62 protein-coding genes and 1 tRNA gene (1 of these 63 cut by a window edge) are annotated in these 56,467 nt (G+C 35.0%); 16 read left to right on the forward strand and 47 right to left on the reverse strand.

Translation table 11 applies throughout. The annotated features are described in order from the left end of the window. The 10 genes from AC3IS6_RS02195 to AC3IS6_RS02240 all read right to left on the reverse strand — a co-directional run. On the reverse strand, positions 1-893 hold the 5' portion of the coding sequence (locus AC3IS6_RS02195) for a M20/M25/M40 family metallo-hydrolase (protein ID WP_489163232.1). Its footprint begins 85 nt before the window's first position; only the first 893 of its 978 coding nucleotides appear in the window; its start codon is at positions 891-893; its stop codon lies beyond the left edge, outside the window. Between the two features lie 28 nt (positions 894-921). Continuing rightward, the gene (locus AC3IS6_RS02200) at positions 922-1,578 is read right to left on the reverse strand and encodes a hypothetical protein (RefSeq protein ID WP_489163233.1); all 657 of its coding nucleotides are present in this window, start codon (positions 1,576-1,578) and stop codon (positions 922-924) included. Positions 1,579-1,580: 2 nt separating this feature from the next. After that, entirely contained in the window at positions 1,581-2,615 is a 1,035-nt protein-coding gene (locus AC3IS6_RS02205; protein WP_489163235.1) for a D-alanine--D-alanine ligase, read from the reverse strand. An 11-nt stretch (positions 2,616-2,626) separates the two neighbouring features. Then, a complete protein-coding gene (locus AC3IS6_RS02210; protein WP_489163237.1) occupies positions 2,627-3,337 on the reverse strand; it encodes an NRDE family protein in 711 nt (236 codons plus the stop codon). Further along, a complete protein-coding gene (locus tag AC3IS6_RS02215; RefSeq protein WP_489163239.1) occupies positions 3,325-3,813 on the reverse strand; it encodes a DinB family protein in 489 nt (162 codons plus the stop codon). Before AC3IS6_RS02215 ends, AC3IS6_RS02210 begins: the two co-directional genes overlap by 13 nt. A 2-nt stretch (positions 3,814-3,815) precedes the next feature. Then, positions 3,816-4,205 carry a DoxX family membrane protein gene (locus AC3IS6_RS02220; RefSeq protein WP_489163241.1) on the reverse strand — a complete coding sequence of 130 codons (390 nt, stop codon included), beginning with the start codon at positions 4,203-4,205 and terminating at the stop codon, positions 3,816-3,818. 5 nt (positions 4,206-4,210) lie between these two features. Then, on the reverse strand, positions 4,211-4,669 hold the full coding sequence (locus tag AC3IS6_RS02225; protein WP_489163243.1) for a YHS domain-containing (seleno)protein: 459 nt from the start codon (positions 4,667-4,669) through the stop codon (positions 4,211-4,213). 6 nt (positions 4,670-4,675) lie between these two features. Beyond that, positions 4,676-5,272, reverse strand: coding sequence for a peroxiredoxin-like family protein (locus tag AC3IS6_RS02230; protein WP_489163245.1), 597 nt, complete (start codon positions 5,270-5,272; stop codon positions 4,676-4,678). A 92-nt stretch (positions 5,273-5,364) separates the two neighbouring features. Continuing rightward, positions 5,365-6,042, reverse strand: coding sequence for a Crp/Fnr family transcriptional regulator (locus AC3IS6_RS02235; RefSeq protein ID WP_489163247.1), 678 nt, complete (start codon positions 6,040-6,042; stop codon positions 5,365-5,367). 106 nt (positions 6,043-6,148) lie between these two features. Further along, positions 6,149-7,291 carry an acyl-CoA dehydrogenase gene (locus tag AC3IS6_RS02240; RefSeq protein WP_489163249.1) on the reverse strand — a complete coding sequence of 381 codons (1,143 nt, stop codon included), beginning with the start codon at positions 7,289-7,291 and terminating at the stop codon, positions 6,149-6,151. A 490-nt stretch (positions 7,292-7,781) separates the two neighbouring features. On the opposite strand from AC3IS6_RS02240, the gene AC3IS6_RS02245 reads away from it, so the two are divergent. From AC3IS6_RS02245 to AC3IS6_RS02255, 3 genes are all read left to right on the forward strand, one after another. Then, positions 7,782-8,357, forward strand: coding sequence for a chalcone isomerase family protein (locus AC3IS6_RS02245; protein WP_489163251.1), 576 nt, complete (start codon positions 7,782-7,784; stop codon positions 8,355-8,357). A 142-nt stretch (positions 8,358-8,499) separates the two neighbouring features. Further along, entirely contained in the window at positions 8,500-9,726 is a 1,227-nt protein-coding gene (locus tag AC3IS6_RS02250) for a Glu/Leu/Phe/Val dehydrogenase dimerization domain-containing protein (protein ID WP_489163253.1), read from the forward strand. Between the two features lie 303 nt (positions 9,727-10,029). Then, positions 10,030-10,929, forward strand: a complete 900-nt coding sequence (locus AC3IS6_RS02255) for an energy transducer TonB (protein ID WP_489163255.1) — start codon at positions 10,030-10,032, stop codon at positions 10,927-10,929. A gap of 433 nt (positions 10,930-11,362) precedes the next feature. Here the strand turns inward: AC3IS6_RS02255 and AC3IS6_RS02260 are convergent, their stop codons facing one another. After that, the gene (locus tag AC3IS6_RS02260; RefSeq protein WP_489163257.1) at positions 11,363-11,758 is read right to left on the reverse strand and encodes an ExbD/TolR family protein; all 396 of its coding nucleotides are present in this window, start codon (positions 11,756-11,758) and stop codon (positions 11,363-11,365) included. Positions 11,759-11,761: 3 nt separating this feature from the next. After that, complete coding sequence (locus AC3IS6_RS02265) at positions 11,762-12,454, reverse strand: MotA/TolQ/ExbB proton channel family protein (RefSeq protein ID WP_173967168.1); 693 nt, start codon at positions 12,452-12,454, stop codon at positions 11,762-11,764. A 131-nt stretch (positions 12,455-12,585) separates the two neighbouring features. Between AC3IS6_RS02265 and AC3IS6_RS02270 the strand changes: the two genes are divergently transcribed. The 5 genes from AC3IS6_RS02270 (at position 12,586) to AC3IS6_RS02290 (ending at position 17,496) form a co-directional block, all read left to right on the forward strand. After that, the gene (locus AC3IS6_RS02270; protein ID WP_489163259.1) at positions 12,586-13,812 is read left to right on the forward strand and encodes a bifunctional folylpolyglutamate synthase/dihydrofolate synthase; all 1,227 of its coding nucleotides are present in this window, start codon (positions 12,586-12,588) and stop codon (positions 13,810-13,812) included. A 178-nt stretch (positions 13,813-13,990) separates the two neighbouring features. Continuing rightward, positions 13,991-14,068: transfer RNA gene (locus AC3IS6_RS02275), tRNA-Val, on the forward strand. 267 nt (positions 14,069-14,335) lie between these two features. Beyond that, positions 14,336-15,646 (forward strand): site-specific integrase, encoded by a 1,311-nt coding sequence (locus AC3IS6_RS02280; protein WP_489163260.1) that lies wholly within the window; start codon positions 14,336-14,338, stop codon positions 15,644-15,646. Between the two features lie 231 nt (positions 15,647-15,877). Next, a complete protein-coding gene (locus AC3IS6_RS02285; RefSeq protein WP_489163262.1) occupies positions 15,878-16,204 on the forward strand; it encodes a hypothetical protein in 327 nt (108 codons plus the stop codon). Beyond that, positions 16,201-17,496, forward strand: a complete 1,296-nt coding sequence (locus AC3IS6_RS02290; RefSeq protein WP_489163264.1) for a hypothetical protein — start codon at positions 16,201-16,203, stop codon at positions 17,494-17,496. The genes AC3IS6_RS02285 and AC3IS6_RS02290 overlap by 4 nt, the downstream gene beginning before the upstream one ends. A gap of 367 nt (positions 17,497-17,863) precedes the next feature. Here AC3IS6_RS02290 and AC3IS6_RS02295 read toward each other — a convergent pair whose 3' ends face one another. From AC3IS6_RS02295 to AC3IS6_RS02370, 16 genes are all read right to left on the reverse strand, one after another. Next, positions 17,864-18,910, reverse strand: coding sequence for a nuclease-related domain-containing protein (locus AC3IS6_RS02295; RefSeq protein ID WP_489163266.1), 1,047 nt, complete (start codon positions 18,908-18,910; stop codon positions 17,864-17,866). A 214-nt stretch (positions 18,911-19,124) separates the two neighbouring features. After that, positions 19,125-21,458, reverse strand: a complete 2,334-nt coding sequence (locus tag AC3IS6_RS02300) for a DUF3696 domain-containing protein (RefSeq protein ID WP_489163268.1) — start codon at positions 21,456-21,458, stop codon at positions 19,125-19,127. Between the two features lie 369 nt (positions 21,459-21,827). Then, complete coding sequence (locus AC3IS6_RS02305) at positions 21,828-22,664, reverse strand: hypothetical protein (protein WP_489163270.1); 837 nt, start codon at positions 22,662-22,664, stop codon at positions 21,828-21,830. After that, entirely contained in the window at positions 22,657-24,135 is a 1,479-nt protein-coding gene (locus AC3IS6_RS02310) for an AAA family ATPase (RefSeq protein ID WP_489163272.1), read from the reverse strand. The genes AC3IS6_RS02305 and AC3IS6_RS02310 overlap by 8 nt, the downstream gene beginning before the upstream one ends. Positions 24,136-24,644: 509 nt before the next feature. Then, positions 24,645-25,442, reverse strand: a complete 798-nt coding sequence (locus tag AC3IS6_RS02315) for a hypothetical protein (RefSeq protein WP_489163273.1) — start codon at positions 25,440-25,442, stop codon at positions 24,645-24,647. A 47-nt stretch (positions 25,443-25,489) separates the two neighbouring features. Next, a complete protein-coding gene (locus AC3IS6_RS02320; RefSeq protein WP_489163275.1) occupies positions 25,490-26,227 on the reverse strand; it encodes a hypothetical protein in 738 nt (245 codons plus the stop codon). A 190-nt stretch (positions 26,228-26,417) separates the two neighbouring features. Beyond that, positions 26,418-27,716, reverse strand: a complete 1,299-nt coding sequence (locus AC3IS6_RS02325) for an MBL fold metallo-hydrolase (RefSeq protein ID WP_489163277.1) — start codon at positions 27,714-27,716, stop codon at positions 26,418-26,420. A gap of 187 nt (positions 27,717-27,903) precedes the next feature. Beyond that, on the reverse strand, positions 27,904-28,440 hold the full coding sequence (locus AC3IS6_RS02330) for a hypothetical protein (RefSeq protein ID WP_489163279.1): 537 nt from the start codon (positions 28,438-28,440) through the stop codon (positions 27,904-27,906). A 201-nt stretch (positions 28,441-28,641) separates the two neighbouring features. Next, complete coding sequence (locus AC3IS6_RS02335; RefSeq protein WP_489163280.1) at positions 28,642-29,631, reverse strand: hypothetical protein; 990 nt, start codon at positions 29,629-29,631, stop codon at positions 28,642-28,644. A 343-nt stretch (positions 29,632-29,974) separates the two neighbouring features. After that, entirely contained in the window at positions 29,975-31,255 is a 1,281-nt protein-coding gene (locus tag AC3IS6_RS02340; protein ID WP_489163281.1) for a hypothetical protein, read from the reverse strand. A gap of 215 nt (positions 31,256-31,470) precedes the next feature. After that, on the reverse strand, positions 31,471-32,271 hold the full coding sequence (locus AC3IS6_RS02345) for a hypothetical protein (RefSeq protein ID WP_489163283.1): 801 nt from the start codon (positions 32,269-32,271) through the stop codon (positions 31,471-31,473). A 132-nt stretch (positions 32,272-32,403) separates the two neighbouring features. Continuing rightward, positions 32,404-32,976 carry a hypothetical protein gene (locus tag AC3IS6_RS02350; protein ID WP_489163285.1) on the reverse strand — a complete coding sequence of 191 codons (573 nt, stop codon included), beginning with the start codon at positions 32,974-32,976 and terminating at the stop codon, positions 32,404-32,406. A 228-nt stretch (positions 32,977-33,204) separates the two neighbouring features. Continuing rightward, positions 33,205-33,597 carry a hypothetical protein gene (locus tag AC3IS6_RS02355; protein WP_489163286.1) on the reverse strand — a complete coding sequence of 131 codons (393 nt, stop codon included), beginning with the start codon at positions 33,595-33,597 and terminating at the stop codon, positions 33,205-33,207. Positions 33,598-33,778: 181 nt separating this feature from the next. Then, complete coding sequence (locus tag AC3IS6_RS02360) at positions 33,779-34,585, reverse strand: hypothetical protein (protein WP_489163288.1); 807 nt, start codon at positions 34,583-34,585, stop codon at positions 33,779-33,781. A 429-nt stretch (positions 34,586-35,014) separates the two neighbouring features. Further along, on the reverse strand, positions 35,015-35,302 hold the full coding sequence (locus AC3IS6_RS02365; protein WP_149207300.1) for a hypothetical protein: 288 nt from the start codon (positions 35,300-35,302) through the stop codon (positions 35,015-35,017). Positions 35,303-35,307: 5 nt separating this feature from the next. Then, on the reverse strand, positions 35,308-35,580 hold the full coding sequence (locus tag AC3IS6_RS02370) for a DNA-binding protein (protein WP_245178996.1): 273 nt from the start codon (positions 35,578-35,580) through the stop codon (positions 35,308-35,310). Positions 35,581-36,004: 424 nt separating this feature from the next. On the opposite strand from AC3IS6_RS02370, the gene AC3IS6_RS02375 reads away from it, so the two are divergent. From AC3IS6_RS02375 to AC3IS6_RS02410, 8 genes are read left to right on the forward strand one after another with little or no spacing between them, the layout of a single operon-like run. Beyond that, positions 36,005-36,382 (forward strand): single-stranded DNA-binding protein, encoded by a 378-nt coding sequence (locus AC3IS6_RS02375; protein WP_489163291.1) that lies wholly within the window; start codon positions 36,005-36,007, stop codon positions 36,380-36,382. A 43-nt stretch (positions 36,383-36,425) separates the two neighbouring features. Continuing rightward, positions 36,426-37,499, forward strand: a complete 1,074-nt coding sequence (locus AC3IS6_RS02380) for a DUF932 domain-containing protein (RefSeq protein WP_489163293.1) — start codon at positions 36,426-36,428, stop codon at positions 37,497-37,499. A gap of 53 nt (positions 37,500-37,552) precedes the next feature. Further along, on the forward strand, positions 37,553-37,948 hold the full coding sequence (locus tag AC3IS6_RS02385; RefSeq protein ID WP_489163295.1) for a hypothetical protein: 396 nt from the start codon (positions 37,553-37,555) through the stop codon (positions 37,946-37,948). Positions 37,949-37,990: 42 nt separating this feature from the next. Continuing rightward, a complete protein-coding gene (locus AC3IS6_RS02390) occupies positions 37,991-38,620 on the forward strand; it encodes a PRTRC system protein E (protein ID WP_489163296.1) in 630 nt (209 codons plus the stop codon). 17 nt (positions 38,621-38,637) lie between these two features. Beyond that, entirely contained in the window at positions 38,638-38,856 is a 219-nt protein-coding gene (locus tag AC3IS6_RS02395) for a PRTRC system protein C (protein WP_315242529.1), read from the forward strand. 18 nt (positions 38,857-38,874) lie between these two features. After that, a complete protein-coding gene (locus AC3IS6_RS02400) occupies positions 38,875-40,050 on the forward strand; it encodes a hypothetical protein (RefSeq protein WP_489163299.1) in 1,176 nt (391 codons plus the stop codon). After that, the gene (locus AC3IS6_RS02405) at positions 40,047-40,772 is read left to right on the forward strand and encodes a PRTRC system protein B (RefSeq protein WP_489163300.1); all 726 of its coding nucleotides are present in this window, start codon (positions 40,047-40,049) and stop codon (positions 40,770-40,772) included. The genes AC3IS6_RS02400 and AC3IS6_RS02405 overlap by 4 nt, the downstream gene beginning before the upstream one ends. Beyond that, positions 40,769-41,575 carry a PRTRC system ThiF family protein gene (locus tag AC3IS6_RS02410; RefSeq protein ID WP_489163302.1) on the forward strand — a complete coding sequence of 269 codons (807 nt, stop codon included), beginning with the start codon at positions 40,769-40,771 and terminating at the stop codon, positions 41,573-41,575. Before AC3IS6_RS02405 ends, AC3IS6_RS02410 begins: the two co-directional genes overlap by 4 nt. 261 nt (positions 41,576-41,836) lie before the next feature. Here AC3IS6_RS02410 and AC3IS6_RS02415 read toward each other — a convergent pair whose 3' ends face one another. The 19 genes from AC3IS6_RS02415 to AC3IS6_RS02505 form a co-directional block, all read right to left on the reverse strand. Beyond that, positions 41,837-42,391, reverse strand: coding sequence for a sigma factor-like helix-turn-helix DNA-binding protein (locus AC3IS6_RS02415; protein WP_315242537.1), 555 nt, complete (start codon positions 42,389-42,391; stop codon positions 41,837-41,839). A gap of 78 nt (positions 42,392-42,469) precedes the next feature. Next, positions 42,470-42,922, reverse strand: a complete 453-nt coding sequence (locus AC3IS6_RS02420) for a response regulator (RefSeq protein ID WP_489163304.1) — start codon at positions 42,920-42,922, stop codon at positions 42,470-42,472. A 460-nt stretch (positions 42,923-43,382) separates the two neighbouring features. Continuing rightward, a complete protein-coding gene (locus AC3IS6_RS02425; protein ID WP_489163305.1) occupies positions 43,383-43,823 on the reverse strand; it encodes a DUF3872 domain-containing protein in 441 nt (146 codons plus the stop codon). A 10-nt stretch (positions 43,824-43,833) separates the two neighbouring features. Next, positions 43,834-44,394 (reverse strand): conjugal transfer protein TraO, encoded by a 561-nt coding sequence (locus AC3IS6_RS02430; protein WP_489163307.1) that lies wholly within the window; start codon positions 44,392-44,394, stop codon positions 43,834-43,836. Positions 44,395-44,418: 24 nt separating this feature from the next. Then, complete coding sequence (gene traN / locus AC3IS6_RS02435; RefSeq protein WP_489163309.1) at positions 44,419-45,318, reverse strand: conjugative transposon protein TraN; 900 nt, start codon at positions 45,316-45,318, stop codon at positions 44,419-44,421. Between the two features lie 24 nt (positions 45,319-45,342). Continuing rightward, complete coding sequence (gene traM, locus AC3IS6_RS02440; protein WP_489163311.1) at positions 45,343-46,686, reverse strand: conjugative transposon protein TraM; 1,344 nt, start codon at positions 46,684-46,686, stop codon at positions 45,343-45,345. Continuing rightward, positions 46,673-46,969, reverse strand: a complete 297-nt coding sequence (locus tag AC3IS6_RS02445; protein WP_489163312.1) for a nitrogen regulatory IIA protein — start codon at positions 46,967-46,969, stop codon at positions 46,673-46,675. Before AC3IS6_RS02445 ends, traM begins: the two co-directional genes overlap by 14 nt. Positions 46,970-46,980: 11 nt before the next feature. Then, positions 46,981-47,412 (reverse strand): hypothetical protein, encoded by a 432-nt coding sequence (locus tag AC3IS6_RS02450; protein WP_149207325.1) that lies wholly within the window; start codon positions 47,410-47,412, stop codon positions 46,981-46,983. 11 nt (positions 47,413-47,423) lie between these two features. Continuing rightward, positions 47,424-48,047, reverse strand: a complete 624-nt coding sequence (gene traK / locus AC3IS6_RS02455) for a conjugative transposon protein TraK (RefSeq protein WP_149207326.1) — start codon at positions 48,045-48,047, stop codon at positions 47,424-47,426. Positions 48,048-48,059: 12 nt separating this feature from the next. Continuing rightward, positions 48,060-49,061, reverse strand: coding sequence for a conjugative transposon protein TraJ (traJ, locus tag AC3IS6_RS02460; protein WP_149207327.1), 1,002 nt, complete (start codon positions 49,059-49,061; stop codon positions 48,060-48,062). Between the two features lie 3 nt (positions 49,062-49,064). Further along, complete coding sequence (locus AC3IS6_RS02465; RefSeq protein ID WP_489163315.1) at positions 49,065-49,697, reverse strand: DUF4141 domain-containing protein; 633 nt, start codon at positions 49,695-49,697, stop codon at positions 49,065-49,067. A 25-nt stretch (positions 49,698-49,722) separates the two neighbouring features. Further along, the gene (locus AC3IS6_RS02470; RefSeq protein WP_489163317.1) at positions 49,723-52,230 is read right to left on the reverse strand and encodes a TraG family conjugative transposon ATPase; all 2,508 of its coding nucleotides are present in this window, start codon (positions 52,228-52,230) and stop codon (positions 49,723-49,725) included. Further along, on the reverse strand, positions 52,227-52,559 hold the full coding sequence (locus AC3IS6_RS02475; RefSeq protein ID WP_149207330.1) for a DUF4133 domain-containing protein: 333 nt from the start codon (positions 52,557-52,559) through the stop codon (positions 52,227-52,229). The genes AC3IS6_RS02470 and AC3IS6_RS02475 overlap by 4 nt, the downstream gene beginning before the upstream one ends. 9 nt (positions 52,560-52,568) lie before the next feature. After that, positions 52,569-52,874, reverse strand: coding sequence for a DUF4134 domain-containing protein (locus AC3IS6_RS02480; RefSeq protein ID WP_395414085.1), 306 nt, complete (start codon positions 52,872-52,874; stop codon positions 52,569-52,571). A gap of 199 nt (positions 52,875-53,073) precedes the next feature. Continuing rightward, positions 53,074-53,892: a hypothetical protein gene (locus tag AC3IS6_RS02485; protein ID WP_489163319.1), complete on the reverse strand. Its 819-nt coding sequence runs from the start codon at positions 53,890-53,892 to the stop codon at positions 53,074-53,076. 41 nt (positions 53,893-53,933) lie between these two features. Then, positions 53,934-54,569, reverse strand: a complete 636-nt coding sequence (locus AC3IS6_RS02490) for a conjugal transfer protein TraD (protein WP_489163321.1) — start codon at positions 54,567-54,569, stop codon at positions 53,934-53,936. A 2-nt stretch (positions 54,570-54,571) separates the two neighbouring features. After that, entirely contained in the window at positions 54,572-54,871 is a 300-nt protein-coding gene (locus AC3IS6_RS02495) for a DUF3408 domain-containing protein (protein ID WP_254796602.1), read from the reverse strand. Then, the gene (locus AC3IS6_RS02500) at positions 54,846-55,262 is read right to left on the reverse strand and encodes a DUF3408 domain-containing protein (RefSeq protein WP_068841428.1); all 417 of its coding nucleotides are present in this window, start codon (positions 55,260-55,262) and stop codon (positions 54,846-54,848) included. Before AC3IS6_RS02500 ends, AC3IS6_RS02495 begins: the two co-directional genes overlap by 26 nt. A gap of 4 nt (positions 55,263-55,266) precedes the next feature. Continuing rightward, positions 55,267-56,034, reverse strand: a complete 768-nt coding sequence (locus AC3IS6_RS02505) for a ParA family protein (RefSeq protein ID WP_068840770.1) — start codon at positions 56,032-56,034, stop codon at positions 55,267-55,269. Positions 56,035-56,467: the final 433 nt, after the last annotated feature.

Genomic DNA, 56,467 nt, shown 5'->3' on the forward strand with positions numbered 1-56,467 from the left:
TGCGGAATATCCATTACCTTAAATTCATCTGAAACATGGTGGTAAAAGTCAAAATTTTCAAAATCAAAAGTACTTACGGACTGACATGGTTTTTTAAATGCCTCATAAAAAGAAAAGTTATCCGATCTGTAAAACAATTTATACTCTGCTTCTTTAGGTAGGAACCCGATTGTTTTTTTACCAGTGTATTCGTTTATTTTTTGGGCCATATTACTTTTATCAAAACCGGTAATATAAGCCAGATAATCACGTTTCATTGGCACACCAATCATTTCGATATTCAATTGTGTGTACAAATTGAAATTTTGCTTTTTAAGTTTTTGCACCAAACTTTTAGACCCCAACAATCCTTTTTCTTCTCCTGTAAAAAACACAAAAAGAATACTGCGTTTGTTCGATTTTGTTTCGCTAAAATACTTCGCCAGCTCTGCAACTGCCGTAACTCCCGAGGCATCATCATTAGCACCATTAAAAACAACATCTGGCTGCTGTTTTTTCTCCAACCCTATATGGTCGTAATGTGCACTTAAGACCACGTATTCTTTTTTCAGCACCGCATCTGTTCCTTCTATAACTCCAACAATATTATACGCCGGTGTTTTAAAATTGGTTAAGGTATCTCTGTAAGAAACAAAATACGGTTTTACTTTATTTTGTTTGAAGAAGTCTTCTAAAAAAATGGCTGCTTTCTCGATTCCTTTTGTTCCGGTTTCACGCCCTTCCATCTCATCTGAAGATAAACTTTTTAAAAAACCAGAAACCTCAGATTCCTTTACCTTATAGGTAACTTCAATGGGTTTTGAATCTGCTGTCGGAGCGGTAGTAGCTATTGCTGAAGGATTCGATTTACAAGCTAAAAAAACAAACGGAAATAGAACGTACAGTTTTTTCATAAGTGAAGATTTGAATGTGCTTTAGAGGTTAAACTTCTATTGCAGTTGATTTAAAATATTTTTTATACACTTTAAACACCTGAACACTTCCCAACAAAATGAAAAAAAACGGAATAAATACAGGTATTACATACTTTGAAAATGCGTTATTTTTTTCAAAAACAGCCTGTAGAATTACAATCAGACTCAACATTCCGAAAAAAACACCAATCAAAGTTCCTGCAATATAATAATATTTTAACTTTTTTTCTATTACAATATACTTTCCGTTAAGCAAATAGAGATTCCAACTGGTCCAAAAAGGCAGCTGTAAAAAATTAAAACAATTTAAAATGACTCCAATAACAAATGGTGAATACATTAAATAGTTCCTTAAATTCTCATTTGATTTTGCAGTTTGATTAGAACCGAAATAAAAAAGAAAAGCCAAGATAAACATAAATCCAACAGCAAAAAAATCAATGATCTTCATCAATTTTTTATTACGAATCAGTTGTCTGGCGAAAATTAGGGTAAAATAAATGACAAAAGTTTCGACAAAAATGACTCCTAATAAAAAGAGAACCAAATTATTCAGCCCTGATCTCGAATAAATTTCCAAACCTACTAAATTCAAATACCCCAATGGAATTGATCCGATGAAACTCACCAAAAACCCTACCGAGATATTTTTTATTCTTTTCATATCTAAAAATTTACGATCTTACTGTTTTGCGCCAAATGCAATTTATATTCCCGAATGCCCACTTTATAATCGAGATACGGAACTCCTTTTTTATGATTTTCAGCACTGATTTCGTACATATACGTAATGTGTCTCGCCAGTTCTTTCCAGGCAAACCAAACCGAGTGTTTAGGATCGTAAATGTGTGTGGGTTCACTTGCCGCTCCGTTTAGTTCTACGACCTGAAATTGCTCTCCGCGCTCTAGTTCTTCGAAAGTATTGTACATGATATCAAAGCGTCCGAAGTAAAACTCGGGAACCTTCTTAGCTATTTCATCAATCGTCGCTGTCAGTTGTGGTGTAATCCAATCGCTTCCGTCCAGGAATTTTGCCCCTCGTGCGTGATTACCAAAAGGCACTAAATTTATGCTTTCACCGTGTGGTAAAATCTTCTGCAATTGTTTGCCATATTCCTCTTTTAAAACTTCAAGCTGCAATTGAAATCTTGGTGTTTTACAAATTAAATCTTCAATAGTCGAAACGCCGTCACCGGTAACAATTAAAAATTCTTTCGAAACGATTCCTGTAATTCTCCCCTCTTTTTGATTCGGATGACGTACATAAAAAATCCCGACTTCGTTTTTAAACGGAATGAGATCCTGCAATAAAAAATCAAAATTTGCTTTTCTGGCGTATTCACTCAACTCCAATACATTTCTGATTTTTTTCACACCGGAACCACGTAAACCAATATCAGGTTTAGCAATTAAAGGAAAATACATGCTGCTTTCTATTATCTTTTCGACAATCTTTTCTAAACCTGTACACTCCCGAATCAAAATAGTATTTGGATAACATTCTTTAGGAAGCAGATCATAAATTTGTTTTTTGCTCTCCATTATAAATCCGCCATTTTTTATTTTTGGATTAGATGCATTAAAGAAAAATACCGATCTGGCTTTGATAGCATAGTAAGCCCAAAGAAAATAAATAGGAACATACAGTACCTTAAAAGGCCAGTACTCCCAATTGGTTATTCTATGAAAAAGTAATTTCATCTTTACTTGCTTTAAATACTTATAAAAGAAGTCGAAAAATCTTCTGCTCTAATTAAATCATAATACCTCATAGTCCCTTTATTCTGCTTAATTACAACCTGGGTTACGCTCAGTGTTTTCAGAACATTTTCTCTGTTAATGACCAAGCCGTTTTCAGAATCATCATTTTGGGTGTTTCGATGAAAATCTAGCATATCCACAGCAGAGATTTCATCTTTGTCTTTCAAAAAATTAAAGAACCAATTGGAGCGTCTCTTTCTAATTTCTTCAGGATACAGAGTAACCGATGACCAGATGTGGTTTTTAGAAGATTCTAATGCTGTCTTTATTTTGACAAGACCATCCCAAATCAATTCATACAATGCTCCTCCCTGATATAAAACCAATGTAAAGGGTTCAATATCTTCCAGATTAATTTCATTCCAAAAATCCTTAGGCGATGCACTGGAAATAACATCCAGAGCAACCAGTCCCCTGCTTTTTCGATACGGAAACAGAGAGCGGTGTTTCTCTATTCCTCCATTCAAAAGTACTAGTATACTTCCGTTTTTATCCACTGCAAACCAAGTCCCTCCTGCTTTTGGATCTTTTGGATACATGATAGTTTTCCCATTCTGACAATAATTTTTTGGCGCGATGGCTTCGGGACGAATTACTTTTTCATCCCGATTTGAAGTAATAATTACAACTCCATTATTATTGACAAAACTTACTGTACACATTGTTTACGATATTCTATAGTGGAACGCGCTACACCAAAATTCTCATCAACCAAAATATTTTTAAACGGCAAAACAGCAACTTTTATCAAAGCCTGATGATGAATGCAATGCTCCAGATTATATAACAGCTCTCTGTAATAATTGCTCTGAATTCTAAGCGAAAGTCCATCAATTACCTGTTCTAAATAAATAATTTTGTTCTCGCTTTTTAGTTCTGTTTTTATTTCAGTTATAAGTTCTTTTGCATACTCAGTTTCGGTTTGAATTCGGGTATTTCGTTCTCGGTTATCATAATTCACGATTCCCGCATCGTAACCATTTTCCAGACCTTTAAACATCTCGAGTATGTGTCGCATATGCTCACCAATTGTTGAATTATTTAAAGCAGGGCAAGGTCTTGCATAATCTGTATCCGATAATTGACTCAACAAATCATTGAGTTCATCTAAACTGTGACGTATTGATTTTAGTAACATGGCTATTTTAAATTTAGAAGATTAAACAATTTATTTTTATTGAAATAAAGTAACCCTAGACAACATAACAAAGTAATAATGGCCAACAAAAAGAGAAAACCACCATCATTCTGAATGACAATTCCTAAAACAAACAAGTGAGAAAAAATAGCTCCGGCCATCACTCCGCATCCGCCCAAAGCTCCAATCCATGTTGTTTTTGGAATTAAAATTAAAATGGCAACAACCAATTCGGCTATTCCTGAGCCAATTCTCCCATAAGGCTCTATTCCTAAAGTTGAGAAAATATAAATACTTTCTTTTGCCCCACTGAATTTAAAAAATAAGGTTTGTAGTAAAATTCCAGCTGCAACAATCCTTAAAATCCAGACTATTTTTTCTGATTTTGTCATTCCCATTACTTGTTTATTTTTTTCCAGTTATCATCTGCCTGCACCTTCAGATTGTTCTGATTTTTATTCCAGCTTTTCAAGGTATTATTAAAGAAGGCATTGTAAAACAAGTAGAGTTTGCCGTCAATAATCTTAAACGTTTCAGGATTTATATCAACTTTCTCTCCGGAACTTCCTAAAGCATAAGCACACCAGCCTCCATACTGCGGTTCATACTTTGACGGATTTTTTAAAAATTCCTGTTTGTTCTCATTTGAAGAAAATTTATAAATCACTCCCTGATAAGAAGCTGATAGCTCATTCTTTCCCTTAATGGCTTTTCCCTGATTAAAATATCCAACAGGATCATAGCCCTTAATGGCTACTTTGTTTTCTAAATTGTACTGACTGATTCTTTTCGCATCATTCTGAGCAAATGAAAGACCCGAAATCAAAATCAATACAAAAAAAAGTAGTTTTTTCATCTTGTTTTATTTTAGTTTTTTTAATACTGAAACAAGTAACTCAGTCGAAATACGGTGCTTAAAATCAGGAGCAATATATTCGAACAAAATCTCACTATCCGTGTTTACTATAAAAACAGACGGAACAGGTAAGAAACTGGCATTAACTCCTTTAGAATGTACGTTAATTACTGATTTATAGTTTTCAGGAGCTTCATAAGCAATTCCAATCGCTTTGGCAAATTCTCCATCAGAGTCAGAAAGCAAAGTGTATTTTACTTTATCTTTTTCTTCTGTAATTTTTAAATTCTCAGAAGCATCAGGGCTTATAGCGACAACTTGATATCCAAGACTCAGAATTTGCTTCTCGGCTTCCGCTAATGCCTGCAAATGCATATTACAATAAGGACACCAACCGCCACGATAGAAAACTAAGACTGTTTTTTTCTTTCTAAGTAAATCAGAAATTTTTACAGTTGCATTTTCGGATGTTTTTAATGTGTTATTTGGGATTTTCTCTCCTATTAATAAAGGAGCAACATCAGTCGCCATTTTAGGAAGCGAACTTTGTGCAGTAGCAGCCGTACTTAAGGCCACTAAAACAGCAAAAAATAGTTTTTTCATAATTTTTAATTTTACATCTTAATTTAATAATGTAAAATTACGGTAGTATGAAAAAGGTAAATGTCGGCTAATTTACACTTAGCCAAAAATAATTAAATTTTGGTAATATCCAGAATGACAATCTCTTTTCTATTGTAATGTAACAGCTTATTGGTTTCCATTTCGTTTAACAACTGAGTTGCGGTTTGCCTGGAAGTACAAATGATTTGGGCAATATCATTTTGTGTTAAGTAATTTTCAATCGTTACTGAATTTCCATCTGCAGTTCCTTCCTTTTCTGCCCAGTCTTTAAGAAACTGATACAACCTGGTTTTTGCATCTTTAGAAATTAAATTAGCGTAGCTGTTTTTGATACGTTTCATCTTCAGACCAACAAATTTGGTATACGAAAGTGCCAGAGTTGGATTTCTTAACAATAAATCTTCGAAATCCGACATTAGAAAACTACAAATAGCAACATCATCTGAAAGCACTTTTGCATATTCTTCATTCTTAGCATCTGTTTCCAAAGTAAGTTCTCCAAACAAATCTCCCTTCTGAATGATATCTTTTATAGTTTCGTTACCTTCTTCATCGATAGATACAATTTTAATATTTCCTTTTTTAAGTAAAAAGATACGTGGCAAATCTGAAGTAGAAAAATAAATAATTTCTCCTTTTGATGCTTTTTTAAAGCCTGTGATAATACACAATTGTTTAATCTGCGAATAACTTAATGTTCTAAACAATTTATGATCCCGTAAATACCAATATTTTAAATCTTCGTACATAAAAAGTTTATTTCTGTAAAGATAACTAAATTAAAAATCCAAACAAAAACCCTTTCAGACATAGAATAACCTGAAAGGGTTTTAATTATCTAATCTTCTAAGAGATTTATCCTGCAATAACAGCTCTCGAAATTACAATTTTCTGAATTTCTGAAGTTCCTTCGTAAATCTGGGTAATTTTTGCATCACGCATAAAACGTTCTACATGGTACTCTTTTACATAACCATTACCTCCGTGAATCTGAACCGCCTCAACAGCTGTATCCATCGCCACTTGCGAAGCAAATAATTTTGCCATTGCACCACTTACATCGTAATTTTTATGCTGGTCTTTATCCCAAGCTGCCTTCATACACAAATGACGTGCTGCTTCAATATTAACTGCCATATCTGCTAGTTTAAAAGCAATTGCCTGGTGGTTGCAAATTTCAGTTCCAAAAGCCTTACGTTCTTTAGAATATTTCAAAGCCAGTTCATAAGCTCCTGAAGCAATTCCTAAAGCCTGAGAAGCAATTCCGATACGACCACCTGCAAGTGTTTTCATTGCAAATTTAAATCCGAAACCGTCTTCACCAATTCTATTTTCTTTAGGAACTTTTACATCACTAAACATCAAAGAGTGTGTATCAGAACCACGGATTCCCATTTTTTGTTCTTTTGGTCCAATAGAGAAGCCCGGCATATCTTTAGTCATAATCAAAGCATTAATTCCTTTATGCCTTTTCTCCGAATCTGTTTGCGCAATCACCAAATAAACTGATGCTGTGTTTCCATTTGTAATCCAGTTTTTTGTTCCGTTTACCAAATAATGATCTCCCATATCAATCGCAGTAGTTTTTTGCGAAGTAGCATCACTACCGGCTTCAGGCTCACTTAAACAAAATGCTCCGTGAATTTCTCCTGATGCTAAACCTGGTAAATATTTTTGTTTTTGTTCTTCGGTCCCAAATTCTTGCAGTCCCCAACAAACTAATGAGTTATTTACAGACATAACTACAGAAGCTGATGCGTCTACTTTCGAAATTTCTTCCATAGCAATTACATAAGAAATGGCATCCAATCCGCTTCCGCCATATTTAGGATCAACCATCATTCCCATGAATCCTAATTGTCCCATTTTTTTAATTTGCTCTGTTGGAAATATTTGTTTTTCGTCACGTTCAATAACACCAGGCAGCAATTCGTTTTGAGCAAAATCTCTTGCAGCTTGTTGAATCATTAAATGTTCTTCGGTAAGATTAAAATCCATAGTTATCTTGTTTTATTTTTCTCGTCTTGATTCAATTTAAAATATCGAACTAAGATGATGGTTATTTTGTTTTGTTTTTTTGAATTGCTTTTTTTCTGTAAAAAGGCTTCCAAAGATAAATTTTAAATGCGAGTTTAACAATGCATGCATATAAATTTAATAGATCAGCAATAATTACGATAACGTTTTCGTTATAATCATAAAAATTTAGCGCAACACGCATCAACTTTGCAATAATTTCTTTAAAAATCAAGAATAAAAGCCACGGCTCAAAAAGCAATTTTCTAAAATTTTAGTAAAATTTTACCTGTGAAAAGATTAAACAATTCTTAAAATATAAGGTTTCCCGTAAAACAACTCTTACTAATTTGATTACTAATCTCATAGGGGTAAAAAAAATGAAATTACAACGAAAAAAACATATTTAATAACGCTTAATAATTGATAAATTAACATTATTTTTGCCTAAAAATTATAATATCGATAGAACATGAAAAAGATTTTACTTTTACTTACATTCCTTTTTAGTATACAATCCTCGACAGTTTCTGCCCAGACTCAGCTTGATGTGAATGGCGTTACTGTTCCAAGAAAAATTGAATTTCAAGGCAAAAGTTTACAACTTAACGGTGCTGGAGGCAGATCAAAAATGTGGTTGGAAGTTTATGTTCAGGCCCTATATTTATCGCAGCTAAGCCAGGATCCGCAATTTATTATTGACAGTGATACCGAAATGGCAATCCGAATTGAAATTACTTCTTCAATGGTTTCTTCAAGTAAATTGACTAAAGCTATGAATGCAGGTTTCGAAAAATCTACAGGAAGCAATCTTGCTGAATTGCGACCTCGAATAGAGGAATTTAAAACTTTCCTAAGTGATATGATTACAGAAAAGGATGTATTTGTTTTGGCTTACAACCCACTTGATCAAACCATCAATGTCTACAAAAATGAAAATCTGAAAGGAAAAATCTCAGGATTTGATTTCAAAAAAGCATTGTTCGGAATCTGGCTTTCAGATAAACCAGTTGACGAAACACTGAAAAAACACTTGTTAGGAATATAATTTGTGAAATTTATAAAATTCTAAGGCCGGAAACGCATTGTTCTCGGCCTTCTTTTTTTTGTTTGATAAAATTTGACAGTAGATACATTATTCGCATTATTCTATTTTATACTTTTACGCAAACTAAACATATCTCAACAAAATGAAAGATTTATTACAGCAATTTGAAAATAAAGCACCTGAAATTGTTTTTAACTGGAAAGATTCCGAAACAGAAGCCGAAGGATGGACTGTTATCAATTCACTACGTGGTGGAGCTGCGGGTGGAGGAACAAGAATGAGAAAAGGCTTAGATATGAATGAAGTTTTATCATTAGCCAAAACCATGGAGGTTAAATTTTCAGTTTCCGGACCTGCCATTGGAGGTGCTAAATCCGGAATAAATTTTGATCCAAACGATCCACGCAAAAAAGGCGTTTTACAACGTTGGTATAAAGCTGTTTCTCCTTTATTAAAAAGTTACTACGGAACTGGTGGAGATTTAAATGTAGACGAAATTCATGAAGTAATTCCAATGACCGAAGAATGTGGTGTATGGCACCCTCAAGAAGGTGTTTTCAACGGACATTTCAAACCAACCGAAGCAGATAAAATTAATCGAATCGGGCAATTACGTCAAGGGGTTATTAAAGTAATCGAAAACCCTAAATTTTCTCCTGATGTAACCCGAAAATATACCGTGGCTGACATGATTACCGGTTATGGTGTTGCCGAAGCGGCTCGTCATTTTTATACTATTTATGGTGGAGACATCAAAGGCAAAAAGGCAATTGTACAGGGATTTGGAAATGTAGGTTCTGCTGCCGCTTTCTATTTGGCTGAAATGGGCGCAAAAGTAATCGGAATTATTGACCGCGACGGAGGGTTAATAAAAGAAGAAGGGTTTTCATTTGAAGAAATTAGAACTTTATTTTTAAATAAAGACGGAAACAAATTGGTTGCCGATAATATGATTCCATTTGAAGAAATCAACACCAAAATCTGGACGATCGGTGCCGAAATTTTCACCCCTTGCGCAGCTTCAAGATTGGTAACTCAAACCCAAATCGACAGCTTAATCGCCAATGGATTAGAAGTTATCTCATGTGGAGCCAACGTTCCTTTTGCCGACAAAGAAATTTTCTTCGGTTCTATTATGGAAGAAGTTGATCGTAAAGTAAGTTTGATTCCTGATTTCATCTCAAACTGTGGAATGGCAAGAGTTTTCGCTTATTTCATGGAGAAAAAAGTTCAAATGACAGATGAGGATATTTTTAATGATACTTCAGAAATCATAAAAAATGCAATTGCTAAAGCCCACACTTTAAATTCAGCAAAAACAAATATCAGTGCAACTGCTTTTGAAATTGCACTAAAACAATTAGTATAATTTTCTGTATACTTTTATTCTAAACGAGCTAAATTATTTGGCTCGTTTTTTTTTGTTCAACCGCTAAGGTTTTACTCAAAGTACACTAATTTATTTCTCACAAAGTCGCAGAGTCGCAAAGTTTTGCTTTTTAAATTTTTCTTTTCAACTCTGCGACTTTGCGAGATTAAAAAACAGCTTTGCAAACTTTGCGTAAACCTTGGCAAACCTTGCGGTTAAATTCTATACCACACTCTCATTGTAAACAATTTTTAGTACTTTTAAACGTTTTTATTTAATACAATTACAAAACCCGGAATCAAAATGACTTTTACGGATTCTTCAGATAAAAAGAAATCTTTACTAATATCAACGGCTATTTATGCCTTTTTACTCTTGCTTTTATTTTTTATACGTTTTTGGCCTCCTTACAATCCTGAAAACAATGTCGCACTTGCTAGTGGCGGAGGCGGTGGTGGTGTTACGGTAAACTTTGGAGACAGCGATTTAGGCTCGGGAGCAAATTATAAAAGCGAAGTTTTAAATGTAAAAAACGAGGCCAGACAAACCCCGGCAAAAGCAACGCCTGACGAAGCAATTCTAACTCAGGAAAATACAACAACCGATGAAAGTGTTGTAATCCCAATCAAAGAAAAGTCTAAAAAGCCAACACCTGTTGTAAAAACTGAAGCAAAACCGATTCCTGAAAAACCAAAAGTTTCTAATTCTACCAACGATGCTTTGTCCAGTATTTTAAAAGGATCAAACAAAGGTGGTGATGGCGATGATAAAGCAGCAGGAAACAAAGGAAAAGCAAACGGGAGTTTAAGTTCTAACGGATACTATGGAACAGGTGGTTCCGGAGGAGGAACCGGCGGTGGTAACGGAACCGGAAATGGAATTGGTACCGGAAGCGGTTATGGCCCTGGAAGCGGAGGAGGCTCTGGCGGCGGATCAGGATATTCTTTAGGAACCCGAAAAGCATTGTCTAAACCTGCACCAAAATATACTTGTAATGAAGAAGGAAAAGTTGTTGTTGAAATTACAGTGGATCAAAACGGAAAAACAATCAGTGCGACTCCTGGAATTAAAGGAACAACCAATACAGCAAGATGCTTATTAGATCAAGCCAAGATTGCAGCAATGAATACAAAATGGGATGCTGACAGCGACGCACCTGCAAAACAAACCGGAAAAATTATTTACAATTTTAGTTTGAATTAGAACACGAATTGCACAGATTTACACGAATTAAAAAAGGCTTTCTGATTATTCAGAAAGCCTTTTTTATGTTTTATCTGGTTTGTCAATTTCGACCGACGGCAGAAATCACAATAGAAACTCCACAAGCAAAAGTCAATCTTTGTCGATAACCGATTGTGGTTTTTCTCTTCGGTGGAAATGACAAGATTATGTTATCCTCCCTATATTAGCTAGATTGCTTTATTTCTCGAAAGGACATAATCAATGACTACTTTTTCTTTAACCTATCCTTTTCTTCTTTTTTCTTTATTCTATACTCTCTTTTTTCCGCGTGAGGGATAGAAGCAAGCTACCGAAGTAGCGCGGATAGCCCGACAGCAATAAAAAAATGGGCGAATCAACGTCATGTCGAATAGCCCATTTTTTTATTGTGGTCACGCCCTAAAGGATAATCTTACTTTGGACTCGTAGCAATTACAAACTTCAAATTGTTCTTCACTCCGATCTGCAATACATCAACTAAATCTTGAACCTGAAGATTAAATGGAATTCGAACTACAACAGTTTGCTGTTTGTCTGCTCCTATTTTTGACATTAAAGTTGTTTCCAAAGCATCAAATTCAACCGGAACTTTGTCTATATAGAATTTTTTATCTTCGGTAACAGACAAACTAATCAACTGTTTATTTGTTTTTTCATTTGCTTTCGCTTTCGGCAATGTCATTTTAATAACATTAGGATTTGCAAGCGTTGAAATAATAAGAAAAAACAACAGCGGGAAAAACATAATATCACTTAATGATGAAGTTGCCACCTCGGCATGAAATCTTCTTTTTCTCTTAATTGACATATCTTATGCTCTTTGAATTATATTGACAAATTCTAATATTTGTTTTTGAATTTTTAAAGCGAAATCATCAATTTTTCCGTTCAGTAAATGATAGGCACTATACGCAATAATTCCCACAATTAATCCCGAACCCGAACTAATCATTTTCTCATATAAACCTCCCGAAATATTTCCGATACTAATATTTTCAGTAACAGAAATACTATAGAAAATTTTAATTACTCCTGAAATAGTTCCAATAAAACCAAGTGTTGGAGCAATCCCGGCAATAAGCCCCAGATGTCCCAAACGTCTTTCCATTTCACCAATTTCAATATCGGCAGCACGGTCCATATTGGATTCAATTTCAGCAATTGGTCTTCCAATAACCAAAACACCTTCTTTCAAAATATTTCCGGCCGCAGTATTACTTCTCTCAACAATAGTTCTGGCCAATTCTATATTACCGGCGTTTAGTTTATCACCAACATCTTGCATCAATCGACTATCAATTTTAGAAGCTTTGCTAATGTATAAGTAGCGTTCTATAATTACATAAAAAGTATAAAACAATAAGATAGCAATTGGAATCAGAAAAAAACCTCCTTTTAAGATAAATCCTAAAACAGAGATTTCGGTATTGGGTGCGATTTTTTCGATAACTACGTTAGATGCGTTTGCAATGGTATCTGTTTGTAATTGAATGAAACTAAACATATATTAATTCTTGTTTTTAATAATTAATTCTAAAAAATATTTGAAATTTGCAATAAAGATAATTTTCGCTCTCTTATAAAACTAAAAAAAACGAAAATTATTTCAATTCACAACTATTTTATCTCAATTAAATGAACTATCAGGAAACCACAAACTGGATGTTTAATCAACTCCCAATGTATCAACTTCAGGGCGCTTCGGCATACAAAGAAGATCTGACCAATATTAAGTTGCTGGCGGCACATCTTGACAATCCTCAAGATCAGTTAAAATGCATTCACGTTGCCGGAACCAATGGTAAAGGATCAACCTCGCACATGTTGGCTTCGGTTTTGCAGGAGGCGGGATATAAAGTAGGGCTATACACTTCTCCACATCTCAAAGATTTTAGAGAACGAATAAAGATTAACGGTCAGGAAATTTCCGAAGATTTTGTTTGCGAATTTATCACCAAACACAAAAGCTTTTTTGAAGCCAATGATATGAGTTTCTTTGAAATGTCTGTTGGATTGGCCTTTGATTATTTTGCCTCAGAAAAAACAGATATTGCTATAATCGAAGTTGGCCTTGGTGGAAGGCTCGATGCTACCAACATTATCATCCCCTTAATATCCGTTATTACCAACATCGATTTAGACCATACTCAGTTTTTAGGAAATACGCCTGCTGCAATTGCCGGCGAAAAAGCAGGTATCATAAAACCACATGTTCCTGTTATCATTGGAGAATATACCTCCGAAACTCAGCCTATATTTATGAGTAAAGCTAAAGAAAATGAAGCTCCAATTTATTTTGCTTCCGATTTAGTTACAGAAGTTTTCGATTCTGATTTAATTGGCGATTATCAGTTTCACAATAAAAAAACAGTGCAGCAAACCATTGCCATTTTAAATACTCAAAACAAATTTAAGGTCTCGGATGAAAACCTAAAAAATGGTTTATTACAAGTTGTAAAAAATACCGGTTTACAGGGAAGATGGCAGCAACTGGGAGAAAACCCAAAAATCATCTGCGATACAGCGCACAACAAACATGGGTTAGCCGTTGTAATGAAACAGATTCAGAAAGAAATTTTTAAAAATTTACATATCGTTTTGGGAGTTGTAAACGACAAAGACCTCGATTCAATTCTTCCACTTTTTCCTAAAAATGCACACTATTATTTCTGCAGCCCAAATTCCTCCAGAGGTCTGAGCACTGAAATTTTAAATGACGCTGCTAAAAAGCACGATTTACTGGGAGAAAATTATGAGTCCGTAGCACATGCTTTTGCCGCCGCGAAGAAAAATGCCTCAAAAAATGACTTTATCTATGTCGGCGGAAGTACTTTTGTTGTTGCCGAATTGCCTTTAGGATAGACAAAGCTTCATGGAATAAAAAAACTTTAAAAAAATCAATTTAATAACAAATTCATAAACAGCCAGATATAATTTATTTTAAAAAAAGTTCTATTTTTTATTCCATTTTCTTTGCAGAACTCAAAAACTAGCGTATATTTGCACTCGCAATCACAAACGATAGCAACCTAGTAAAATAGGGCGATTAGCTCAGCTGGTTCAGAGCACCTCGTTTACACCGAGGGGGTCGGGGGTTCGAACCCCTCATCGCCCACCACCTATTTTAGGAATGAGTACATAAAATTCCACAATCTTACTAAAAACCTGCAAATTTTGAATTTGCAGGTTTTTTTACTTCTACCTGTTTCCTTCAAAATTTTCAAAAACGCTCAAAATTACATGGCACTTTTATGGCACTTTTAAATTTTAAAAAAATGTGCCACAATATAGCAATTAAAACATTGATAATCAACATGTAAACTGCGTTAACGACTTGATTTTAAGACGCTATAATTCGACATTTACTCATTTAAATTGTTGAATTATGATAGAAAGTAGTTTTGGATTAACCTTCTTTTTGAAGGTTCCACGAAAAAAAAGCAATCTTAGGTATATTTACCTAAGAATTATCGTTGATGGAATTCCCAAGGAAACTTCTACAAAACGTAAATGGGATATGACCAGATGGGATCAAAAAGCTGAAAGAGCTGTAGGTTCAAAAGAAGATGCTAGGATCATTAATTTTTTTCTTGATGCAATTGAAACTAAGGTCAACAAGTATAGAAATGATTTGCTTTATGCAGAACACTCTATTACGTCTCAAAAAATAATAGACTTTGTTATGGGACGACTAGCACCAAAAGTAAAAGTGCTTGAAGAATTCCTTAACCATAACAACGAATTACGTGCCCTCGTGGATGTGGGAGAATATGCTATTGGAACACATGAACGTTTTGAGATATCCAAAAAGCATATAAAAGAATTTCTCTTGTTCAAATTCAACTTGGAAGACATGGAATTCCGAGACTTGAATTATGAATTTATAAAAGATTATGAGTTTTATCTTAAGACAGTAAAAAGTTGTAATAACAATACGGCATTAAAGTACATTACAAATTTCAGGAAAATTGTGAGACGGGCAATTGATAAGGAAATCATTAAGGAGGATCCTTTCAAAAAATTTAAAGGGAAAAAGACAAAAACCAAGAAAAAACCACTCACAGCAATAGAATTGCATAAGATTGAGAATCATACTTTTTCTACTCCAAGATTAACTGTTATACGCGATGTATTTATATTCCAATGTTACACTGGCTTAGCTTACATTGATGCGTTTCAACTTAAGAAGGAAGATATCAAGATAGGCATTGATGGCGAATACTGGATTATGTCTGACCGTCAAAAAACAGAATCAGCAACAAACATTCCATTACTGCCCAAGGCTCTTGAAATTATAGAAAAATACAAAAATCATCCTCTTTGTCTTAGCAGAGGAACTGTCCTGCCAGTAAAATCAAACCAGAAAATGAATGCTTATCTAAAAGAAATTGCTGATTTATGTGAATTGAATGTTATTTTAAATACACACAAAGCCAGAAGGACTTTTGGCAGTACAGTTACACTTGCTAATGACGTACCGATTCACATTGTAAAAGAAATGCTAGGGCATCAATCGGTACAACAAACGGAAGAATATGCAATAACCGAGCAGCAGACAGTTGGTCGACAGATGATTGAATTGAGAAATAAATTGAATAAAAAAGCATCCTTAGAACCTGAGAATAGCTTATTAATCTTGGAAAGACTTGAAAAAGAAATTGCATCAATGAAAGAAAAAATCTTGATTGGCCTATAGAGAAAATGGAATGTGACGAGTTAAATAAAGTAATTAGAGTATTTACTAAAAAAAACACGTATTAATACGTATATAAACGTGTAAAAAAAATCTTAGGTTTACACTTAACTGATTTAAGTATTTCCCATTTTTACTAAAACACAATAAAAATCGTATATACCTGCTAATTAGGGATTGTCAGTTAATAAAAAGTACACTATTTAAAATTAAACAACCAATACCTTATATACAATGGCTACACAGAAATTTACTTACACGATAAAGCATCCTCCTGGTATCGCAGTAACGCTTTTTAGTATTAATTACAAACCTCATTACAAAGAAACATTGGACGAGAACAAGGAATATAGTGATGGCATCTATATTATAAAAGGTGATCTTGGATTAACAAGTAGCAAAAGTTCAATTTCCGTGCGCATTGAAGTCGTTGGTGAGCCAAATTTAAAATTCAGCTATAATATCAAGCATAATAATAAGGCTGTATTTCCAGAAGATGTTGAGCTAACCACAAGCACAGAGGGCGTATTGAACGATACTCGTAAAAATATTCCCATATGAGACGCTTTCTTGTTCTACTTTGTATTAGTATTGGTACAGTAGTATACGGTCAGGGTCTTACTAAGAACGCTGAAGGAGAAAGCACCGTGATTATGCACGGAGCGAATATTGGCATTGATATTGGAAAAACCGAGCTTAGCTTTAGTTTCAACAATCTTCAGAATACGATTGGAGAAAATCATGAGCCTGTTTATGGGGCTAGTGTTAAGGGAGGAAACAAAGAAGGAATCTCCAGCCTGTTTAAAAAAGGAGAGTTCATACCAGCAGCTACTCTCGATGCAATACTAGGGTATTCTTTCTCCAATGGTTCGAAAGTTAGTTATAAGCAAGGTATCGATGATATTTCTGTACGACAGGAAAAATTCGAGAAAGGATTTGAAAAGGCGTTACCTGAAAGAATAAAAAAACTAATTACAAATAGTGAACTCATCCCAGAAAAGAAAGCAGCTCTTATAGATGCTATACCTAGTGTAGTGTCCGTTGAGAATACAGAAACGAAATTTCACAAATTACTTGAAAGCGATGATGCTACAGAGCATAGTGAACTCGTGAAGATAAAAGCTGGAATGCTCCTTATCAAGAAGGAATATTTAGAACGCAGTAATGCCTATGATGATGAAAGGGCTAAAGTATATGAAACAGAACTTAAGGAATATTGGCAATTCATATTTTTCTCTTATGGAGGAATACAGGGTAGTGAATTTAAGAGATTTGAAACCTTTAATGCTGAAAATTTATCAAAAAGCTTTATTGACGAAAGCTTCAGGGGTGGCAAATTCGGAGGGGGATTAAATGCTCAATGGCGCTTTTTACGGCTTGGTTTTACCTATGGCTACTTAAAGACTAATAATTTTTCATTGCTGACCAAAAAAGAGTACACCCTTAAAAACACTGTAACCAACAATGAACAAAGTATTACGGAAGAAAAGAAAATAACCGCTTATACTGGAACTTATGGAGAGGTTGAGGTCAATGAACTTAATTTGGATCTTATTGTCAATCTCAAACTGGATGCAAAGGCTAAAAACCATGTGCTCATAAATCCGTATTTACGTACTCAATTGATGTCGAGAAATGCACTAGTGCTTCCCAATTCTACAAATATTGGACTTGGATTTTATTTCTTCAAGGATTCGGGCAAGTTTTTAGGTGGATTTTATACAGAACTGCCTGATATAAACAATAACTATGAAAAAGCAAAACCAGAGGCTGATCGTAATTTGAGGGCGCCATTGGAACGTATGACTTTCGGTATTGTTGGTAAATTTACACTAAACACCATCCTTAAATAGCAACAGAATGGGATATCAATTAGGAACTGAAGTTCGGAGTTTACGTTATACCTGATCAGCAGGAACTAAATTAATGTCGAAAGATTACCTCTGTAATATTCTATGTTCATCCTTGTAAAGGAAATATAAAAAAGAGATAAAGCTTATAGACAAACTTTTATGGCTCTATCAGTATTTCAACCATACTTCTGTAACCCGGTCTTAGTTCCTTCTAATCGGAATACGTATAACTATTTTATAATCAATAGAAGATTATGATTAAATTATTTGATTTAAATATTATTTGGTTTCTGTACGACTATAAAATTAAAACAGTAGATTTGAATAATGCATAGTTTTCTTATTCAATAAGTTTTTCTCTGACGTTTCATTCAGTAACCTGTAAGATCATGTCAGCAATTCTCTTCGTCTCATTATAGGAAAATATAGGTTTGAAATAATTCACATAACTAAGAAGTTCATTAATAGTCAAAATCTTCACATATTGAAAATCCTCTTTTGGTTTTATGTTAGTTAAAACAATAAGATTTTTGATCGGTATTTTTTTGTCACCCCAATGATGCCTGTCTAATCTTAAATAATAATTACTCTTCTCATTATTTAGTAGATAAAACAATGCAAAGCTTGTTCTTTTAATTTGCTCAACAGGCGAACGCAAACTCATATTTTCTAATGATTTTTCACTCCAATTTTTTGTCTCAATTATAAATACTCCTGATGGACCTACTAGTATATGGTCAATTTGAACGGAACTTATATAATCATTTTCTTGTCTATTATAGATTGGACGTAAAAATGAAACCGAAAAGTCATTAATCAAAAAATATTCATCAGACAGAGTTTCCAATATCTTAACTACTTTTTGCTCTCCTAACGCACCATAAATGTAACTGTTGAGTGAATCTATTACCACTTTTTTTCTTTCAAGTTCTGACAAAGAATACTGAGCGCTTTCTCTTACCGCTTCATTAAAATGTGAAGTTATAAATTGATAACGACTGCTTTTGACTTGGTAATCTTCAACAAGTTTGTTTATTGACATATTTACCACAGTTTCAAAGTTATTTTCTTCGTGCTTAATTTTTCTTTTATAGTACCAATGTCTAAAACTACTGGTTAGCTTCTGAAAAAAGTTTGTTGATGGAGTTATTGTTAAGATATTTAGTTGCTTTTTCAGCTTATCAATTTCACTTGTCAATATTTGAATAGATTGCTCCCTTTGTGTCTCTATTGCTATGTCTAAACTCGGTAAATCTACATTGAGTAGGTTTTTTTCTTGCTCTATCAGATTTTCATGATGATAAATTAATTGCTGCCGTAAAATTGTATATGATTTTTGAAAATCCATAACTTCTTTTAATGACTTAAAGTCATTGATGTTGTTTTCCTCTAAATGTAATTTTAAAGTAGTCAATGAACCAATCTTATTATACGTCCTACACATCCCGTTTACTGGTTGTTAATTGTTAAATATCATAATCTTCCGATTGCAAGACTTGTTATTATTGCTCGTTTGACTAAATTAATTAAATTATTCGTTTTGTAAATCATCTCAAATATTTTCATTATGTCATTACATAGATCCATTACTATGTCAAGTAACTTATAGTTTAGTACAAAAATCACTTTTATTTTTTTTCATCAATCCATCTTTCTAAGAATTCATTAGCAGTACTTATGTAATCAAGAGCTTCTTGTTTAGTTTTAGTCAGACCAGAATGGCCAGCAGAATTTCTTACATTGCGTAAATTATCAAGTAAATGTATTTTTAAGTTTAATGGTAAATTAAAGATTCTTGCCAGTTCAGTCCGCAATAACGCTAATTCACTAGAACTACAAGGTGTAATTGCAGTGATGCCTGTCTTAAACTTTTCTAGTGACCCTTGCATGATTCCTATCATCCATTTTTTTGTATTATCGATATTTACAAACACATCCTTTAGTTCATTTTCAATAGAACGTCCGTATTGAATAATAACAGGTGAAAAGTCACTACTATCATTGATAGTATTCAGTAAGAATTGACCGGAGGTTAAATATTTTAAAGTAATTGGCGAAAGTTTCGATGTGTCAAAACTCGCGTTTATAAATTGTCGATACACCCCTATGTCTAATTTATTAGTATAATTATCAATTTTAATCTCTAATTCATTTATCTTATTCTCATTTTCTTCATTATTTCTCTTTAGATCGTTAAACTCATTAAAAAACCGATCCCTCTGAATATTTAACAAACTCAATTCCAATTTGTCACTTTCATCAAAAAAACCGCCATCAAAAATTTGATAATTTATACTACCATCTTGTTGTATACTAGTAGTTTCTACTTGTTTCTTATCTTGAGTGATTTTTTGCCGACTTCTTAAATAAAATATTTTTATATTTTTGTGATCTATTTTTTCTTCTGCTACCAATGCTTGGAATTTCCGAATAAGGTATTCGCTATGTGTTTCTATAACTAATTGGATATTATATTCTTTACTTGCCTCAGCAAACATATCGCCTAATAATGATTGCCACTTAGGATGAAGGTTGGTTTCAGGTTCTTCGATAAGAAGTAAGCTTGGATTATAATAGCTACGCATATATTCTTCACCATATTCATCATTATAGTGTTTTGTCATTTTATTCTTCTCAGCTAATACCGTAATTTTAATTAAAATTAATATTAATTGTTTAATGCCATACCCAAAATCAACTAACTCACGTTTTTCATCTTCTAAAGTCGTTACAGTAACTTTAATTACTTGATATTTTGGCTCATAATCAACTTTAATTTCTTTACCAATTTCAAAAGCTTTTAAATATTTAATAATAAAGCTAGTGTTGTCTAACTCAAAAGAGTTATAATTTTTTAAAAGGCTAACAAAAGGAGAATTAAGTGTACCTATATAAATTCGTGAATTTTCTTCTTTAATATTAGACAAATAATTTATACTTAAAATTCTCTGTATAAGCCCTTTCCAACTACTTTTAAAACATTCCTCAATTACGGAATAACTTTTGCCGGTATTGTCTAAATTCTGCCAATTAAGATTATTTCGCAAGATTTTCAATGCGTTATCGCATAAAATGTCTTCAATTGTAAAAAAATTATAGAAATAATCGTCCACTTCAAAATCTCTTTCTCCAACATGATTTCTTCCACATATTATTTTCTTGTCTTTAATTTCCTGTTCAATAAAATCATTCCATTTATTAACATCTATTTCATTTTTAAATGATTTTACTAATATTGAAGCAATGAATGATGCATCTTCTTCATATAAAGCATCCGCTTTTTCCAGAAATTCATGTTCTCCTTTTCGATCTAAATATATTTTATAAAAAGAAAGCAAAGGCTTTAAAAAATATTTAAGTTTTTCAAGATTTATGCTCCATTCTATATATCCAACTAAAGGATTATCAAAAGGCGGAAAGGAATAATCAATTGAAAAGATACCATCTGGATCTTGCTGAACTTTAGTACTTCTTCTTTGATCATATTCCTGTAATTCAATTTCAAAATTTTCTTTATCAGATTCAATTTCTTTATCTGTTGCATCTACATAGGCAAAAGAAAATAATATTTCACTATCTTTTTCATCAATTACTTCTATCTTTCTTAGCTTTGCTTTATAAGGATTGTCTACTGATGGTACCGTAAAAGAAAGAGAGAGATAAATATTCCTTAATCCTAAAAATGTAAAAGGAAGTGATATCACAATATTTCTATTGTCTTTATTAAATAAAGTATTATCAAAATCTCCTAACAAATGTTCTTGCTCAGTTAAATCTAAGTCGAAATGAAATTGATTTTCCACAATGCTATTTTTAAGCATTTGAAGCGCCTTAATTATAGAACTTTTCCCAGTATTATTTGCCCCTGTTAGAATATTTATAGAAGTCATTTCCTCTAAAATTCCATTTTCATCATCGAATATTCTGAAATTTTTTAATCCAATGATATCAATTGGTTTCATAAAAGTTTTTTTTATTATTAAATATAATTGTTGCTATTACGATTAGATTTTTAGTCCGGCTTACTCAATGTGAGTTTTTTTTTTAACTTAAGTTTTATTGTTAAACAATATCTTTATAAGTCTACCACCTATATAAGAACTGGGTTTTAAGAAGTTTAATTTTTGAACATTCTTTGCATTTACTGTACTATCAGTATCTCCACTTAAACATGAAATATCCTCTTAATTAATTTATTTTTCAAATTATAATAATAAAGTTCCTCTGATTCTAATAGTTCCAGTTCCCAAATCATTAGAACTTTTCTTCCTGTACAAACTAACTTTAATCACTGCTTTTTTTTACCATTTTTAAAATAATGTTGTTTCAATCTAAAATAAATTTAAAAAAACACTATTGTTCGCTAAGGACTCCATTAAAATTCCTTCATAATGATTTCTCCCAAACGAACTAAAATGATTTTGAACCTTCTGCATTAGGGCAGTTTGGATTAAGTGTGGTTTGCCAATATAAGTAACATTTCCTTTATAATTATCATAAACCCTTTGATAAATATTTCCTGTTTTATCGTTATACTTATCAATAAGCTTTATTCTTTTAAAATGATATTCGATGACTTTATATAGATCAGGGTCTATACCATTTGGATTAGCAATACGAAATTTAATTATCACATTTGCTCTGAAAAATCTAACGTCAGCAAAAAGGAATTGCTGCGTTGGTAGTATATCAGTATATAGATTAATTATGCCTCTGTAATTTGGGTCTTGACTAATCCAGTAATCATTTTTAAATGGATTACAAACAGCACAACAGGGGAATAAGTTTAAATGATTAACAGAAAATTCAGGAAAATCAGATTGTGGAAGGTAATGATCCGTTGTATTATCTGTATCAATACCACATAATTGGCAAACTGAGCGTAAATTGTTTGGCTGGTTGTCTTTTATTCTTGCAATTAACTTATCAAGTGCTATTGTTGAATTGGAATAACATTTTCGCAAGTAGTTCTTTGCTTGTGGAGTATAAACTTTAGGTTGCAAATTTTGTAAAGTATTATTGTCAAACTCTACTTTATAGTTATTATATCTATTTATAATTGTAGGTCTTAATGCCATTAGAACAGTATGAGCTGGTTCTTGTTTGCTTTGATGAATCAAATCAAATTCATCTATTGGTATTGTATTTAGAGGTATTAGATTACGCATTTAATTCTTTTTCTGGATTTTCATATTGGTTTAATAAAAATGTAGTCGCACTCAAACTCAGTTTGTTTTCAAAAATGGATAATACACTTTTATACGAATGATTTTCACTAAGATCTTTAAGCACCTGCTTGTAGTTGTCATTAACTTCCATTGTTTTAAAAACTTGCTCTGTTAAAACATCAATGTTTTCACCGAAACTTTCGATCCCTAATTTGTATACCATTGGAATATTTCCTTGTTTTTCAAAAACGTTTACGTACCTACCTGGGATTTCCTGCAAAATTATTGGCGAATGAGTTGCTACAATCGCATATGAATCAAATTTTTTAAGAATATCTTCTATCATTCTGATAAAATTGGCGATTGCGTTCGGGTGTAAGTGCATTTCTGGTTCATCAAAAAGTAAAATGGAATTTTGCTTAATGTGGGCTAATATTTCAGTAATTACATACATTAAGAAACTTTGTCCGGAACTTAATAATTTAGAATTTTTATTGTTTACTATTTCGTAATTTTCATTTTGAAATATTTCTGCATAAAAGAAATTGGCTAGTTCTTCATCAAGAATAGATTTCATTACATTGAACCATATTATGTGTCTATTATTACTTATTTTTTGTATTAATCCAACAGACTCTTTATAATTTTCAACTAATTTAGGTCCAGATAATAATCTACCGTCTTCATCTTTTAACCCGCAATATTTATAACTAAATGATTTGTCCTTCTGAGGCCTTGAAAATTTATCAAAAGCGCTGTAAGATACTGCTATTACTTTACTGAATAAGGGTCTTGAAGGAGTAAAAGTATCATCTTTCAGCTTGCTTTTCGATTGACCACTTAAATCCAAAGCAAATTTTGCTAAAAATTGGGTTTTTCCAGTACCATTTTTCCCTATAAGAGAAATTATCCTATTAGGTAAATTTTCATTATCTCCAAAATTGAAGTTTACTGTATGTTGTCCTCCAGTATGATCTAAGTCACATTTATATGTAAAAATAAAATTTTGCTCTTGAGGTAAACCATAAATAATTGATTTTGCTTCTTTGAAAACTTTTTCAGCTTCACTATTCCTAATCAATGAAACTTTAAAATTTGGATTATGTTCAAATTTATCAGCCAAGGCATTAAAAAAGGCAACGTCATTAATTTTATTTAATACTTCTTTAAAATCTTCTTCTCCTAACAAATCATATAGATTAGTGTAATACTCCATATCTTGTCCTAATGAGCAAAATTCTTCTGAAAGTTCATCGAATATCTCGTCAATTACATTTAAAACTTTGAATTCCGACTCATGCATTATTTTAACATATCCAATTTTATTAGGTTTTCTATCTTCGTTATAATATATTAAATCAAAGCTAGTTTTTCTGCTGTAATCATCCCAAGTATCATATTCTAATAAAAAAAAGGGAACTATAATTTCCGGAACATTTTCAGGGTCTATGTAAAATTTTATGTCTTTCATTAGTTTAAAGAATGATAAGTATTAGTAAAGTGTATAGATTTGATACGAAGCTAATAGTTGATAAGAATTGGTTGTTTGTATCTAATAGATATTAAATCATCATTTTTTTGACAAGTGTTCCAAGTTCGAGTTTTCCTATTCATAGTTAATTCAATGCAGTTTGCAGTTAAGATATCGTACATAATTCTCTCTAGAAAAATAACGGATATTTAATCACTTACAAAAAAGCTTTCCTTAATAGAGATAGCAAATCTCGCTTTTTTTAATAAATAAAGGTGCAAGTAAAAATACCTGATTTTTTAGAAAAGATTATCAACAATGGAGCTATAACCACACTACTTAACGGGACTGGAAAAAGTAAACGGAGAACACAGTCTGATTATGCTGGTGTATAATATCAAACGTAGTATCAAGATGTTTGCAAGTTACAAAACATAGTATTTGTGGCTAAACGTAAACGTGATAAAAACGTTAATTCTACTAACTTCACAAATATCTTGTAAAGTCTTTTAGAGACTGTACATCGGTATGCAAATTTTATTTTGTATTAAATACTCAAAAGTTAGTAAATCGTATTTGTATGGTTTTTCAATGCTTTCTATCACTATTGCATATGTTTTTTTTATGTTATGCGGATTAAATTCATCAGAATTTAATGATTTAAATATTTCTTTTAATTCATTAGCTTCAAGAAAATTACGGACTATAATATAAATGTTTTTATCTTGATTAAAACGCATATCACCGTAATTTTTGTTACTAACTCTGTTAATTTCATCATTTTTCCAAATCGGGAAATAATCCCCTTTTGAAAATTCAAAACAATTTCTCCATCTCCATTCTCTTTCATGTGTCCAATCATTTTTATCTGAAAAATCAGTTAACATATATCTATATTGTTCTTCCTCGGGTAGATGTGGTGTGAACCATTCTCCATTTTCAGAACGTGTTTCGTCATTATTTCCTCGGGTTAGTCCGTAAATTACATTTCGGGCTCCCTTTTTAAACATAAAATCTTTAGAAATAGCAATTCCATATAAATCAATTTTCTCAATATCATTTCTATTTTGAACATATGTTAAGAAACTAAACAAAGGCATTTCTGTAAAACAAACGGCTGGATATTTTCCAAAAATTGTTCTTTTGGTGTTTCTAACAGACCAGCCTGCATTTAATTTTCCACTTTTGATGATTTTTTTTAAGTTTTGAAATGCGGTACTATCATCGTTTTTTCTTGTAAAATGAATTAGATAATCCGACATGTCGAATCTATTTTCATATATTTTTTGTAATAATTCTAGGCTCATTTTTTGTTTTATATCAGCTAACATTCCCGTTGCTGTAGCGTTTTGTTTTACTTTAATTCCACAAATTTATTTTTCTTATTATCATATTTCATAATAGAATTAGGGACTATAGATTTGAAATCTTTAGTTTTATACTTGATGGATGTAAATGAATCATCAGACGTATCTGGACTTTTTTGCAAGTTAAAAGTAAGTTCGTAATTATTTTGTTCGTCTTTTATAATATCATTTAATTTATGAGCTTCTAAAAAACACCCTTTTCCACCAACTTTTTCAAGGAGTAAATTAAGTTTTTTGTTATCAGTTTCATTTAATTTAAAATCAATATATTTCATTTCATTATTATCAAGTAAAAAATATTCTTGACGTAAAGATGCATTAGTTCCGGAATTAAATTCAAAAACAAAGAAATTTTTATTTTTAACTCTTTCATCTATTTTATTAATTGGACTTGAAGTTATTTCACTAGTCCAATATTCATTATCTATTTTATCAAAATCTAAATACGTATAACCTGTTAATCCAAATCCATCTTCAAGTAATTTATCAATAATGAAATTAAAATCTTTTTCAGATAAGTTTTTTAATTTACTTTCGTTCTTGAATTCAGCTATTTTGTCATTATTCTTTTCTTTTTCGTTTAGTGCTACAGTATCAGTTTTACTAATTTTTTCAGTTAATTCCATAATTGAGTCTGTGTAAGATCGTGCTGGAGTTTTATTTGAAGTGTTTTTTTGACAAGAAATAATTAAAATTAGTAATGCAGGAATTAGAATTTTTTTCATATTTTTTTTGTTAGTTATATTTATTTTTTTCTGCTTTATATTAAAATAGCTACCAATGTTCCGGCGCTTGGCGAGGATGCGAACTCAAGTTCTTTCGGCTAAGATAAAATTTCTTGCGAAACGTAAATATGAATTCACTACAAAATTCACAATCTTGCCAAACGTTTATTAGGCACAAGTTTTATCTCGTTTATGTCATCCAATGTATAATGTCATATTCTATCTTAAGTCTTGAAAATTGTGTGTTCAAAAAAATTGTTGAACGCAAGTCATTTAAAACTTGGTGGGAAGGATGTCCATATTTGTTACCATAGCCAAAATTGCAAGCGGCAACAACTCTGTTTCCCCAACGATTTATAGAATCGCCTATTCTTAGGTTTTCAAATTCGTCAAAGTCCCAATTTTTGGATGAGCCGTGATGAGGAACTTGGACTATATGAACATTGACTAGCTTATTTTTAAATGCTTGTGGAAAATCGATAGGGTTGTTAGTTGGGCTGATAGATGTGTCACCAAATAGCAGAGTTCCTAACATTGTTGGGTTATTGTTTCTAAAATGATGGTCATCGTGAAAATGACGATTATTGCGATCATCATAAAAATGATGCAGTTCACAATCCGAATAAACTCTTCCTGAAAGATGTTCAAAACGAATTGGACCGTGCAAAAGTACTAATCCGTGAGAATTTATTTCGCCAATACAATCGGTGTAACATTTATGGGCATCTTTTCTTTTGGTCGTTATAATTTCTTTTAAATCGTCAAGAGTCAAACTTTCAAATGGTTTTTTCTTCAACTTCTTTTTTAAACAATTATGTAATCTGTTAATTGCTAATTCATTTATACTTTTAGCGTAAGTTGTAAATTCCCATTTTCTTTGAATAAAGAATTGTAAATTATTATCATAAATCAAAACATTTGGTTGATTATTCAATTCTTCTGTGTCAGTATTAGGAGTTCCTCTTGGGTAAATATTCTCTGACTGATTATCGTCATCATAACCTTGATATTCAATCTCTGATTTTCCATTAGATTTGACGAAATATATTTTAGTTTCTTTACTGTTGTCAGCAATAAATCTATTTGGACTTTCAATAAATGAGATATAATCTTCTATGGATAAATCATTGTTAGGGTCATTGTTGTCAGGAACGGAAACTAAAAAGAAATGTCTATGTTGTTTTTCAATGTATGGTAATATTATATTCTTTACTTTAAACTCTTTCAATAGACGCTTTAAACCAGAAACGTGGTCATAGTCTAAGTGAGAAATGAATAGCAATTCTATTTCATTATTATGAACACAATAATGTGGTTGGTCTTTAAATTGAGTTATTTCGTTATTTAGAGATTGACTATTTCCCGCTATGAATGGACTTGTTCCGCAGTCATAAACAACTGTAAAAACTTTATTATTTTCGTGTTGCCAAATTCGTCCGCCATAAAATGAGCCTTGTCCAGCTTTATAAAAAGAAAATTTTGCTTCCATTCGTCTCATTTTTTTCGTTAATTTTTTTAGTCTGCGTTAAGGTTGTGCCTAACGTGCTGGCGCTTGGCCAGGCGGAGAAATAAACATGTAAGATTTTTTGGTTAAACACAGATTTTCAAATACAAAAGCATCTTTAAGTTCAGCCTAAAACCCCAATCTCGTCAAGCTGCTAGCAGATGTTTTTCTATTATTTAGTAAAGAAATTATCTCTTTTGCTTTCTTTTAGGTCTAATAATTCTTTCACGTTTTCCACATATTTTTCAGCAAGAAACATAGGTAAACGCCTCAAATTTGCTATAAAACACTTTATTTCGTTTGAATATGTTGTTTTGGACATCTGAATTATTTGATTTTTTTTAACTTCTCTTATAGTATATTCAACAGATTTATTTTTCGTTGCTAAATTTATATTTACCATAAATTTATCCTTTTCAGTTTCTAAATAGTCATATGTCATACTATTCAATTGCAAATCTTCTAGATAAAATTTTGTTATATATACTGCATATTCACCTTGTCCAAAGTTTAAAGAATCCTTAACTGTTACTTTTTTAAGTTTAGTGTTCAATATAATTTCACTGCGATAAGTCATTTTATCTACGACATATTCTTCATAGTTTGAAATATCTTCTAAAGTTGCAATTATATTTTTTTTGTCTATTGTCTGTGCAAAACTGAAACTGTAAAAAGATACTGAAAATAATAGTATTATTAGGTTTTTCATATTTAGTTTTTTGTTTGCATAATACTTTATATTCTTTGTTTTACGTTTTTTTTTCAAAATATCTGCTAATGATCTGGCGCTAGGTTGGGGATAAAGATGCGGGATTTTTCGGCTAAACGCAAATTTTAAAAATACAAAACAATCTTTAAATAGCCTAAAACCTCAATATCGCTAAGCACTTTTATAAGACGTTTCTTCTAATTAGACACCAATTAAGTCAAATATTTCCTGGGCTTTATGTCGAGTCAACTCTGGATAATTATCACTTATTTTTTCAATTTCATCCATATATTTAATTATGTTTTCTTCATTCTCCTTTAATAATGATAAATAATCAAACTCAGTATTTTTATGTTTACGCATCTCGTTTAATAGTAATAGATAACGATTCTCAATCATATTAAAATATTCTTCGTCAATTGTTATATTTTCCTGTACAAGATTCAAAATCTGCTCAATGCAGAAACGCGTTCTTATAATTGGGTGAGGATAGGCACTTTCTTTGAAATATATTCTCTCAAACTTATTTGCAAACTCAATAAATATATTTGAAATTATCAAAGCGTAAAGTGTTACCAAATTAAACAGAATTGATAAATTTAGTTTAATCTTATTTTCTTCCAGATATTGGAGAATTAAAATACTTCCTACAGATACTCCAAATAAATCTGCATCAATTTCGTATACATGATTTTTTTCTAAATAAGGTGATTCATACTGACTAGATTCATTAAATTCTGAACTATTTTCTCCTTTAGGCGCCGAATTAAATTGTATTATGTGACCTAATTCATGAAAAAAAAGATAACTCATAGTCAAATAAATAAATAATTCTAGAAGTACATCCTCTTCAATTGGAAAGCCTGAAGCTTTTGTGAAGTTTTCTTTTAAAAAAATTGATATTGAATCTTTAATTATTGGTTCTAAATCATTGATGATTGAGTGATTTAACATTATTATGTTGACATCTTTAAATGTCCAAGCCTTGGCGTTAAAATTTATGTTAAATCTAAAACTAAAATGAGTTTGAAATTCAAATTTTGAATTTATATTATCTATTGCTCCGCTGATATACTCAAAAGTTTTCAAAGCGAAATCCTCATTATCGAATAATGAAAATTCATCTACTGAAATTAAATCAGTTGTTGGGAAATACTTTTGAATTAAAGTTAAATGTTGTGTGTTGTTCATAGAAATTTCTGATAATGTTCTGGCACTTGGCGTGGCTAGGGAATGAATAAGTACGATTTTTTGGTTAAAAAAAATTCCCAAACACAAAACTAACTTTCCATCAATCCTAAAACCCCATTCGCGCCAAGCTATTATGAGTTCGGTTGTTTATGTTTTATGATTGTCTATTCCAATTTATCCCAATTTGCTTTTCCAAAAATTATTTATTCAGTTTTAAACATCTCTTTTGACCTTAAAATCTGAAAAAAAAGAAATAATTTCACTTTTCAAGTTTCTGCATTCAATTTCAATATTCTGCCAATTTATTCAAGTTTCTGTTTGAATCTATAAACTAAATCAGTTATTATAGAACCTTTTTTATGTAATTTATTATAGAGTTTCTTGCCATATTTGACATTAATTCAAAGGTGATTAATGTATCTTGTGTTGTAGTCCATTCCTCATATGGACTTTCTACTCGATTTTCTTTTTCCATTTTCATAAATAATTTTTCTCTTCTTTTAATATTATCTATAATATGAAAAAAACGATTGTTAGATGAATTATTGGTGCTTTTGTGTGGCAAAGATTGTCCCATATGGAAAAATTTAGAACGGAGATTATATGTGTTTTTAATAATAATTGAAAATTCGTCCTCTGTTAATTTATTGGGCTTCAATTCGGGCACAACACTTATTTCGTTTGGGAATAACATTCTGTACTTCAAACCTTCGGTTATTAATTCATTGTACAAAACTTCCTCCCAATCTGAATTCTTAGTGTAAGTAATCAGAAATTTCACAAAACGTTTAGTCAGATCTCTATTATTAATTTCGGAGTTTACATAAGCTTGAACTTTCAAATACTCTTCAAAAAGACTTCTTGCAATTTCGTTTGTATTAGAAAGTTTTTTCCATTCGCTATAAAGTTCCGGTTTATTTGAAAAGTCAATTTTATCTATTGCTATTTGTGATATTGCCTCAATACCTGCAATTATAAACGAAAATCCTAAGTCAAAATCTTCTTTTTTATTTATATGTCCCAACTGTATTAATCGAAAACTTTGCATCAAGTTTTCATAACTTACTTCATATTCTTTACTTTCTGATGAAGTAAGTTTGTCAAGTAGGTTAACGACTTCTATTAATCTTTTTTCCCAAATATCAATTATCTCATTATGAACCATAAAGCCTTTTGCACCTGGTCCTCGGATTGTTCTTGGAAATTCAACTCCGATTTCTTTCAATTCATATTGATTAGCAACTTCAAATCGATTGTAATAATCGTTTTTCGTAGAAAATACAGGTCTTTCAAAGGCAAAACTACAGATTGCACTAAGCCCCAAGGTAAAGTAGTGTGAATTGATGTAATTAATTCTTTCTGGCATTTTAACAGGCGAAACATAAGCCTTTTTTACTGACTGCCCTGATTCAGTACTTATATCAATATCTACTTCAATTGATTGTTCAATTGAAAAATCTTTAAAGTGTATATCTTTTGGTAATTTGAAATCTAAAATTAGATAGCTATAAATTCTACTGTCTTCCGAAGTATTATGTATTTTATAAAGCTTGACTTCATTTCTTTTATCAAATGCTAATATTCCGTCTTTAAATTGATTATCATCGTTAATAAATTGTCTCATATTATTTTTTAAAAGTGTCACAAATTATTGACTTAATAAAGTATAATTTTTCTGTTTTATATTCGTTCCAACCTGTTGACGCATAACGTTTTGGCGCTTGGCAAGGTTAAGAAATAAAGATGCGATATTTTTCAGTTAAACACAAATTTTACAGATACAGAACCATCTTTAAATTCAGCCTAAAACCCCAATCACACCAAGCTGTTAACAGCAGTTTATATTTCGATTATATATATGTCGTTATTCCAAATTTGAATTTCATAACTTTTGTAATTCTTCTGATCTAGCCATAAATTGTTTTCTACTTTCTTTAAATCTTTTGTGAGTTTTTCTTTTACATTCTCAAGAAAGTGTTCAGTATAGTGAAGACGTTGACAATACAGTTTTCCTTTACCTTTTTTATATTCTAGGTTGTTTCTCTTAAAGTCTATATAATCCGTGTAAATACCCATCGCATTTGGAGCACCAATAAATAATTTTTTTAAATCGTCAAACATTAATTTAACCTCTAACAAGTCTATTTTTTTGCTTGATTTTATGCTTGATTTAGTCGTAATACCATTTTTATCTAATTTTTCGAAATATCTATACGTTTCAGCATTTCTTTCCAAAATGCTATTTAGCTTTTCCAAAACTTTAATGTATTTATTGAACTCATCTTTATCTTCTTTAGAAGCCTTAACCAGTTTATGAAATCTGTCAAAAAATATTTTGAATTCAGCAGATAAAGCTTCTAAATCGTGGCTTTTTAAGAGATGTGTCCAATTTTCAAACTTAGTAAGTTGTTTCGAACTCACGTATTTTTCAAAAAACTTAATATTTTCTTTAAGAGCCAATTCAATAGCGTGTGAAATTGTGAATAGAAAAGGCTGTGCAATCTCGTCAAAACGTCTTTTGGTTTTTGAATACTCTTCAAAGAAAAAGTCAACCATACTTTCATATTGCCCCCAAATTTGGACATTGCTGTATGTCTGTCCAATGTAGGTGATAAATCTGTCTTTTTCTATATTATTCATCTTGGGTTTTCTGCCGTTAAATTGCTGGTAACGTGTCGCCGGTAAATGTTCGGCTAAACGAAAATATTATTTGAATACGATAATTCTACTAAATTCCGCAACATCCACAAACGTGCGTTAGTTGTAGTTTTTTTATTTCCCCTTTGTTTCTAATTTTACTTTCTCCCATTCTCTTTTCAATAACATTTGAGTTTGTTCTGTAAGTTTATTTACATTCGTTTTTGCTTCTTTCAATTTATGTGACGAAATATATTTTAACATATAGAAATCTATAAAATATTGAATTAAATTTAAAATTTCAATATCTTCTTTAGGATTAAATCTTAATTTTAAAAGATATAGTTTCTTTATGATTTCTTGAAAATTAGTTTTGTCTTGAAATTTTAACGAGTTCTTATTTAATGAATCAAAATAATGTTTTTGATATTCATAATTTACATCATCCATATATTGTTGACTTGGATTTTGTGACTCAATGTCTTCGATTACCTCGTTATGAATTATTAAAGTTTCCGAAATATTGGAAGCTAAATGTGTTATTTCTTCTCTTATAATTGAAAGCCATTTTATTCTTTCAGAAGTTATAGTATCTATATATTTTGTTGTTTTTAGATTTTTTCTTGTAAAATATATGTTAAACGACGTTGCGATAAAAGTCAACAGTACACCTGATGGTAAAATATAATCGTTTAATATTTCTTTCATTTTCTGTTTTTTTTCAAAATTAAAGCTAAATTTATGGTAATCATCGGGTTTGGGAATAAACTAAGCCTATTTTCGGATTTGCTTAATCTTCTAAATACAAAACCATATTTAAATTAAGCCAAATATCCAAATTGCTTGTAGCGTGTGTTAGCGGTTCGGCATTTTATTTAATTTCGTTTTTTAAGAAATCTTTTCTTGCTTGAAAATTTGATGACTATATAATAACTTTTAATTTATTGGTAGAACAATTCTGTCTTTGGGCTCAGTTGACCATTGAACTTGCCATACACGGCCATCAATTTGGTCAAGCAAAATGAAATTATATATGTTTGTTGTCGGATAAAGAAAAAATCTTCCATTCTTCTCATCTTCTTTTGTAACTCGGGTTATTAAGGATATCGGACTTTGAAACTCATTACCTTTTGCAGACCATTGAACTTGCCACATTTGGCCATTTTTTGTATTCATTTTAATAAATGTATACATATTTTTTGTTGCGAATAGCCTATACCCAACATCACTATCTGTAGAAATATTTTGAGTTGGTGTATCAGATGTACTTTGTGCAAAAGCAGAAATTGTCGTCAAAGTAATAATTGTTACAAAGAATAATTTTCTCATTTTTTTCAGTGTTTTAATTGTCTTTATATCTGTCGAGTTTTTTATGCTGACCGCTAACCTTCTCAAGCCTTGCGCCGTTTGCGACTTACGAAGACGAGTATTTTCGGCTAAACGAAAATACGATTAAAAAACGTAATTCCACTAAATTCGCAAATGGCGCAAGACGTGTGTTATATGCAGTTTATCTTATTTTTTTTATTAAATCCTCAGTAATTTCAGGTTTAAGTTCTTTATCCAACCATTCAATCAGAAACTTATGAGCCACATTTTCAACTTCTGGTAATTTTATTAAAATTCGATTCAATGAATCAATTTCGATTGGCTCAGTTCCGTGAGCAATAGCAACTCTCAGGTCGTTTCCTTCGTCAATCCATTTTGTTTGTCCTTCAATAAATTCCCATTCTTCAATTTTACCCCAAAGTTTTATAAAGCATTCCCATATGTGGCAAATTGTGCCTTTTCCTTTGCAGTTAGCTCTGTTTGGATTATACTTCGCTGCAACAATTTCAATTGAATTCCAGAAAGCTAAAAATTTATCATATGGGTCTTGAGAATACTTTCCTTTTCGAAACCAACTTAATGAATGTAAAAAAGTAGTTTCTGCAATACTTAAAATTCTAGACTGATGAAAAGCATTTACGAAATCATCTCTATCGAGAAGTCTTTTGGTTTTGAAATCACTTTTTTGAATAATCACATTATTTGTTACATCTAATTGTAAGGAAAGGTTTAAATGAAGTGAAAGAACATCTAACATCCTACCAAACCAAAGAGTAGCCGCTTTTTCTGCTAAATCTGAGTTAGGAGCAAATGCAGTAACGACCGCTTTAAAGCCATTTTTTTCTGATAATATTTGTACATTACTGTAAAATGGATGAGGATGCTCAAGCTCTTTTCTAGCATCAAAATTAATTGAATGAGCAATTGTAACTGGGCCAATTACTGATATTTCGACTGTCCAAATCGGAATTTTGTCGTGATGTTGCATAGGTTTTTTTTATAAATTGCATATAACTTACTTCTATATGTTATAGAATCATACAAAGTGACCGTATAGAGTCAGATATGTGTGACAAATAGACCAAAAATTGGAGTACGAATGTATAAATAAATTTTTACAAATATTAAAACGCACTTTTAATTTATTGTAAGTTTTTTTATATTTAAATTGGTGGGTATTTCGTTGTTTTGCTGTTGTTATCACTTAATAGTTCTTGTATTCCGCTTTCAAGCAGGTGCGTCGCATAACTGTGAATCCTTTTACAAGTTTCGGATAAAATAAAGTCATTTGACTATTTCGGGTTTTCATTGACATTTACTGTTGCTTTTTTAGCTCCTTTTGCAACTTGGGATCCTGTCCCTTTATCCGGAACACAAATTATCTTTTAGTGCTTTTGGACATATTACAAACGAAATTTTATAGTTTTATCAGTAAATCAATTTTGCTTCTATAACCAGGATGGTAAGATGGTACATAACTGATATATCCCATTTCTTGCAATTGCTTAAAATACTTGTGGTATGTGGGTAAAGTATGGATATGTGATAACGCCATAATTTTGCTTCTGCTAACACTTATAGATTTTTTTTGTCCTTGACGGTATCCTAAATACAGAATAGCACTCAATAGGGCAAAATGCCATACATTCAGTCTGCTGTCATTCTCAATGACAGTCAAATAATCCAATAATTCTCCTAAGTCCATGATTTTCATTCTTCGCCAAACAGCTTTCTTAGGTCGGTCTTATTATAATAATAGGAACCCAATACTTTTTTAAACCTTACTTTTCCTGTCACTCTCAAATTTTGCAGTGAGCCCGCAGACATATCCATCAATTTTCTTACCACCCGGCTTTTGAGCCATTCAGGATCCAAAGATTCTTTCTCACTCGTTTGACTCTCGTCTATTATCTTACGAATATCATTTAACAGGAGCAATCCAAATTGCCTCAAGTCATCCTTTGTTACACTATCATTCATCATCTGCCTCTTTTTTAATCTGATTATTAGAATTTAAAAGTACATCAGAACTTACCACAACTTCCAGCAGTGTCTTTTTATGGAACTATTTGTCCGGCTGAGTCACCTGCACCAGTGTTTTGTTATTGATGTATTGATGCGCAGAATAAAAATAGAAACCACATACCAGAACACTTTCCAATACGAAAAAGGATAAAAAGGCAGCTAAGGTATTATGGACACCAGCCGCATCCCCCGCCAAAAGACTACGGCATAAACGGTTTCCTCCCCTAAAGGGTACCCCTCCAATTATTCCGTTTCCTTTTGGCCTTCCGCAATGTCCATACCTTTTTGTTGCTTTCTTTTTTTCCGTTTTTTCTTTTGGATAAATATTTTTTGAGGCAGGCGGATGAAGAAAAAAAGACTGTAGAACACTAAAAAAACGAGTATGAAAATTATTGGAAGAGTGACATCAGATGCGCAGGTACGCAACGTGTCAAACAGTAAACAGGTAGTGAATTTCTCCGTAGCCATCAACGACAGCTACCGAAACAAAGCGGGCGAAAAAGTAGAGCAGACAACGTATTTTGACTGCGCTTACTGGATTAGCTCCAAGGTTGCCAAGATACTCACTAAGGGTTCCCTTGTGGAACTCACAGGCAGGGTAAGTGCACGGGCGTGGACAGGGAGTAACGGGGAAGCACGGGCAGGACTTAATTTCAACACCTCACAGATCAAACTGCACGGGGGCGGTAAAAAATCGGAAACGGCACAGGCTACCACGGCAACAAGTAATGACAAGCCGGAGAACGACCTCCCTTTTTAATCAAGAAGTATTCAATCAATTATCAATTTTAAATCATTTTATCATGGCACATAATATCAATTTCAACAGCACAACAGGACGTTATTCATTTTTTAGCGTAAAAGAAAAATCGTGGCACGGTTTGGGGCAAATTGTTTCAGAGTACCCAACAAGCGAGGAAGCTATCAAACACGCAGGATTGGATTATGAAGTTACTAAAAGCCCGCTATACACAAAAGGTTCGGGCATTATACAAACTTCTGACAGTATTGAGATAGGCAACAACGAATTGGAAGTACCCAACTATTTTGCCAATATTCGTACCGATAACAATACAGTATTAGGCGTAGTAGGTAAAGATTATCACATCGTACAGAACCGTGAAGCCTTCAATTTTTTCGATGCGATTGTAGGGGGTGGAGAGGGAATTCTCTATGAAACAGCAGGGGCATTGGGTAATGGAGAACGCATATTTATCACAGCCAAACTACCCGATTATATCCGTGTTGGCAATGGAGATGATGTAACAGAGCGTTACATTTTCCTTACCACTTCGCATGATGGCAGTGGAAGCATCACAGCTGCATTTACACCTATCCGAATTGTCTGTCAAAACACCCTTAATGCTTCACTACGTTCGATGACCAATGTAGTGCGCATCAAACATACTTCGGGGGCAAAACAGCGTATCGAGAATGCCCACAAGATTATGGGATTGGCAAACACACTCAGCAGTCAATTAGAAGGCATTTTTAATGAGTGGGCAAAGGTAAAGGTAACAGACCAAGAGATAAGAAAGCTTATTGAATTGGCGCTATGCCCAAACAAGGAAACCCTTGACCTAATCCGAAAAGGTGCGGAAGATGAAATTTCTACCGTGTTTAAAAATACCGTTGACGATGCTTTTTCCTATGCGATGATAAGCGAAACACAGCAGATGGAGACTACAAAAGGTACTTTGTTTGGTGCATACAACGCTGTGACTGGCTACTATCAGAATGTACGCAGTTACAAAAATAATGAAGCCAAACTACAGAGTATTGTATTAGGGGGTACAGCACAGTTAAAGTCCCAAAAGGCTTTTGAACTATGTACCTCATTTGCAACGGATGGAGCTGAAATCCTGCATCTTAATTAAAATAACCACAAGGCTACTGCCTTAAATGGTGGTAGCCTATAAAAACAAGAGCTATGAATATTGGAATTATAACATACAAAAATTACGAGGAACGCCTACTGTTAAATTGGAATTTCAACTTATTAGAACTGTTCAGTATTATATTGAATGACAAAGATTTTGTACGCTTTGAAATCTTTGACAGAAACAATAATCTATTACTGTCTACACACTATCCCCATGTAGAGCAAAAGGGAGTATATATCAAGATTGTTAAGATGGAAAAAGAAAAAGAAATTACAGGAATTACCTATGATGCATTCAGAACACCATCAACTATCCGCAGGATAAAGGTGCGTTGGAACGTAAACGGTGCAAAGTTCAGAATCAAGAAAAGAGCCCTTGAATATGTTTATTGGGAAAACAGAAAGGCAGGATTAAAAATTGAGTCCTTCGTTGACCGCAGATAGTCTAAAAAAAATGATTAAACAACACTTTAAAATCTTACAACGATGAACACAAATTTTTTCAATCAGATAGCACAGTTGAATTTTACAGGTAATCTACAACTGACAATAGCAAAAGGGACAGAAAATAAAATTATAGTATCGATAATGCTCCAAAATGATGGGTGCGCAGATACTGCAAAGAATATCATACCGCCCCTTAATCTTCGGGGAACAGCCGAAGAACTTGACAACGGTTTTTTTGAGAAGATAACCACGCCTATACAGACTGCATCAGGCTTGATGGTAGACATGGAAGGCTTTATGAAGCAAGTGGAAGAAGCCAAAAAGCAATCCACAATGGAGAAAGAAAAACAAGACAGATACAAGAAAGAACAGGAAGGCAAAGACAAGAAGTTTAAGGACGCAATGGCAAAGGCGGACGAACTTGAAAAAGAAGGCAGATTCCGTGAAGCATGGATGAAAGTTCCCGAGATGGCAGAGTTTCCCGACAAGGCTGATGAGATACGCAGACGTAAAACGTCATTGTCTGACAAGTTTTCTGCACCGAGCCTTTTCGGGGGAATTGAAGAAGCAAAACCCGAACCGTCTCTAGAGGGACTGTATCCCGATTACTCAGCAAAGGACACAGAACAGGAAATAGAATTCGAAAACGAGAACCAGCAGGAGTATTAACACCAAAATCAGAAACTATGTTATTAGCAACGCAATTAGAACGAGTGTTTATAATCAGAGACAAAGGACAGGACATCAGACTGACAGACCCCGAACCACGTTGGAACTTGGAAGCCGTAATGAATTTTTACGCCAGTACGTACCCGATTTTGACAACGGCAAAAGTATCTGCACCGCAGATAAAAGACGATGCCGTAGAGTACAAATTTGAAAGTGTAATGGGTACGAAAGGTTAAACAAAAAATAGTAAAACGATGAATTATGCAACACAACATCATATCGGGAGTTATCAGACTGCCCCAGCAGAAACGACAAGAGCAGTTGCACCGACAGCTCAGCGGGTTCGCCAATTGGATGCAGAGACCCAAAGATGCAAACGAGGTGCGCAAAGACAAACAGAAATCCGTACCGACAGCCATGTTGCCAATGGTTTTCTAAAGTGCCGTTTTCTACCCAAACTGAAAACGGTACAATCTGTACAGGCTCGTAAGAAAACGGTAAAAATGCAGAGGGATTTCTACATGTCCCTTTGCAAACTTGCAAAGCATTACGATATTGAACCAATGCAGACACAGTTTTACAGTTATCCCTATAATTTGGCATTGGCGATGTGGGATATGGAAACCAAATTAAAACGTACCCATACCAATTGGGATAGTTTCAAATTGGTACAGGACAGCAAAAAAAACTTCTTTATTAGTGAGGAACGATACAATACAAGAACCACCTTGTATTATATCCCCATAGTTCCGCTCTTTAAAATGCTCCACGACCCAAAGCGGAAAAAGACAGCACAGTTACTTATTTCGGTTTGCAGTTATCTGTACCATATAGCCGATATTCCGTATTACAGACAAGAAAGCACCTATTTGTATGGGATGTATGAAATGATGGCAGACTGGGTAGAACAAGACGATGAAACGGACGAAACCGAAAGCTGTAAAAGTGAGTTAAGGCAAGCCGAACAGATTGGCGATAAGATAGAACAGAAATTATTCAATCGTATCAATTTACTACTTTTTGAACAGCGTTTAAACAACTTCAAAAGCCATGATGCTTTTGACCAGGAATGCAGGGAGATGGCGTGCAATGCCTTTGCGCTTTTTACGGAATATCCCACAGCAGGCATTTTTCGAAATGCACCCATTTCTGAAGAAGATCCCGATAATGATGACTTTGATAATGAAACCATCGGAATGGAAAAGTACATCTCCTTTATTGCCGATACAAAAGGCTGGCTCTACGAAAGCCTTTCCGAGAGTATCAACAATGAATTTAATGAGTACGGAGCAATGGAAGAACCCGTCATTAGCAAATCCTTTGATGGAAGTGAAATAACAACAGGAAGCCTTGATTTTGAGAACCGCCTGTTTGCACTATTGAACGATTTATGCGGTTTACTATATGAATATAAAACTGAATCAAAATGAACAATTTAAACGATATAACCGAGAATTTCGAAACATTATACATCCCGAAATCAGCATTGGTCTTCTATGAAACCAAAGCAATACAAAGCGATATGTATGTCGAACATTTTGATATGGACAAATACGGAAATCCGATAAATGCACACCCACTTACGGTAAAGGAAGCCAGTGTATTAGCCAAGGCTTTACATACAGATGAAGAAAAAAGCAAAGCTTTTTTAAAGCCAAAGGGAATCTTACCGACAAGCATTCTGCATATCAACCCGAGTGAAAAAGGCACAGTGATTTGGTACACCAAATCTCAGCAAAGGCAGATGTATTTTGTCAATGGTTTGGGCATCCCTAACGGCAAGGCTCAAGTACCGCCAATGGTCTGGTCTGCCAATAAAAACAGCCTTTCTGTTTTTGCTTTGCTTAGCGGGAGAAGACCCACAGAAAAAACGCCATTGTATTATGCCCCTTTTTTCAATATCTATGAAAACGGCAGTGTATGTATGGGAACGGTAAATGTTGATATTCAAAATTCGGCTTCAGTAGAGGAATTTATCTGCGCTTGGGAAAGTTATTTTTTTAACAGCTATTTCAGTCATTTATTGGGAAACTACAATCCGATGAAAGGAAATTGTGTAAACCTTTGGAAAGACCTAATTGATATAGATAAATCCTTTCCGAAAGAAGTATTAAAGCCTAATAATAACACACTTAAAAATCTACTGAGATGAACACCGAAAAAACAAAAGTCCATTTTATGGACAACAATTTGATTAATCCCACCAATCCGATTAGCGTAAACCTTATCGGAGCAGGCGGTACAGGCTCAAAAGTATTAACCGCCCTAATGGAAATGAACCACAGTTTAATTGAACTCGGACACGCAGGTCTGCAAGTCCGCCTTTGGGATGATGACAGTATCACGAGTGCCAATTTAGGCAGACAGCGTTTTGCGCAGAGCGAAATAGGATTGTACAAATCCGTTTCTTTAATCAATCGTGTCAACCGCTGGTCAGGGACAAATTGGAAAGCCGAAACGGTAAAATTTGAAAAAGACAAATTTGGCAGACTGCCCGAAAAAGCAAAGGCAATTATTACTATTACTTGTGTGGACAACGTGCAGGCAAGGTTTGGAGTTGCTGAAATTCTGAAAGATATCAGCACCTGCAGAAATTACAGCGATACGCCAAAATATTGGCTTGACTTTGGCAACAGCCAGCACACAGGACAGGTACTGCTTTCTACCATAGCAGAGATAAAGCAACCCAGTTCAGAGAAATACCAAACGGAGGCAAGCCTGCCAATGGTTACCGATGAATTTGCAGAACTGCTCCAACAGTCCGAAGAACAGGACGATACGCCAAGCTGTAGTTTGTCCGAAGCATTGGAAAAACAGGATTTGTTCATTAACTCCTCTTTGGCGCAGATGGGATGCTCATTGCTCTGGGGTTTGTTTCGCAACGGAATGACCCAGTACAGGGGCTTTTTTCTTAACCTGAAGGATTTTCGCTCACAGCCCATAAAAGTAGACTGAAAACCAATTTTCGGCGGCAAAAAGACAGACCCTTCCGATGGTCGGGACAGTCTTTTTGCATAAAATCGGGACATCCACATTGGTAAAATGTACCTTACCGTATTTCTTCTATTGACATTTTACCAAAGCGGTTGTGTGTTTTTTGTTAGGGACACACATCCCTAAAATACATTTTTGACTTCTTTTCTTTCCACATTAGCGGTCAAAGAAAAGAAGCAAAAGAAGACCGCAATTTTGGACAGCTTTTATAAATTGTTGCCACTATTTAATTGGTACTGTTTTCCAAACAGAAAAGCCTTTAAAAAGATGTTCAATGTTTTCAAACTCAATAAATGCGATCAGTTCATTTTTACACTTCCCTTTGAATCCCCTTAAACACTGGAAATCCTTCAGGGGGATACCCGCAAGTTCTCCTATGGTACTGATCCCTAAAGATTCGATTATATTATACATTCTCTTGCTAAAAGGGAAATGGCTGTCATACAGCAATTTATTCAAGTCAGTGTCAGGTGTAATTCTTCTTTTTTTAATCCGCCCTGTCTCATATTCAAAATCATGTTTTAGCTGCTCTAATTTTTCCTTATAGAAATCTATATCAGCAAGCACCTCAGTAACACTCTTCACTTTCTCAAATGTCCTTTCGTACATCCTGCGGACGCTCTCGCCATTGATCCCGTAATTATCTCCTACTTCGGTAAGAGTCTTTTTTTCTATCAAAAGCTTTTGGAGTATATCATGTTCCTTTTCAGAAAGTACTTTTTTGGATATTTCGATATAAAATCTATTAGTGCGGTCTATCAGCGGGTTAGTTAACATTATTGGTAAGATTATAATTAAGTGCCGTCACAATTACATATAGTGCAGAACATTACATTTACAAAGAGTAATTCTGTATTAGTGCAAATTACTGTTTTCTGCTAAATAGCTTACGGCAGTTTGACTTATTGTCTCACTAAAATAATATCCCCCTTCATGAAGTTTGATTACAGCTGTTTTAAGTTTTTCAGCAGCGGATCCTTTAAGTACATATCCCTTAACGCCCAGACTAAGCATTTCCCTTATACTTCTCTTATTGTCAAGACTACTGAAGACCAATATCTTGATTCCGGGGTATCTCTCTGCCAATTCCTTAGCGGTTTGATAGCCATCCATAACGGGCATGTTAATATCCAAAATACAAATGTCCGGCAGTACTTCCAGCATCTGCAGACTCTCTATAGCCAGCTGACCATTGGAAGCTTCAAGCACCACTTTAAAATTACTGTACTGTAAAAAATTTTGAAGGGATACCCGAAGCCCTGAATGGTCCTCAATTATACTAATAGTAATCTGTTTTTCTTTTTCCATTATTCCTTTTTAATGTTGAACAAATTATAGAAAATAATGACTGATAATTTGAATAAAAGGCCCCTACAAATTACCTGCCGATAACGCAAATATGTTCCTTAAGTTTAGGCGGCATGAACACCATTATAAAAATATGGCGCAGACCACTACACTTATCGGAAACTGAGGTACTGGTATACCCGACCACGAATAAGCGAGCGCCCACGCCAATGGCATGAGCGTCCTTACTTATTTGTCTCGCAGTCTTTAAAAATTACCAGTTTTCAGTTACCGAGTCCTAAGCAAAAACACTATAAGAGTTTTTCTATATTTTGGGCAAATATAGTAACGTTTGTGCAGTAATCCAATGTTTATCTTGCGGAATACCAGAACAGACTGTAAATAAAACAACCCGGAGATCGGATCCGGGTTGTGCTTAAAATATGAAATTTTACTGCTGGCATAAATTAATACGGTAATGCTAATCGCTGCTGTTAAATTCAAAACTCAACTGTTTTTCGTTTCCAAAATTATCCGAAATCCATACTTCAAAGGACTGGGAAACGGTAGAATTTGAAGTGTAATACAACCTGAATTGCCCTGCTGGTATCCCATATAAATCATTGGGCTGGTAAGGTGGTTCATTGTAATACTGCAACGTACCCTGACCGTCAAATTGAAAGTAGCGAATGAAATACTGCGTATTGTTAAAATTACCTGTCCGCTCAATTGTTAACCTTATTTCTACGGTATTTCCATTTACAATTTCTTTAGGTACTGGCATCACCTTTACCTCAAAAGGGAAGTCATTCTGTATTTCCAGTTCGTCCTTATTACAGGATAAGAATATAACAGTGCTTATCAGGACTGCAAGCCATAGCGGCAGTAATGCTATTCTGAACTTATTAAAAAATGCTGTCATCGTTTTTGTTTTAAAAATTAAACCTTAATCCCACACCTGCCGATGGTCGGAACTGTTCCAGATCCGTACCCCATAGGACTTTTGTTCTGCCTTGAAGGATTATCACTAATCGGTCAGACAGGTAGGTTTCAATAGTCAAACGCCCACCAGCTCCGTAGATGAAATTATCCTCGTTTAGTATTTTCGCCCCATCATATAATAAATCATCGCCTCGGTTGATACTTTCGTAGCCGGCTACACCTGTTATAGCTGCATTAAGGGTAACGTTCTTGAGGGCATTACCAAGGAGGAACAAACTATAACCACCCTCAGCGGTGTAGGTTTCCTGAGGTATGCGGAGGTCTTTATAGTCGTAGTATTGGTGCGTATATTCCAATGCCAAAATCTGATAATTGCCGTTTTTTCCGTTAACGGTCATTCCAATATTGATGAAGTAATCATTGCCGATTTTATCATCGGACAAAATTCCGACATTTACCTCCAGTCCTTTTTGTTTAGGCAGCATTCTTTGTGCCTTTGCCATTGTGATGCTTATCAAAACGAGTATCACGGTATAGATATATTTTTTCATTTTATATTGTTTTTTAATGGATTACTAAAACTTCAAATGCATATCATTAATCAGTCGGGCTCTTATCAAATCCGAATTTTCCACCTGAAGTACCTGATGCCTGCCGCCATTTTTCTCGAAAATTTCGATCTGCAGGATCTTGTCATCGGCAATGGTAAACTGGTCTAAAAGGAATACATTTTGCTCCGTTGATTTTCCGCTAATTGCGTCTAATGGCTTATAAATGCGTAACGGTATCATCGGGCGTTCCTGCACTACGGTACGCTTGGCTACCTTTTTATCGACAACTTTGAAATTGACAAAGTCGATCTGAAACGGCACATTAGTACGGTTTCCAAGTTCCGTATGGAAGTAGTATTTACCGTTGTGGATGTAAATTCCTTTCAGTATAAATTGGATCCCAAAGCTTTTAGCCCCAATATGCTTTACGATACGCTTGTCGTTTTTGTAAATGGTTTCCAAAAGCAAACCCGCCAATGACGGAGAATTGCTGCCCAATTCTTCAAAAAGCACATCGTTTCCGTTGGCTTTATCCAATGTTTTCTGCATGGTTAGCAGGTCATAACTTATTGCTTCCGGGAAGGAACTGTAATGCACATTGAAGCTGTAAAAACGTCCGTCATTTGTAATGACCGAAAAGTTCGTTTCGGGCTCAAATTCCCTTACCGATGCTTTTACACGCAATACGTTTTCTGCATCATCTGCTTTTCCGGCAATCAGGTACTCACTACCCAAGTCTACATAGCGGATGGCAGTCGGGAAAATCAAATGTGAAGTTTTATCATAGGTAACTTCCATTTTGTAAGGTTCTATCTTGCCCAATGCAAGCGGAGTTTTAGATTTTGCACTATCCTGTGCAAAAGAGTTTACGGCCAGGCCAATGGTCAGGGCTAATGCCCTAAAGGTTTTAAAAATATTTTTCATTGTTTTATTTATTTGAATTCAACATTATTGCTTGGAAACAAGGAAGACCTGATGTCCTGCCTTTATAGTAACTTTTGGTGTGCGAACCTTTTTGGCGAAATAACCTGAAATACCCTGTACCACACCACGGCTAAGGTCAGCGGCAACCTGCTGTCCGGCAGATTGTGTAAGCATCAGGCTTGTTCCTGACTGCTGGCTCATATTGCCGGCCATTTCTGTAAGAGCATTCATCTCGGGAGAGTACGGAACATACAAGCCCTGCTGTCCGTCCAGATCGTAAATGGTAATCTCAACGGGAATGATATTGCCATCCAATTCAACAGAGGTTACTTTTAGCTGTAAACGACCACTCTGGTATTTAGCATTCGCCGTCACAATAGTCCCTTTTGGAATAGTACGACTGGGCGTTTGGGCAGTTTCAAGCAGACGTAATCGAACTCCTGTCTCGCCAATAACTGTTTGCGTTTCGTCTACGCAGGCTTTTATACTGTTTTTGGGCTGTACCAATTGCTGGGTAGAACCTGCTGTATAAAATCTTCTGTTTCTTGTTTCGCTCCAATTGGCTAAAAAAGTACTGTCTGAAGGCTCACGGTATAAGGCCGATGCAATATTTTTTTTGGCTGAAGTGAACGATACAAAATGTTCTTTTTGCGTGGAGATCTTTGGAGATGCCGCTTCATCCTTGGCAGGCACAACTTCCGGTGAATTGGCACCTGTCGGAAGATACTTCGCCGCCATCTGATAGGACTTTTCCATCAATTCCAATTGGTCGTCTACGGTTGCCGTTTTAGGCATATCCTTTTCTGCCAGCTGTTCTTTCAAATCGTCCAATTGCCTGCGGAGTTCCATCGTTTCACGATTGTCATCCTGATAAAAAGAACCTAATGCAGCTTGTGCGCTCCGGTAGCTGTTAAATGTCGGATTGCTGTCTTCACCAGATTTTTTAGTATCATAGTTCTCCTGCTCATCAATCGACTGATCTGCTGTGTCTTCTGTGTCTTCTGTGTCTTCTGTGTTATCGGTATTCCAATAATCAGAAAGTGTCGTCAGTGCACTGCGTTTTTCTGCATCCTTCTGTTCCAGCATTTCCTGTTCATAAGCCTTTTGCTTATCTGCCTGCATTCCAGCTTCGGTAGCCTCGGGAACCACATCGTTAATACCGATGTTCTCAATTTCCTTCTTGTCTTCTGACGGTTTAAAGATGAGGTACATACAACCAACGAAAACAATACCCATCAAGCAAAATATTAATGGCTTTTTCAATTTATCGGCTTTATTCTGCGTACTGTCTTGCAGTACCTCAGGGGTTGTCGCCGGGTTTCCTTCCGTAACCCGAACAACCGTCTTTTTGTTCTCATTTTCTTTCATAAATCCTATTTTTTAAAATTGTTGATAATGTGTCCTGCAAGACTGCAGGAATTTCTTTCTTTTTCAGTACAGGGTTTTCAATTTGCCCAATGACCATATTGTTATCTGGCTTTCCGGCATCATACCATACTTTAAATAGTACTCCTGCTGTGAGAATTAGGTAAGCGGCGAAAAAGTACATCATGTATTTATGCTGTATCCTAATGGGCAATGCCCGCCATCGTTCATCCAGCCTATGAAACCAATTGTCCATATTTGCTCTTAATTTTTTCATACTTCTCATTTTTTAAGCTGTTACATTCTAAATCCTCTTTTTTGGGAAGAAAGCTGTTCATTAAGTTTTTCGGACACTTGGTCAATAGCTTCTTCCAGTGTAGGAACTAACCTCGTGGTAAGATTTGTCAGTTCAGATTTTTTCAGTGAATGTCCATACTGGTCGGTTCTTTCAATATTCATTTTTTCTACATCGAAAAGACCGTCTTCATGCTTTACCCACATATAACACTCAACCTTTGGCTTATCCTCACCATTCCATTGCAGGTAAGTTTTCAGCATAAGGATGTTGTGTAGCCTTGGTTTATCCATTCCTTTATCACAAGCTTCCAAAAACCTGCTGATGCTGTCTTTTATTTTGTCTCCATAGGAGGCTTGTGTTTGGAAGTAGCCATCGTAACCCTTATCGATTATGGCTTTTGTGAATGTGTCTAAATCGAGTAACTGTTTCATAATCTTGATTTTTAGCGTTCGATGATCTCTATATCCTTGTTTTCTAGTACTGCAAACTTTTCAATATTAAAACCTTGCGGATTGTTGTCTGAACGAACGGAGTTTACGAGATAACAGGAACTAATAAGGCTGCGTTTTGTCACATTGCTCGAACGGATGATAAACTGTTTGGCATAGGTACGGGCGGTGTAGGGATAGGTCTCGAAGTTGCAGGACACACTATCTATTTCGATGCGCTGCTGCACATTACCCGATATAATACGGTTGTAATACCCTTTTTCCGAAAGGTCCTTATAATAATCAAAGGCACTTTTATCAGCAAGATTGAAAGCTCTTTTCATATTGCTCTCAATGGCATTTTTGTCGGGGGCGAGCGTAAAAAACAGTTCGTGAAAACGTCTGACGTGTTCCCGTGCTTCTACCGGACGGTTGATCGATGCATCCTGCGCGAGTGCCAGCATGAGTGATTTGCCATTGTCCAATACATAGATTTTCTGCCGTTGCTGTTCTGCAAAACGGTAGGAATGCCATACGGCATATCCTGTGACACCTGCACAGAGCACGGCAAACACAATGGCATACAAGCGTATCTGGCTGAAACTATTTTCGATATTTCTTAGCGTTTTAAATTCCATTTTCTTCTGTGATTAATTATTTTTGTTTATCAGCCTGCCACCGATATTTCCTACTGCGGAACCCGTTCCGGCTCCGGCAATATTTCCGGTTTTCATCGCCGTTTGGTTAACATTACGGGCAAAGTTGTTTGCTCCTCCTGCCTGAATAATCCAGCCTGTTACCGTCGGAATGGTGAAGTAGCCCACAATACCTATAATCATAAAGATTATATAAACGGTGTTTGAAGTATCAGGGATGAATGTCGGATCGGCAAGCATTTCAATGTCCCTCTCAATAATCAGGGATTGTATTTTAGCTAGCATCGAGCTGAACAAATCTGCTACCGGAAGCCATAAATACACACTAACGTATCGGGAAAGCCACTGTGTGAGTGTGGACTGAAATCCATCCCAGACTGATATGGCAAAGGCTATCGGACCGAGTATGGAAAGGACAATCAGAAAAAAGGTCCGAATAGTGTCAATGACAAGTGCCGCGGCCTGAAAGAGTATTTCCAGCAGATTGCGAAACCATTCCTTTATGGCTTTCTCTATCTTATAAGCTTCTCTGTCCATATACATTCCTGCCATTGTGCCTACATCGGCGGGCGACCAGCCCAATTCATCGAGTTTTTTGTCAAACTCTTCATTCGACACCATATAAGCAGTTTCCGGATTACGGATCATTGCTTCGTGGTCGAGCTGGTCTTTTTTTAACTGTAACTCGTTCAGGTCAAGTACCTGGTCTTCGAGGATGGAGTGGGTTCCTGTAACCACAGGGCTTAAAACCGAATTGATACTTCCCAATACCATTGTCGGGAAAAACATAATACACAGTCCCAAGGCAAACGGACGCAGGAGCGGAAACACATCGATTGGTTCGGCCCGGCTGAGAGCCTGCCAAACCTTTAGTGCCACATAGAATAAAGCACCCAGCCCGGCAAGGCCTTTGGCCACTGCCGCCATATCGGCGGACAGCGGGAGCATCTCATCATACAAGGAGCGAAGGACATGGTGAAGGTTATTAAATTCCATAGCTTACCAATATTTTTGATTTGAAGTTCCATAGAGTTCAAGCACTCTTTTGGTATTGTTCTGCTTCTTTGCCCTTAGAATGCTTACCGAAATATTCTTACTGGTGTAGTAGCGCACAAGGCTGTGGTATTCTTTGACTTCTTTGTACACACGATCAATAATATCCATACGCTCTTTGTCATTCAGGGACAGGCTGGAGGAATTTACAATCTGTTTGAGTTCTTTCAGCAGCTCGGTACTCTCACCCAGAAGAGCCGAATAGCCATTAGCAATAGCTGCCAATTCCTGGGCAGAAAAATTGGGGTCATTCATCATTTTGCCAAAATTCTTTACATACATTTCCGATACATCACCTACCAGCAGTACAGTCTGCTGTACTTTGCGTGCATCTTTGACCAGATTGTTTACCGACTGGAGTTTGTCGTAGTATTCCTTGCCCTGTTTGTACACTTTTTCTACTTCCTTGAAATTTTTTACGACATTGGACACCGTGTTAGAGGTCTGCACTATTTCATTGGCACTGTTGAGAATACCCGATGCCAAATTGGCCGGATCGGTTACTACAAATTGAGCTTTTACGGACTGTGCACCGGCAAGGATAAGCGCCGTATACACCATAAATAATATTTTTTTCATTGTTCTTCTATTTTTAAATTAGTAATCATTGTTGATTTTCTTTCGCGCGTCGCCTCATGGCGATGTGCTTAATGGCCAGTTCTACATTGCCGTCCAGTTCTGCCGCAAGCTGCATCACTTCCAGTTTTTCGGTTTCTTCGGTGGTATAGGCGAGATATTCCTCGCCGGAAACTTCTGTAGCATATACCACAGAGTGTGTTCCGCCAAGTCCAATCCATACTTCCTTGTAGAACCGTGAGGGATCGTTGTTCATATTGATGGAAAGTACCTGCGCTTTTTCCTTATCGGTCAGACCAAGCATTGCTTGTATATCATCAAACTTGTTCATGTACTTGCGCTGGTCAAGCAGGATCTTACAGTCACTATTATTGATGATACTTTCTTTTACAATTGGCGATTGGATGATGTCATCCACTTCCTGCGTGACTACGATAGCTTCCCCAAAAAATTTACGGACAGTCTTGAAAAGATACTTTATGTAATTTGCCATTCCTTCCTTGGCGATGGCTTTCCAAGCCTCTTCAATCAGTATCAACTTACGGATACCTTTGAGCCTTCTCATCTTATTGATAAAGACTTCCATAATAATGATGGTCACGATTGGAAAGAGGATTTTATGATCTTTAATGGCATCAATCTCAAAAACGATGAAGCGTTTGGAAAGCAGGTCTAACTGCTTATCGGAATTGAGCAGATAGTCGTATTCGCCTCCTTTGTAGTATGGCTCCAAAACATTAAGGAAATTGGCGATATCAAAGTCTTTTTCCCTGACCTGTTTTCCTTCCAGCACCTTGCGGTAATCACCCTGCACATATTCGTAAAATCCATTGAATGAAGGATATGCCTCATTGTGCTTGATGCGTTCGATATAGCCGCTGACGGCATTGGACAATGCCACTTCTTCAGATCTTGTAGGCGGCTCATCATCACGTTTCCAGAGCGTCAGTATCAAAGTCTTGACACTTTCACGCTTCTCAATATCGAACACGCCATCATCGGTATAGAAAGGATTAAAAGCAATAGGGTTGTCTTCCGTATAAGTAAAATACACGCCATCTTCGCCTTTGGTTTTTCCTTTGATGAGTTCGCACAATCCCTGATAACTGTTTCCGGTATCTACCAGTAGCACGTGTGCTCCCTGCTCATAATATTGCCTAACCATATGATTGGTAAAGAAAGATTTCCCGCTACCCGAAGGACCCAATATGAATTTGTTACGATTGGTAATAATTCCTTTTTTCATCGGCAAATCAGAAATATCCAGATGGATGGGTTTGCCTGTGAGCCTGTCTGCCATCTTGATACCGAAGGGCGATGGCGAATTGTGGTAATTCGTTTCTTCCGTGAAGAAGCACAAAGCAGGTTCAATGAAGGTGTAAAAACTTTCCTCGCTTGGAAAATCTCCGGCATTGCCCGGCATTCCTGCCCAATACAGCGTAGCGGTATCGGTGGTATTGTGTCGTGGCTTGCATTCCATTAGCGCCAATGCACTACCGCAATCGTTCTTTAGCTGTTTGAGTTCCCCCGGATCATCCGACCATGCCATAATGTTGAAGTGTGCCCTGATGGAAGAAAGACCTAATGAATGTGCTTCGTTCAGGTATTTTTCTATCCATTCCTTGTTGATCTGGTTGGCACGGCTGTAACGAGCCAAAGAGTACATATTTCTGGATGATTTCTCAAACTTCTGAAGGCTCTCTTCGCTGTTATCCAAAAACAGGTATTGGTTGTAAATGTGATTGCAGCTCAGCAAGAGCCCAACAGGTGCAGCAAATGACAGCCTGCAGTCGCTTCGGTCTGTAGAAAGTTTTTCATAACGGGTATCTGCCGAAACGGTTCCGGGCAGGTCGTCCGTATCGGACAAGGTATGTAGTGATAACCTTTTATTTCCTATACGAACTTCCTCAGTCCCGAGTGCGATATCCTGCATTGGTGTCCCAGCTTCTCCTGACAGGGTTAGGTACTGTTCCAATAATCCCTGTTTTCCTTTCGCACCAACAATGTCTTCTTCGCTCAGGCGGCTCAGCTTGATAAATCCGCAGTCGTTAATGATACGCTCAAACTGGGCAACGGCTTCCATAAAGCGATGGATTGCTTCCTTATCCCTGATTTCCTTTGGTATGAGTGAACCTTTGCATAGCGAAGAGAAATTACTTTGCATGCGCATCCTTTCCTTGGTGGTCTTGGTCAGGAATAGGTAGCAGTAATGGTTCAGGAACGGACGCTCATTAAAATGACGCTGATAGGATTTCGCCAAAAAACTTTGGTCATCCTTTGCCAAATCAGGGGCGTAGTTTTCCTTGATATACCAATCCTGTTTGTGGATTACCGTAAAGTCAGGCAAAGTCTTGATAGCCTTATGCCAGGCGGAATGAATGGCTTCATATTCCGCAGATGCAACTGTAAAGAGTTCCGGCAAACGCACTTCAAAACAAGCCGTGATATCCGCATCCTTTGACAGGATGCAATTGTTCTCTACTGCCAACAGTGGAAATTTACTTTCCAGCGTTGTTGTCTTTGCTGTGTTTCTCATAAGGCATCGGGTTTAGAAGTGATTCTTAGATAGCGATGTACAGGCTTGCGGCAGATGATGTAGCGGGGATGTCTTTTTTTCGCACCCACTTTCATGAGTCCGTGTTCTCCATACTTTTTGTTCAGGGAAAAGGTCTGCCATACGATTAGTGAAGCACCGCCAGCTCCCAGAAACAAACAGATATAAGAATTGACCCCAGCCATGTAAAGTATCATGACCAGGATAAGTGTCCCTAGAAGTCCGCCTGCGAAGATGAACAGGTATTGTGCTTTCAAACCTTTAAACTCGACCGTTCTTCCGATGCCTTTGTTGATATTGTAATTGTTCATATATCAGTTTTAAAGGAAGAAGGAACGCAAGATGGTAGCCGCTACGATCAGGAAGATACAGGCCCCAAACCAGCTTGCAGCGGTTTTGCTCGTATCGGGATCTCCGCTGCTGAATTTGTTGTACACTTTTACACCGCCGATAAGACCGACTACAGCCCCGATGGCATAGATAAGCTGTGTGGCGGGGTCGAAATAAGAAGTTACCATTTGGGTTGCTTCGTTGATGCCCGCCGTACCATTTCCCTGGGCAAGTGCTCCGAAACCTGCCAGCATTGCCACTGCTGTCGGCAGGATTTTTTTTCTTTGTTTTTTCATGATTAAACCGAGTTAAATTTCTCATTTATACCTGCGCCTTGCAGGTTATCGGGACAAATATCTTATGGAAATCAAGTCGTTGTAACAAATTGGCAGTCAGTGGAATTACTTGGCTATCAGTGGCATTATTGTGAGTGTTTGAGCATAAAAAAACGTCAAACATTTTATGTTTGACGTTTGAAAGTTTGGAATTACAGAATTATATTCTTCGGCCTTTATTTGTTTTGGCTGGATTAGATGTTTTTTTCTCAGTAGCTTTTTCCTGCTTCTTTTCTGCTTTTAGATTGCTTTTAATCAAATCAACAAGAAAAGTATTTTTCCAAGGAACATTCTTTGCCGCAAACTGCAATTTTAAACCGTTCCTTACCAGACCATGCCTAATCTCAAATCCATATTTTCTGTTCCAGCCAATTCTGTCAAGTAATCTTTCAGAGGGAAATCTGACAGCGATTAAATCTTTGGGAAGTTCTTTTATATTTAGATAATCAGGTTCCTGAAATTCGTGTGTCTTAGGATTATAAGGAATGGTGTAGGTCCTTTTTTCTAAATCGTAGTATGTTTCAATATCCGAGAATACAATACCATTGGAAAGGAAATCGTCTTTTGGACGAAGCTTATCCATTCTAATATCAACATAAAAGGTATGTCCGGCGATATCCACAGTAGGTAGCATTCCTTTGTTTACCCGCAGATCAAAAGCCTGCTGATCTACCATAAGGCCAAAATCTGATTTATCCATTATCTCGTTCACAGGATAGTTGTATTTATTCGCCATGCCGATTGGATCTAGAATAATAAATTCAGGAATCCTGACCATTGTGCTTTCATTGTGAAACATCCCTGGAAGGTTTTTATTCTTAAGGTTGTATTCAAAAGTATAGCCATCGCCGACATCACGCATATTTTCAAACGGTATAACATTTTTATGATTGGCCTTTTCAATAAGCTCAAGTTTGTTTACATCTACTATAAAGTCGGTACCTTCAATAGTAATAACCGGCAGTTCTCTTTCCATCATATACTTTATTTTTCGTTATAAAATAAAGGGGACTTATCTTTTCAGACAAAGTCCCCGATATCAAATTCACTTAAATCATTTTTCCGCAAAGTAGAAGAACCAAAATCAGTTTCAGAAAAAAGGCTGCTGTCCAATAGCTCGGCTATTTTTCGGGAAGCGTCCTCCATAGAATTCTCCAGCAGGATAAATAATTCGGTTCCCTGTATTTTCTGGACTATGAGCGCCGCTGTTTCCTTTTGGGACGGCTCCAATTTTTCCTTTTTCAGCAGCATCCCCACGGAGCTTAGTTCTTCAAAGGTAACCCCTTGAGCAAAACCGTTATTTCCACTGGATATTCTATACCTGTTCCATTCTTCTTCTTCTTCCTCCAAATCAGGCATATTTCCAAAAACGTCATCTAGTTCTTCTTGCGGAATTTGAATACCAACGTTTTCATTTTCGTTACATTCAATCTCAAAATTATAGCGATTTATCTCTTGTTCCTGTATTTGGCTTTCATTGGTAGTATTTGGCACTGAAAGGCTTCTTAAGGGCTTGGGTTGCCCCATAATATCGGGCAGGTTCGGATTGACTTTTGCCTGAGACGACTTTTGCTTTGTCTTTTTCTTGATAAGAACTTTATCCTTTACCAGCAGGACAATAATTATCAACAGGCATATTACAATAATTGTTTCCATAATTAAAGAATTGGTTTGTTGCGTTCATTGAAATAAGCTGTGATTTCTTCCCCAAATTCCCTGAAGTGATGTTCCATAATGTTGTCAATATAGGAATAGAGCGTAATTTTTTCTTCCCGTGACAATTGAACAATGCGCAGCAGACGCTCATGGTACTCAGGACGCAGATATACAACTTTTCCGCTTCGTCCTGAGGGAAAGCGATTGACCATAAACAATTTTTGAAATTGTTCTTTACCTGTCTCTTGGATTTTAATTTTTATCTTCATGGCTAGTTTATAAAATAGGTTTGTATTTCTCATTAAAACTTTTTGTAATCTGTTCTCCAAATTCCTGAAAATGATATTCCAGTACATTATTCAGATAGGCATAAATCGCGAGCTTGTCCTCACCGATAACCTGAACGATCCGGGATAATTTTTCATGAAAATCAGGTTGTATATAGACCGTTTTGCCATCTCGCGCATTGGTATGAGTCTTCTTAAAAAAAATGGCTTCATAATCGGCATCGGTTCCTCGTTTCATTCTTGTGCGCTCCTTTATCAAAGACTTTTCCTGCAGCAGCTCTGGTGAAGTTTTGTGTTCTTCCAGCGGAGGGGTTAATCCTTCCTTTTTAACGCCATCTGCCATTATATCCATCATAAGCGCCTCGTCGATCTCTGGCGTGATTTTTTTCTTGTTATCTTTTTCCATAGCATTATAATTGAACAATGTTTAAAAATTCTTCCATAAACTGATCTAACCGGCAGGCCTTCATCAAGTGTTTGTCTGGAGGCATTAAAGTGGAGCGGAAAACAGACTTTGCATCGAGTTCGCTTTCTTTTCGAAAGCGTGTGCTGTTCATGATGCTGCACTGCATAAGGCTAAATCCCAAATCATCGATAAGTTTGTTATAGATATCATATAAAGGGGAGCGTTCCCTGCCATCTACCTGATTCCAGAAAAGATTAACACTTTTAATGGACGTTTCACCTTTTTTCATAATGATATCCCGCATCAACTGTGTAAAAACAAGGGTGCTTTCCATCACAAAACGATCAGCAGTAATTGGGGTAAAAATGTGATGCATCCCTGCCAGGGCATTCAAAATGCCAGGTGTATTTACCGTACCGGGAAGATCAAAAAAGATCACGTCTATTGGAACTTTTGAGGATTCTAAAAAATCATTTGCTGCCTCCAAAACGCCTTCGGCTTTATGCTGGATAATTGGATAGGCTCTTTTGTTAATCGTGGTAAACTGCGTGTAGGCTATTCTTTTTAAAACCTCATTTTCCATGACCATTGCCAAGTCCCGGGCTTTCATTTTCATTAAGCTGAGTTGTGGAAAATCGGCATCGAATACTGCAACATTGTAACCTAAACGATAATGAAGCGTGCTGGCAGCAAGTGTTGTAAAAGTACTTTTCCCTACGCCTCCCTTTTGAGAAGAAAAGGCGATAAATACGGGTTTGTTTTTTGTTTCCATTTTTATTGTTTTTAATTATTAATACTTATGTAACTATGTAAGTAATCAGGCAGGTAAATCTTTGTCTATTCCTATACACGGGTAGTTTTGTGTCGAACTGCGTAACTCATTACATTTGTATTATCCTAATCAACTGCCTCGCTATAGTAATACCCTTTGAGATAGCACTACGCATATTGAGATATTTATTCAATTACATCTGCGTACATATAGACCAATCTGTAGGTGGGTAATCAGCAAGCTGCTTTTCTTTATACTTATAAACACAATTAGCAGCTTATCTACATTCCAATTTCAATATCTACACTGCTCTGTAGATAAATACAGAGGTAGTTCTAAAACTACCTTGCAATCCTGCTGCCTACCTGCATCTGCTTTCTTGTACAAAGGAATGTAGTTATCTATGTGCTTTTATTAATGCGACAGTCCTTGG

It is taken from the genome of Flavobacterium sp. KH_035 (genome assembly GCF_057839565.1).

What these genes read in the sequence shown, in the direction of transcription:
- AC3IS6_RS02485 (WP_489163319.1), bottom strand. Translation starts at nt 53,892, where the DNA reads ATGATGGAAAGAGAACTGCCGGTTATTACTATTGAAGGTACCGACTTT.
- AC3IS6_RS02330 (WP_489163279.1), bottom strand. Translation starts at nt 28,440, where the DNA reads ATGAAAAACCTAATAATACTATTATTTTCAGTATCTTTTTACAGTTTC.
- AC3IS6_RS02210 (WP_489163237.1), bottom strand. Translation starts at nt 3,337, where the DNA reads ATGTGTACAGTAAGTTTTGTCAATAATAATGGAGTTGTAATTATTACT.
- AC3IS6_RS02220 (WP_489163241.1), bottom strand. Translation starts at nt 4,205, where the DNA reads ATGACAAAATCAGAAAAAATAGTCTGGATTTTAAGGATTGTTGCAGCT.
- AC3IS6_RS02230 (WP_489163245.1), bottom strand. Translation starts at nt 5,272, where the DNA reads ATGAAAAAACTATTTTTTGCTGTTTTAGTGGCCTTAAGTACGGCTGCT.
- AC3IS6_RS02365 (WP_149207300.1), bottom strand. Translation starts at nt 35,302, where the DNA reads ATGGACTTAGGAGAATTATTGGATTATTTGACTGTCATTGAGAATGAC.
- AC3IS6_RS02290 (WP_489163264.1), top strand. Translation starts at nt 16,201, where the DNA reads ATGAGACGCTTTCTTGTTCTACTTTGTATTAGTATTGGTACAGTAGTA.
- AC3IS6_RS02495 (WP_254796602.1), bottom strand. Translation starts at nt 54,871, where the DNA reads ATGAGAAATACAAACCTATTTTATAAACTAGCCATGAAGATAAAAATT.
- AC3IS6_RS02265 (WP_173967168.1), bottom strand. Translation starts at nt 12,454, where the DNA reads ATGTTTAGTTTCATTCAATTACAAACAGATACCATTGCAAACGCATCT.
- AC3IS6_RS02470 (WP_489163317.1), bottom strand. Translation starts at nt 52,230, where the DNA reads ATGAGAAACACAGCAAAGACAACAACGCTGGAAAGTAAATTTCCACTG.
- AC3IS6_RS02385 (WP_489163295.1), top strand. Translation starts at nt 37,553, where the DNA reads ATGAATATTGGAATTATAACATACAAAAATTACGAGGAACGCCTACTG.
- AC3IS6_RS02395 (WP_315242529.1), top strand. Translation starts at nt 38,638, where the DNA reads ATGTTATTAGCAACGCAATTAGAACGAGTGTTTATAATCAGAGACAAA.
- AC3IS6_RS02245 (WP_489163251.1), top strand. Translation starts at nt 7,782, where the DNA reads ATGAAAAAGATTTTACTTTTACTTACATTCCTTTTTAGTATACAATCC.
- traM (WP_489163311.1), bottom strand. Translation starts at nt 46,686, where the DNA reads ATGAAAGAAAATGAGAACAAAAAGACGGTTGTTCGGGTTACGGAAGGA.
- AC3IS6_RS02270 (WP_489163259.1), top strand. Translation starts at nt 12,586, where the DNA reads ATGAACTATCAGGAAACCACAAACTGGATGTTTAATCAACTCCCAATG.
- AC3IS6_RS02415 (WP_315242537.1), bottom strand. Translation starts at nt 42,391, where the DNA reads ATGTTAACTAACCCGCTGATAGACCGCACTAATAGATTTTATATCGAA.
- AC3IS6_RS02250 (WP_489163253.1), top strand. Translation starts at nt 8,500, where the DNA reads ATGAAAGATTTATTACAGCAATTTGAAAATAAAGCACCTGAAATTGTT.
- AC3IS6_RS02380 (WP_489163293.1), top strand. Translation starts at nt 36,426, where the DNA reads ATGGCACATAATATCAATTTCAACAGCACAACAGGACGTTATTCATTT.
- AC3IS6_RS02305 (WP_489163270.1), bottom strand. Translation starts at nt 22,664, where the DNA reads ATGCGTAATCTAATACCTCTAAATACAATACCAATAGATGAATTTGAT.
- AC3IS6_RS02505 (WP_068840770.1), bottom strand. Translation starts at nt 56,034, where the DNA reads ATGGAAACAAAAAACAAACCCGTATTTATCGCCTTTTCTTCTCAAAAG.
- AC3IS6_RS02255 (WP_489163255.1), top strand. Translation starts at nt 10,030, where the DNA reads ATGACTTTTACGGATTCTTCAGATAAAAAGAAATCTTTACTAATATCA.
- AC3IS6_RS02235 (WP_489163247.1), bottom strand. Translation starts at nt 6,042, where the DNA reads ATGTACGAAGATTTAAAATATTGGTATTTACGGGATCATAAATTGTTT.
- AC3IS6_RS02475 (WP_149207330.1), bottom strand. Translation starts at nt 52,559, where the DNA reads ATGAACAATTACAATATCAACAAAGGCATCGGAAGAACGGTCGAGTTT.
- traN (WP_489163309.1), bottom strand. Translation starts at nt 45,318, where the DNA reads ATGAAAAATATTTTTAAAACCTTTAGGGCATTAGCCCTGACCATTGGC.
- AC3IS6_RS02480 (WP_395414085.1), bottom strand. Translation starts at nt 52,874, where the DNA reads ATGAAAAAACAAAGAAAAAAAATCCTGCCGACAGCAGTGGCAATGCTG.
- AC3IS6_RS02280 (WP_489163260.1), top strand. Translation starts at nt 14,336, where the DNA reads ATGATAGAAAGTAGTTTTGGATTAACCTTCTTTTTGAAGGTTCCACGA.
- AC3IS6_RS02215 (WP_489163239.1), bottom strand. Translation starts at nt 3,813, where the DNA reads ATGTTACTAAAATCAATACGTCACAGTTTAGATGAACTCAATGATTTG.
- AC3IS6_RS02425 (WP_489163305.1), bottom strand. Translation starts at nt 43,823, where the DNA reads ATGACAGCATTTTTTAATAAGTTCAGAATAGCATTACTGCCGCTATGG.
- AC3IS6_RS02390 (WP_489163296.1), top strand. Translation starts at nt 37,991, where the DNA reads ATGAACACAAATTTTTTCAATCAGATAGCACAGTTGAATTTTACAGGT.
- AC3IS6_RS02450 (WP_149207325.1), bottom strand. Translation starts at nt 47,412, where the DNA reads ATGAAACAGTTACTCGATTTAGACACATTCACAAAAGCCATAATCGAT.
- AC3IS6_RS02350 (WP_489163285.1), bottom strand. Translation starts at nt 32,976, where the DNA reads ATGAAAGAAATATTAAACGATTATATTTTACCATCAGGTGTACTGTTG.
- AC3IS6_RS02315 (WP_489163273.1), bottom strand. Translation starts at nt 25,442, where the DNA reads ATGAGCCTAGAATTATTACAAAAAATATATGAAAATAGATTCGACATG.
- AC3IS6_RS02360 (WP_489163288.1), bottom strand. Translation starts at nt 34,585, where the DNA reads ATGCAACATCACGACAAAATTCCGATTTGGACAGTCGAAATATCAGTA.
- AC3IS6_RS02430 (WP_489163307.1), bottom strand. Translation starts at nt 44,394, where the DNA reads ATGAAAAAATATATCTATACCGTGATACTCGTTTTGATAAGCATCACA.
- AC3IS6_RS02345 (WP_489163283.1), bottom strand. Translation starts at nt 32,271, where the DNA reads ATGAATAATATAGAAAAAGACAGATTTATCACCTACATTGGACAGACA.
- AC3IS6_RS02325 (WP_489163277.1), bottom strand. Translation starts at nt 27,716, where the DNA reads ATGGAAGCAAAATTTTCTTTTTATAAAGCTGGACAAGGCTCATTTTAT.
- AC3IS6_RS02500 (WP_068841428.1), bottom strand. Translation starts at nt 55,262, where the DNA reads ATGGAAAAAGATAACAAGAAAAAAATCACGCCAGAGATCGACGAGGCG.
- AC3IS6_RS02410 (WP_489163302.1), top strand. Translation starts at nt 40,769, where the DNA reads ATGAACACCGAAAAAACAAAAGTCCATTTTATGGACAACAATTTGATT.
- AC3IS6_RS02260 (WP_489163257.1), bottom strand. Translation starts at nt 11,758, where the DNA reads ATGTCAATTAAGAGAAAAAGAAGATTTCATGCCGAGGTGGCAACTTCA.
- AC3IS6_RS02420 (WP_489163304.1), bottom strand. Translation starts at nt 42,922, where the DNA reads ATGGAAAAAGAAAAACAGATTACTATTAGTATAATTGAGGACCATTCA.
- AC3IS6_RS02205 (WP_489163235.1), bottom strand. Translation starts at nt 2,615, where the DNA reads ATGAAATTACTTTTTCATAGAATAACCAATTGGGAGTACTGGCCTTTT.
- AC3IS6_RS02200 (WP_489163233.1), bottom strand. Translation starts at nt 1,578, where the DNA reads ATGAAAAGAATAAAAAATATCTCGGTAGGGTTTTTGGTGAGTTTCATC.
- traK (WP_149207326.1), bottom strand. Translation starts at nt 48,047, where the DNA reads ATGGAATTTAAAACGCTAAGAAATATCGAAAATAGTTTCAGCCAGATA.
- AC3IS6_RS02300 (WP_489163268.1), bottom strand. Translation starts at nt 21,458, where the DNA reads ATGAAACCAATTGATATCATTGGATTAAAAAATTTCAGAATATTCGAT.
- AC3IS6_RS02405 (WP_489163300.1), top strand. Translation starts at nt 40,047, where the DNA reads ATGAACAATTTAAACGATATAACCGAGAATTTCGAAACATTATACATC.
- AC3IS6_RS02370 (WP_245178996.1), bottom strand. Translation starts at nt 35,580, where the DNA reads ATGATGAATGATAGTGTAACAAAGGATGACTTGAGGCAATTTGGATTG.
- AC3IS6_RS02340 (WP_489163281.1), bottom strand. Translation starts at nt 31,255, where the DNA reads ATGAGACAATTTATTAACGATGATAATCAATTTAAAGACGGAATATTA.
- AC3IS6_RS02320 (WP_489163275.1), bottom strand. Translation starts at nt 26,227, where the DNA reads ATGAAAAAAATTCTAATTCCTGCATTACTAATTTTAATTATTTCTTGT.
- AC3IS6_RS02445 (WP_489163312.1), bottom strand. Translation starts at nt 46,969, where the DNA reads ATGAGAAGTATGAAAAAATTAAGAGCAAATATGGACAATTGGTTTCAT.
- AC3IS6_RS02490 (WP_489163321.1), bottom strand. Translation starts at nt 54,569, where the DNA reads ATGGAAACAATTATTGTAATATGCCTGTTGATAATTATTGTCCTGCTG.
- AC3IS6_RS02355 (WP_489163286.1), bottom strand. Translation starts at nt 33,597, where the DNA reads ATGAGAAAATTATTCTTTGTAACAATTATTACTTTGACGACAATTTCT.
- AC3IS6_RS02465 (WP_489163315.1), bottom strand. Translation starts at nt 49,697, where the DNA reads ATGAAAAAAATATTATTTATGGTGTATACGGCGCTTATCCTTGCCGGT.
- AC3IS6_RS02375 (WP_489163291.1), top strand. Translation starts at nt 36,005, where the DNA reads ATGAAAATTATTGGAAGAGTGACATCAGATGCGCAGGTACGCAACGTG.
- traJ (WP_149207327.1), bottom strand. Translation starts at nt 49,061, where the DNA reads ATGGAATTTAATAACCTTCACCATGTCCTTCGCTCCTTGTATGATGAG.
- AC3IS6_RS02225 (WP_489163243.1), bottom strand. Translation starts at nt 4,669, where the DNA reads ATGAAAAAACTACTTTTTTTTGTATTGATTTTGATTTCGGGTCTTTCA.
- AC3IS6_RS02285 (WP_489163262.1), top strand. Translation starts at nt 15,878, where the DNA reads ATGGCTACACAGAAATTTACTTACACGATAAAGCATCCTCCTGGTATC.
- AC3IS6_RS02240 (WP_489163249.1), bottom strand. Translation starts at nt 7,291, where the DNA reads ATGGATTTTAATCTTACCGAAGAACATTTAATGATTCAACAAGCTGCA.
- AC3IS6_RS02335 (WP_489163280.1), bottom strand. Translation starts at nt 29,631, where the DNA reads ATGAACAACACACAACATTTAACTTTAATTCAAAAGTATTTCCCAACA.
- AC3IS6_RS02310 (WP_489163272.1), bottom strand. Translation starts at nt 24,135, where the DNA reads ATGAAAGACATAAAATTTTACATAGACCCTGAAAATGTTCCGGAAATT.
- AC3IS6_RS02400 (WP_489163299.1), top strand. Translation starts at nt 38,875, where the DNA reads ATGAATTATGCAACACAACATCATATCGGGAGTTATCAGACTGCCCCA.